Origin of the sequence: Cupriavidus malaysiensis, from assembly GCF_001854325.1 — a bacterium.
In the GTDB taxonomy this organism is placed as follows: Bacteria; Pseudomonadota; Gammaproteobacteria; order Burkholderiales; family Burkholderiaceae; genus Cupriavidus; species Cupriavidus malaysiensis.
On sequence record NZ_CP017755.1, the window covers coordinates 2,208,889 to 2,264,209 of the forward strand.

Consider the following 55,321-nt stretch of genomic DNA (forward strand, 5'->3'; position numbering starts at 1 on the left):
CCGGCCAGCGTGCCGGCGGCCAGGCGGTCCCAGTCGTCCCAGCGCCAGCCGAATTCGTGCACCAGCGCACCCACCACCACGGCGCTGTCGACGCAGCGGCCGGCGATGACGATCTGCGCGCCCATCTCGAGCGCACGCGCGATGCCCTGCGCGCCGGTGTAGACATTAGCCGACCAGGGCGCCTCGGGCAGGGTGCCGCCGTCGAAGGAATGCAGGCCCTGCGCGCGCCAAGGCGCGTAGTGCGGCAGCACATCGTCGCCGCTCACCACCGCGATGCGCGGCGACAGCCCCTGTTCGCGCGCCACCGCCATCAGCGCATCGCGGCAGGCATGCGGATTGAGACCGCCGGCGTTGGCCACCACGCGCACGCCGCGTGCCAGGATCTCGCGCAGGTGCGGCGCCATCGCCGCCTGCACGAAGTCGGTGGCATAGCCGAGCGCCGGGTTCCTGGCGCGCGCGCGCGCCAGGATCGACATGGTGGTCTCGGCCAGGTAGTCGTAGACGAGGTAGTCGAGGCCGGGCACGGCCAGCAACTGCGGCGTCGCCGTGGCGGAATCGCCCCAGAAGCCGGAGGCGCCGCCGATGCGGACCGCGCCGCTGCGATTCACACCGGTGCTCATGCCTGGCCCTCCACCGTGGCGCTGCCCGGCTGCCCGGCCGACGCTGCCGGCGCTGCCTGCACGCGCGCCAGCAGCGCCCCGGCGCGCGCCTGCCCGCCGGCCCGCGCCGGCAGTTCCGCCACCACGCCGGCGAACGGCGCCACCAGGGTATGTTCCATCTTCATCGCCTCCAGCACCACCAGCGCCTGCCCCGCGGCCACGCTGGCGCCCTCTTCCACATGGACGGCGACGATGCGCGCCGTCAACGGCGCCAGCAGCGCCCCGTCCCCCGCGGCCGCGCCGGCGCCGCGCCGGCGCCGCGCATCCTCGCGCTCGAAGCGCCAGGCGCGCCCGCCCGCGCCCAGGTGCAGCACCTGGCCGTCGCGCGCGCTCACCAGCGGCCAGGCCGCGCCGGCGCATTCGACCAGCGCATCGCCGCGCGCCGGGTCGGCACGCAGCACGCGCAGCGGCAGCCGCTGCGCGCCGGCACCATCGCGTGTCTCGTGGTCGCCGGCAGGCTGCACCTGCGCCTGCCAGCCCGCGCCCTCCGGATACAGCGTCACGCGCCAGGCGCGCTCGCCCAGGCGCAGCGTCATGGCCACCGGCGCCGCCGCCAGCACTGCCGTGGCCCGCCCGTCGAGCAGGCCGGCGCTGGCCAGCGCGGCACAGGCCACCACCGCCGGTGCCGGCTCGGCGGGCTGCAGCGCGGCCTGCAGGTGCGTGGCGACGAAGCCGGTATGGACATCGTTCGCGGCGAAGGCCGGATGCGCCAGGCAGTCAGCCAGGAAGCCCTGGTTGGTGGGCACGCCGAGCAGCACGCAGTCCTCGACCGCGCGCAGCAGCTTGCGCCGCGCCTCCTCGCGCGTGCTGCCATGGGCCACCAGCTTGGCAACCATCGAGTCATAGTGGGTCGGGATGGTGCCGCCCTCCTCGAGCGCGTGGTCGACACGCACCTCGCGCCCCTCGGCAGGCGGGCGCCAGCGCAGCACCGGCCCGCCCTGCGGCAGGAAGCCGGCCGGCACGTCCTCGGCGGTCAGGCGGACCTCGATGGCATGGCCGCGCAGCGCCACCTCGTCCTGCGACACCGGCAGCGGCTCGCCGGCCGCCACGCGCAACTGCCACTCGACCAGGTCGAAGCCGGTGATGGCTTCGGTCACCGCGTGCTCCACCTGCAGGCGCGTGTTCATCTCCATGAAGTAGAACTCGCCCTGCGCATCGAGCAGGAACTCCATGGTGCCGGCGCCGACGTAACCGATGGCGCGCGCCGCGCGCACCGCCGCTTCGCCCATGCGCGCGCGCAGGGCCGGCCCGACCGCGGGCGACGGCGCTTCTTCCACCACCTTCTGGTGGCGGCGCTGCACCGAGCAGTCGCGCTCGCCCAGGTGGATGACGTGGCCCTGGCTGTCGGCGAAGACCTGGATCTCCACGTGGCGCGGCGCGATCACCGCGCGCTCCAGGATCAGTTCCTCCGAGCCGAAGGCGGCGCCCGCCTCCGAGCGCGCGCTGGCCAGCGCGGCGGCCAGGCCGGCGCGCTCCTGTACCAGCCGCATGCCGCGGCCGCCACCGCCGGCGGCCGCCTTGACCATCAGCGGGAAACCGATGCGGGCGCCCTCCGCCAGCAGGGTGGCGTCGTCCTGCGCTTCGCCCTGGTAGCCGGGCACGCAGGGCATGTCGGCGGCCTGCATCAGGCGCTTGGCCTGGGCCTTGTTGCCCATGGCGCGGATCGCCGCCGCCGGGGGACCGACGAAGACCAGGCCGGCGGCGGCGACCGCCTCGGCAAAGTCGGCGTTCTCGGCCAGGAAGCCGTAGCCGGGGTGGATGGCGTCGGCACCGCTGGTGCGCGCCGCGGCGATGATGGCGTCGATGTTCAGGTAGGAATCGCGCGGCGCGGCGCCGCCGATGCGCACCGCGCGGTCGGCGCAGGCCACGTGCGCGCCGTGGCGGTCGGCCTCGGAATAGACGGCCACCACCCCCAGGCCGAGACGGCGTGCCGTGCGCATGATGCGCAGCGCGATCTCGCCGCGGTTGGCGACCAGCAAGGTATGGAAAGGACGGGTGCTAGCAGGCATGGCTTGGATCCGGTAAGAAAGCGGTCGGGCCAGCCGGGGCCCGTTCTCGCATCAGAACGTCAGTACATCGGTGCATCGGTGCATCGGTGCATCGGTGCATCGGTGCATCGGTGCGTCAGTGCATCGGTGCGTCAGTGCGGCAGCACGGCCGGCGCTTGCGCGGCGCGCACGGCATCGGCATCGAAGTGCGCGACCCAGGCGGCATCGCGCTTGTCGCGGAAGGCCTGCACGCCTTCGGCGCCCTCGTCGCGCATGCACTCGGCGAACACGCGCGCCGCGTCGTCCAGCAGGCCGGGCAGCGGCTCCGCGCCGCAGCGCGGCACCAGTTGCTTGAAGGCGCGGTTGGCATGGGGCGCGCAGCGGCACAGCTGCGTCAGCCAGCGTGCCAGCAGCGCGTCGAGCGCGGCGCTGTCCACGGCCAGTTCGTCGACCACGCCGAGCGCGCGCGCCGCCTCGCCGCTGACGCGCTCGCCCGTCAGGCCCAGGCGGCGCGTGACGCGCGCACCCAGCCGCGCCACCACGAAGGGGGCGATCTGGGCGGCGATGATGCCGAGCGAGGTCTCGCTCAGCGCGAAGCGCGCGTCCTGCGTGGCCAGTACCACGTCAGCCGCACAGGCCAGGCCCATGCCACCGCCCATGGCCGCGCCCTCCACCACCGCGATCACCGGCAGCGGCAGTTCGGCCAAGGCCTGCATGAAATGGCCGAACAGGCGGTTGCGCGCGGCCACGGGGTCATCGAGCCCCGGCGCGGCCGCCAGGCGCGCCTGGAAGTTGCCCACGTTGCCGCCGGCGCAGAAGAAGCCCTGGGCGCCGCGCAGCACCAGCGCCCGCAGCGAGGTATCGCGGCGCGCCGCGTCGACCGCCGCGGCCAGCTCGTCCACCACCTCCGGCGCCAGCGCGTTGCGCGTGGCGGGGCGGTTCAGCGTGACGAAGAGCACGTCCTGGTAGCGGCGGACGATGACCGGTGCTTGTGCGGCGTCGTATGGCATGGCGATTGACGAAAGGTGATTGGCGTTTGGTGATTGGCGATCGGCAGCGGTGCTGCCTTGCCAAGGTAAGGCGATGGCCCGGCCCTGGCGGCCGTGCGGCACGCTCAGCCGCGCGCCATCAACCCCATCTGCTTGGCGATCACGGTCAACATGACCTCGTCGGCGCCGCCGCCGATCGAGCCCAGGCGGAAGTCGCGGTAGGCGCGCGAGACCGGGTTGTCCCAGGTGTAGCCCATGCCGCCCTGGAACTGCATGCACCAGTCGGCGATCTCGCGCGATACGCGGCCGGCCTTGAGCTTGGCCATCGAGGCCAGCTCGACCACATCGCCGCCGTCGATATAGGTCTGCGTGGCCATGTAGACCAGCGCGCGCAGGGCCTCCAGCTCGGTCTTCAGCTCGGCCAGCTTGAACTGGATGAACTGGTTGTCCAGCAGCGGCTTGCCGAAGGCGTTGCGCTGGCGCAGGTAGGCGGCGGTCTCCTCGATCAGCCAGCCGGCGGCGAGCCGCCGCGCGGCGCCGTTCAGGCGCTCCTCCTGGAACTGCTTCATCTGGTAGATGAAACCCATGCCCTCCTCGCCGATGCGGTTGCGCGCAGGCACCCGCACCTCGTCGAAGAAGATCTGCGCGGTGTCCGAGCTCCACATGCCGAACTTCTTGATCTTCTGCACCTCGACGCCGCGCGCGCGCTTGCCGCCCTCCCGCAGCGGCACGATGATCAGCGACTTGTTCTTGTGCACCGGACCGTCGGAGGTGTTGCACAGCAGGCAGATCCAGTCGGCCTGGGTGCCGTTGGTGATCCACATCTTGGAGCCGCTGATCACGTAGTCGTCGCCATCGCGGCGCGCGCGCGTCTTCAGCGAGGCCACGTCGGAGCCGGCGCCCGCCTCCGACACCCCGATCGACACCACCATTTCGCCGGCGATGGCCGGCGCCAGGAACTCGCGCTTGAGCGCGTCCGAGCCGAAGGCTGCCAGCGCCGGCGTGGCCATGTCGGTCTGCACGCCGATGCCCATGCCGATGCCCTGCGCGCGGATATGGCCGAGCGCCTCGGCGGCGGCGACCGCGTAGGAGAAGTCCAGTCCCAGGCCGCCGTACTCGACCGGCTTGGTGATGCCGAGGAAGCCGAGCTCGCCCATCTGCTTGAACAGGGCGTGGGCGGGGAAGATCTCGGCGGCCTCCCATTCGTCGACGTGCGGATCGATCTCCGCCGAGACGAAGCGGCGGATGCTGTCCATGATGTTGCGGTGGTCTTCGGTGTAGAGCATCACTTGTCTCCTGAACTGCTGTGGTCTGGTCGGATCTGGTGGGATCGGTTGTGTCGTACGGGGCGGCTCCCGGGCGTCGTGGCGGCAAGGCCGGGGGAGAGGGCTGGCATGCGCTGGAATGACCCCGCTCGCTCCATGCAGGCGCCTGCCCTCTCCCCCGGCCCCTCTCCCGCATGCGGGAGAGGGGAGCGAACCCGCGCCGCGCTCGCTTCGATCACGCGCCCCGGAAACTCGCCTCAGAAGCGCGCCACGCCGAACTGCACCGGCCGCAGCGCGCGCGCCTGCGCCTCGCGCGCCGTGGCCAGCACGAAGGCCAGCACGGCACGCGTGTCGCGCGGATCGATCACGCCGTCGTCCAGCAGCAGCCCGCTGGTGACGAAGGCACTGGCCTGGCGCTCGAAGTTGGCGACGATCTCCGCGGTTTGCTGCGCCAGGCGCGCTTCGTCGACCGCCGCGCCCTTGCGCTCGGCCTGCTGGCGCGCGACGATCTCCAGCGTCATCGCCGCCTGTTCCCCGCCCATCACCGCGGTGCGTGCATTCGGCCACGAGAAGCAGAAGCGCGGGCGGAAGCCGCGTCCGCACATGCCGAAATTGCCGGCGCCATAGGACGCGCCGCAGTACAGCGTGATCTGCGGCACCTTGGAGTTGGACAGGGCCTGGATCATCTTCGAGCCGTGCTTGATCATGCCGGCCTCCTCCGAGGCCCGGCCGACGATGAAGCCGGTGGTGTTCTGCAGGAAGACGATGGGGGTGCCGGACTGGTTGCAGGCCTGGATGAACTGGGCGGCCTTGGTGGCGCCGGCCGGGTCGATCGGCCCGTTGTTGGTGATGAAGCCCACCGCATGGCCCTCGATACGCGCGTGGCCGCATACAGTGGCCGGACCGTAGTCCGGCTTGAAGGGCAGCCAGGCGGAATCGTCGACCAGGCGCCCGATCACTTCCACCATGTCGACCGGCCGCTTGATGTCCAGCGTCATCACGCCGAGCAGTTCGTCGGCATCGAGGCGCGGCGGCCGTGCCGGCTGCGCGGCCGGCACGCCCGCATCGGCCCAGTCCAGGCTGGCCATCACGTCGCGCGCCATGGCGATCGCATGTTCGTCGTCCTCGGCCAGGTACTCGGCGAGGCCGCTGATGCCGCCATGCATGTCGGCCCCGCCCAGCTCCTCGTCGGTGGCGATCTCGCCGGTGGCGGCCTTCAGCAGCGGCGGCCCGGCCAGGAAGGCGCGCGCGCGCTGGCGCACCATCACCACGTAGTCGGACAGGCCCGGCATGTACGCCCCGCCCGCGGTGGACGAGCCGTGCACCACGGTGATCACCGGCAGGCCGGCGGCCGACAGCCGCGCCAGGTTGTAGAAGATGGCGCCGCCGCGGATGAACTTGTCGACACGGTACTTGCGCAGGTTGGCGCCGGCCGACTCCACCAGGTGGACGAAGGGCAGCCGGTTTTCCAGCGCGATCTCCTGGCAGCGCATCATCTTCAGGTTGCCGCCCTCGGTCATGGCGCCCGCGTCGATACCGGAGTCGGTCACCACCACCATGCAGCGCACGCCGCTGACAAAGCCGATGCCGGCCAGCAGCGAGCCGCCGGGGATGGAGGTCGCGTGGTCGGGATCATCCATGCCGTAGCCGGCCAGCTTGGCCAGCGCGAGGTAAGGCGAGCCGGGATCGAGCAGGCGCGCCAGGCGTTCGCGCGGCAGCAGCGCCCCGCGCTTGGCGAAGGCCGGGCGGGCGCGCTCCGAGGCATCGCTGGCGCGGCGCTCGAGCACCTGCATCTGCTCGATCAGCGCGGCCATGCCGCTGCGCTGCGTGGCGAAGGCGGCGGATGCCGGGTCGAGGCGGGATTCGATGGGAGTCATGGCACAGGGGGTGGTTCCGTGATGGAGCGATTGCAAACCATGGCCGTCCCGCTCACAACTGGAAAACCGGTCTTTGTGCATAATGTGCACAAACGCACGAACGTGCCGGATCCGCCGGAGCACCGGATGCTCCGGCCGCCCGCCTCGCCACGGCATCACGTCGCCATTGCGTCACCATTACGCACCCCGATGAGCGCCAGCCCCCTCCCCGCCCTCCCTGCCCGCCCGGGCGTGCAAAGCCTGGCGCGCGTCTTCACCTTGCTGGAGTTGCTTGCCGCGCACAACGGCACGGGCCTGGCGCTGCCCGACCTGGCGGCACTGGCCGGCATCGACCGCACCACGGCGCACCGCATGGTGCGTTTCCTCGAAAGCGCCGGCCAGGTGGAGCGCGAAGCCGCCGGCAAGCGCTACCACCTCGGCCCGGCGGCGATGGCACTGGGCCTGCGCGCACTGAACCGCACCGCAGCCGACAGCGCCCTGGTGGTGAAGATGAAGGCTCTGGCCCGCCTGACCGGCGACACCGTATTCCTGATCGCCCGCCTGGGCGACCACGGCCACTGCCTGCACACCGAGGAAGGCAGCCACCGCATCAAGTCCTTCCACATGCTGACCGGCAGTTCGCGCCTGCTGGGCCAGGGCACCGGCAGCATGGCCTTGCTGGCCGGGCTGGACAACAGCGAGATCGCCGCGCACTTCGCCCGCCACCGCGGCGAATACGAGGCCGGCGGACTGAGCCTGCTCAAGCTGCAGCGCGGCGTCGAGCGCTGCCGCCGGCTGGGCTACGCGCTGGCCGGTGCCGAAGGCGTGGCGGGCATCGGCTACGTGCTGCCACCGCCGATGGGGCCGGATGCGGCCATCAGCATCGTCTCCGCCACCACGCGCATGCCGGCGAGCCGGCGCCATGAGATGGGCGGCGTGATCGCGGCGATGTTCGCCTGAGGCGGGCGTACGGGCCCGAGGGCCAAGCTAGGCTAGGCTAGGCTGGGCTCGGCTCAGCTCGAGCTCCGCCCGCATCGCGGATGTCAGTTGCCGCCGCCATCCTGCGCGCCGGCCGGCGGCTGCTGGCACCAGTGGCGCAGCGTCCGCGCGGCGGCGCCATCCACCTGTACCGGCCCGCCGCTGCTCAGGGCGAACACCGCGCCATGGGCGACCCAGGTGCAGGCATCGGCCTGCGCGGCGGACACGGCGCGCAGCGTGGCCTCGCGGCCGAGCATGGCGGCGAACAGGTTGCCACCGTTGCGCTTGAGCCAGGCTTCCTTGAGGGTCCAGGCGTGCAGGAAGGCCAGCAGCCGTGCCGGCTCGTCCGCCTCCGCGCGCACCAGGTCGGGCAGCGCAGCGCGTTCGGCGGCGCTGCTGGTGGCCTCGGCCAGCGCGGCCAGGCCGCGGCGCGGCCGGATCGCTTCCAGGTCCAGGCCGACCGGCGTGGCGGCCACCGCACAGGCCACGCGGTCGGCCGAATGCGAGAGCGAAATCCAGGCCGGATACGGCCCGCTCGCCAGCGGCGGGCCCTCGCCTCCCGCCGACAGGGTCCAGTCGCCCCAGCCGCCGCCCATGGCCCGGGCCAGCGCCTGGCGCGCCAGCCAGCGGCCGGCGACGAACTGCGCGCGGCGCCGGCCGGCCGACAGGGCGGCAAAGCGGACCAGCTCGGCGGGCGACAGCCAGCCGGCCGGCGGCGGCAGCGCGCGCATGAGCCCGTCCACGGTGTCCGTCAGCACGGTCACGCGCAGGGCTGCGGGTGTGGAGGCCGGCGCCTGCCCGCTCACCTGCCCGCTCACCTGCCCGCGCACGCGCCCGCGCCCTGGCCGCCCGGTGCCGTTCAGTTGGCGACCTTGGCGTAGGTGCCCTTCAGGGCAACGCCCACCACCACCGCGCCGGCGTGGCACTCATAGTCGGTCGCGCTCGCCATCTCGTTCTTCTTGTAGTAGCTGACGATATTGACCACGGCATTGGAGCCGTTTTCCCTGGCCTTGTCCTGGAACGCCAGCAGGGCCGACAGCGCGGCCCAGCGGCAGGCGTCCTCGTCGCTCTTGCCCACGCCGTTGGTCTTGCGGTTGGAGACGTCGCTGTCCTTGGTCTCGAGCACCTTGGGGGTCTTCTGCCCGCTCAGGAAGAAGCGCACGGAGCCATCCAGCTTCTCCTTGGCTTCCGGCATGTCCAGCACCTCCTGCAGCGGCAGCAGATACCTGGTGTCGCGCGCGAGCGCCGGGGTCGCATGCAGCGCGGTGACGCACAGGGCGGCGGCGGCGATGGACAGCGTGAACTTCATGGGAATTCCTCCTGCTCGGTAAGGATGGTGGAAAAAGGCGGCCGCCAGCGCGGCCGCCGGTGGAATCAGGCCGGCCAGCGGCGGAACACCAGCGAAGTGTTGATGCCGCCGAAGGCGAAGTTGTTGCTCATGACGAATTCCGCGTCGAGGCGGCGCGGCGCGCCGATGATGTGGTCGAGCGGCGCGCAGCGCGCATCGGGCGTGGCCAGGTTCAGCGTCGGCGCGAACCAGCCGTCGCGCTGCATCTCGATGGTCATCCATGCCTCGAGCGCGCCGCAGGCGCCCAGCGTATGCCCGATGTAGCTCTTCAGCGAGCTGACCGGCACCGCGTCGCCGAGCACCGCGTGGGTGGCCTGCGCCTCGGCGATGTCACCGTGCTCGGTCGCGGTGCCGTGCGCATTCACGTAGCCGATGCGCGCGGGCTCCAGCCCGGCGTCCTCCAGCGCCAGCCGCATGGCCTGGGCCATGGTGTCGGCCTTGGGCTGGGTCACGTGGGCGCCGTCGCTGTTGGTGCCGAAGCCGACGATCTCGGCCAGGATGCGCGCGCCGCGCGCCTGCGCGTGTTCGAGCTCTTCCAGCAGCAGCGTGCCGGCGCCCTCGCCCAGCACCAGCCCGTCGCGCGCGCCGTCGAAGGGGCGCGGCGTGGTGTGCGGCGCATCGTTGCGCGTGCTGGTGGCGAACAGGGTGTCGAACACCGCGGCCTCGGTCGGGTCGAGTTCTTCCGCCCCGCCGGCCAGCATGGCCACCTGGCGCCCGGCGCGGATCGCCTCGTAGGCATAGCCGATGCCCTGGCTGCCCGAGGTGCAGGCGCTCGAGGTGGTGATGATGCGGCCGGTGATGCCGAAGAACACCCCCATGTTGACCGCCGTGGTGTGCGGCATCATGCGGATATAGGTGGTGGCCGTGATGTCCTCGGTCGAGCGCTCGGTCAGCATGCGGCCGAAGTCCGCCACGGCCGCCGGCGTGCCGGTCGAGGAACCATAGGCGATACCCAGCCGGCCGCTGCCGAGCAGCGGGTCGCCTTCGAGCCCGGCCTGGCGCAGGGCGGCCTCCGCCGCCAGTACCGACATCAGCGCCACCCGCCCCATCGCGCGCGTGCGCTTGCGCGTGTAGTGCTCCGGCAGCTCGAAGTCCGGCACCGGTGCCGCGAGCTGGGTGTTCAGGCCGCGGAAACTGGCCCAGTCCGGCATGCGCACCACGGCGCTGCGCCCTTCCTGCAGGCGCGCGCGCACCGCCGCCCAATCGTTGCCCAGCGCGCAGACCGCGCCGGCGCCGGTGACCACGACACGCTTCATCCGATCATCCCTCCGTTGACCGAGATCACCTGGCGGGTGATGTAGGCCGCGTCCGGCGACATCAGGAAGGCCACCGCCGCCGCGACTTCGTCGGGCGTGCCGAGGCGGCGCGCCGGGATCATCTTCAGGGCCTCCTCGCGTACGTGCGCTTCGACCATGTCGGTGTCGATCAGCCCCGGCGCCACGCAGTTGACGGTGATGGCGCGCTTGGCCAGTTCGATCGCGAGCGCCTTGGTGGCGCCGATGATGCCTGCCTTGGCCGCGCTGTAGTTGGCCTGGCCGCGATTACCCACCAGCCCCGAGACCGAGGACAGCGTGACGATGCGGCCCGGCGCGCGGCGCTGCACCATCGGCATCACGACCGGGTTCAGCACGTTGTAGAAGGCGTCCAGGTTGGTGTGCACCACCTCGTCCCATTCCTCGCCGCTCATGGCCGGGAACGCGGCATCGCGCGCCAGCCCGGCGTTGCAGACCACGCCGTAGTAGCAGCCGTGCGCCTCGATGTCGGCCAGCAGGGCGGCGCTGCTGGCGGCACGGTCGGCCACGTCGAAGCTCAGCACGCGCGCGCTGCGGCCAAGCGCGCGCACGGCGTCGGCGACCGACTCCGCTTCATCGCGCCGCGCGCGGCAGTGCACGACGATGTCGTAGCCGTCGCGCGCCAGGCGCAGCGCCACCGCGCGGCCGATGCCGCGCGAGGATCCGGTGACGAGTACGTTGAGGTTGCTCATGCTTGTTACCCTTGGAATTTCCCTGCTTGTGTCGCTTCAGGTTGTGTCGTTGGCCGCGTGCCCGCCTGCGCCTGCAGGAAAGCCTGCGCGTCGTCGGGCTGGTAGACGGAGAGGTTGGCCTGCGCCAGCATGCGGCCGTCCTGCTCGATGGTGCAGGCGAACATGCCCAGTCCGTTGTCGCCCGCCAGCTCCGAGCGCACGCGGATGGTCAGTTCGCTGCCGACCGCGAAGGAAGGCTGCGCGCATTCGTAGCGGCGCGTGCCGAGCAGGAAGCCGATGCCCGGCGCCCGCCCGGCGCGGCGGTCGCGCATGCCGGCCCAGGCCGCGATGGTCTGCGCCATGTACTCCACGCCGACCCAGGCCGGCATGCCGGCCTCGTCGACGAAGAGCTGGGTGGCGCGCACCGTGGCGCGCGCCACCGCGTCGTCCTCGCCGGCATGCAGCAAGGCGTCGATCAGCAGCATGGCACCGGCGTGCGGCACCACCTCGGCCACCGGCGGCAGCACCTCGGGCGCCGCCGCGACAGGGCTCGCCGCCACCCCGGCGATGCCGGCATCCTGGCTGTCAGTCATCTGCGCTGCCTCCATCATGTTCAGCCCTGGTCCAGCAGCAGCACGCCGTTGCTGCCGCCGAAGGCGAAGGAATTGCTCATCAGGTAGCGCGGCGCCCGCCCCAGCGCGTCGCCGGGCGCCACCAGCGGCTGCGGCGGCAAGGCCGGATCGGCCACGCCGTCCCACCAGTGCGGCGGCAGCCTGCCCTGAGGATTGTCCACCAGCGTCAGCCACAGCAGTGCGGCTTCGATCGCCCCGGCGGCACCGAGCGCATGGCCGGTCAGCGGCTTGGTCGAGCTGACCGGGACGTCGCTGCCCAGCAGCGCTGCCACCGCAGGCAGTTCCATGGCATCGTTCTGTGGCGTGGCGGTGCCGTGCAGGTTGACGTAGTCGACCGCGCGCGCGTCGATGCCGGCGCGGGCCAGCGCCTGCGCCATCGCCGTGCGCGCGCCCTGCCCGCCCGGCTCGGGTGCCGAGATATGGTAGGCATCGGCGCTTTCGCCCCAGCCCGCGAGCCGCACCGGGCCCGCTTCGCGCGTCATCAGGAACAGCGCCGCGCCTTCCCCGAGGTGGATGCCGGCGCGGTTGGCCGACAGCGGCAGGCAGCGCTGCGGGCTGACCGACTCCAGCGCGCGGAAGCCGGCGATGGTGAAGCCGCACAAGGTATCCACGCCGCCGCACAGCACCGCATCGGCGGCGCCGCAGGCGAGCAGGCGCGCGGCGGCGGCCATCGCCTTGGCGCTGGAGGAGCAGGCGGTCGACAGCACATAGGCCGGCCCGCGCGCGCCGGTGAGGCGGGCGAGAAAGTGCGCGGGCGAGCCCAGTTCCTGCTGCCCGTACACATAGCCTGCCGGCCACGTGCCGGACGCCGCGCGCGCCGCCACCGCGCGCTCGCCTTCGGCGATGCCGGAGGTACTGGTGCCCAGCACCACCGCCACGCGTGCCGGACCGTGCCGCGCCACCGCCGCGTCGACAGCGGCGCGGAGCGGTTCCAGCGCGGCCAGCAGCATGGCGTTGTTGCGCGTGCGCTGCGCCACCGGCGTGTCCGCCGGCAACGCGGCGGCGGCATCGGCGGCCAAGGGCGCCGTGCCCAGGTGCAGGCACTCGCCCGGGGTGTAGCGCTCGGTCAGCTCGCCGCCGGCGGGACCATCGCTGCGCCACAGCGCCGCGCGCACGGCCTCGGCGCCGATGCCGAGCGCGCACGCCACGCCCATCTGGTTGAGGAATACGGTCATGGGCGGACTCCATCGCCGGCCGGCGCCGCAGCCAGGTTGCGGATCTCCAGCGTGAAGCCATCGCGCCGGTGGGCCAGCGCAATGAGCCGGTCGCCGCGATTGTCCGGGTCGCCCGGATAGCCGATCGCGACCACGGCTTCGGCGCCCTGGCGCAGCTCGCGCCAGCCCGGCCCCTCGGCCAGGGTCCAGCCCGGCGGCAGCGCCGCCGCCACCGCGGCCGACGGCCACAGCGCCAGCTGCAGGTCGCTCAGGATGCGCTCCGGCATCAGCTCGGCCGGAGCCCACGGCGAACGCGACACCTGCAGGCGGGTGCCGTCCCAGGCCAGGCGCGCCAGCACCTGCCCGCCCGCCAGCGCGGCGAGCCGGGTCGTGCCGGCATCGGCCTCGAGCAGGGCCTGCAGTTCGCGCACGTGGTCGGCGCCGGCGCCATCGCGGAAGCGCACGCGGATCTGCTGCTGCCAGGCCAGGGTGCGCCCCAGCGCGGCCGGCGCAAGCCGCAGCAGCGGCGCGGCGGCGGCCGCAGCGGCCGGAGCGGGCGACGCAGCCGCCACGGCCGGGCTGGCGGCGGGCGGCGCGGACGTGCCGCACCCGGCAGAGACCCATGCCGTCACCAGGGCGGACACCAGCGCCGGCATGGCATCACGCCACGCCAGGCGGTCGGGGCTCAGTCGGCGCAAAACTGCTCCAGCACGTTGAGGCGGCGGCGCGACTCGGTGACGAAGGGGTTGTCGCGGTCCCAGGCGTAGCCGGCCAGGATGGCGCTGATCATGCGGCGGATCTCGTCGGTGGCGTCGGGATGGAAGATCAGCTTCTGGAAGCGCCCTTCGTACCAGGCTTCGACGAAGGTGCGGAAGCAATCCACGCCGGCCTTCAGCGGCCGGGCGAACTCGGCCTCCCAGTCGACCGCCTCGCCAGCGAAACGGCGTGCCAGGCAGTCCGCCGCCAGGCTGGCCGACTTGAAGGCGATGGTGACGCCGGAGGAGAACACCGGGTCGAGAAACTCGCCCGCGTTGCCCAGCAGCGCATAGCCGTTGCCCCACAGCGAGCTGACGTTGGCCGAGTAGCCGGCGATCTGCCGTGCCGGCGTATCCCAGCGCGCATCGGCCAGCAAGCGCGCCAGGCCCGGCTCTTCGCCGACCAGGGTGCGCAGGCGCGCCATTTCGTCGCCGGCGTAGCCGTCGAGGAATTCCTTGCGCGCGACCACCCCTTGCGAGCAGCGGCCGTTGGAGAAGGGAATGGTCCAGTACCAGACGTCGACGTGCTCGGGGTGCACGCTGATCAGGATCTTGTTGCGGTCGAACTCGCCGCTGGGGATGCGATCCTCGACGTGGGTGAACAGCGCGCTGCGCACCGGGAAGCCGGAGGGCGACTCGAGCTGCAGCAGGCGCGGCAGCACGCGGCCGAAGCCGGAGGCATCGAGCAGGAAGCCGGCGCTCACCTGGTAGCGCGCGCCGTCCGGCGCCTGCACCGTCACCAGCGGGCGGGCACCGCTCACGTCGACGGCCAGCACCTGGTGCCGGAAGCGGACCTCGGCGCCCTGGCGCGCGGCTTCCCGGATCAGCACGTCGTCGAAGTGCGCGCGCTGGACCTGGTAGGTGGTGCCCCAGCCCGGCGAGAACTTGTCGCGGAAATCGAAGGCCGTATGGCGGCCGGCGCGCGAGAAGGCGGCGCCGTTCTTGTACTGGAAGCCCGCTTCCACCACGGCCTGCAGCATCCCTGCCGCCTCGATATAGGCCATGCTCTGCGGCAGCAGGCTCTCGCCGATCGAGAAACGCGGGAACGTCTCCTTCTCCAGCACCAGCACCTGGATGCCGCGCTGGCGCAGCAGCCCCGCGGCGACCGAGCCCGCCGGGCCCGCGCCGATGATCAGCACATCGACCTGTTCTACCTGTTCGCTTGTCATGCAGCGTACTCCATCCTTCTCGAATTCCTGCCCCGTCATGGCGCCCCCCGCGGGTGCGCCGGCACGAAGCCTCGATCTCCTGGTGCCCCGCCCGGCGCCTGCGCCGGACGGAACCATGGCGCCAGTCCCCACACGGTGCCGACCCCGGCCAGCATGGTCAGCCCGAACACGCGCAGCGCCGGCGTCGCCGACAGCGCGAGCAGGCCGAAGGCCAGCAGCGTGCTCGCCGCGCCCAGCACCACGGCGGTCCAGGAGGCGCCGTCGCCGGGGTGCTCCAGCAGGAAAATGCCGTAGTCGACACCAACGCCGAGCAGCAAGGCCAGCGCCAGCACCGAGAACAATTGCAGCGGCATCTGCAGCCAGCCCAGCAGCGCCAGCGCGGCAAGCGCCGCCAGCAGCGTCGGCGCCAGCGCCCGCCAGCTGGCGCGGCCATAGCGCCACGCCAGCAGCAGGGCGACGCCGGCGGCACCGGCCAGCAGCAGCCAGCTCATCAATTGGCGGTAGTGGCGCAGCAGGCGGCTCATGCCGTCCACGCGGTCCACCCACTGTACGCCAGACAGCCCGCTCACCGCATCCGCCACCGCGCGCATCGTGCCGGGACGCTCCAGCCCCTGCAGCAGGATCACGCTCGCATACCCCTGATCGATCCGGCCCAGCCACAGCGGGCGCAGCATGGCGGACACCGGGTGCCGCAGCCAGTCTTCCAGGCGCAGCGGGCTGCCCGCCGGTGCGCGCGCCGGCACAACCGCCGCGCCGCCGAGGGCCTGCGCCACGCGCGCCCGCGCGGCCGCCTCCAGCGGCGCCGCCAGCGCAGCGTCCGCCTGCTGGCGCCGGGCCGACGGCACCCAGTCCGACAAGGCCAGCAGCCCGGCCAGTTCCTGCCGCGCCAGCAGCGGCGCCAGCGCCGCGCGCGCGGCTTCCTCGCGCTCCAGCACCTGGTCGGGCGAGCCACCCCGCACCAGCACGAACTGCGCGGGGCTGGGCGCCGCCAGCAGGCGGCCGGCGGCGCGCTGCGCCGCCACCAGCGCCGCCGGCGAACTCTGCAGCTGGCGCACATCGTCGGCCACCTGCAGCCGCATCAGGCCGGGCACGATCCACACCGCCAGCGCAAGCGCCAGCAGCACCGTGGCACGATTGGCGCCCACGCGCGGCCAGCGCGCCAGGTTGGCGGCCAGCCGCTGCGACAGCGGGGTCGGGCGCAGGCCGCCGCGGTCCAGCCAGGGGAACCACAGCACGACCGTGAGGCAGGCCGCCACCAGGCCGGTGGCCGAGAACAGCGCCATCTGGCGCAGGCCCGGGAACGGCGCGATGCCCAGCGCCAGGTAGGCCACCACGCTGGTCGCCAGGGCCAGCGCCATGCCGGGCAGCAGCGCGCGCATCACGCGCCGTGGCGGCGCACCGCCCTCGGCCTGGCGCGCGACGAAGTAGTGGATGCCGTAGTCCTCGGCCACCCCGACCAGGCTGGCGCCGAACACCAGGGTGATCAAGTGCACCCGCTCGAACACCAGCGCCGTCACCGACAACGCTGCCGCCGTGCCGATCGCCAGGGACAGCGCCACCAGCACGATCGGACGCAGCGAGCGGAAGGCCAGCCACACCAGCAGCAGCACCGCCGCCAGCGAGCCGAGTCCGATCACGTTCATCTCGCGGTTGGCCTGCGCCGCGGCGGCCTCGGCGTGCAGCGGGATGCCGGCGGCGATGACCTCGACCGCGCCGGCGGGGTCCGCCTGCGCAGCGGCGCGGGCGCGCGCCAGCAGGTCGGCATAGTCGGTCGCGCCGCTGGCGCTGAAGGCCGGCCGTGTGATGCGGTAGCTCAGCACCACCCAGTGGCGCCCGTCGGCCTCGACGGTGGCGAGGCCGTCGCGTTCCTGCACGCGCGTGGCGCCGGCGCGCGCCAGCCACCATTGCGGCCACAGGCCGAGCGGGTCCTCGCTCCATTGCGTCAGGCGGGGGCCGGCCGACAACTGGTAGAGGCGCGCCAGCGCCTGCCGCGCCAGGTCCTCGCCATCGGCGGCGCGCAGCATCTGGCGCTGCCCGTCGGTCAGCAGGCGGTCGCGCCACGGGCGGTAGAAATCCAGCGCGGCATCGAAATCGAAGGCGGCGAAGCGGTCCTGCGGCTGCAGCAGGCCGCCCCCGTCGCCGAGCGCGGCGCCGAAGCGGCGCGCGGCGGCGCGCGCCTGCTCCCAGGCCGGCGCCCCCACCAGCACGGCGACCTCGCGCGAGGCGCCGTCGGCCAACTGGCGCAGGGCCTGGTCCGCCAGCGCGCTGCGCGCGTCGGCCGGCAGCAATGCCATCACGTCGGTGTCGAGCCGGGCATCGCGCCAGAACTGCACCTGGCGCACGACCAGTGCCAGCACCAGCAGCAGCCAGGCGAAAGCCAGCGCGCGTGCGCTCGCGGGCCCGCGGCTAGTCAAAGCGCCGCTCCTGCTCGGGCGTCAGGCGGGCCGCCGTGCCGGGCTCGATCATCCGCACCAGCGTGCTGTCGCCGCCCGCCTCCTCCCAGCGCACCGAGCGGACGAAGCGGTCGCCGCTCAGCTCGATGCGGCTGAACGCCCTGCGCAGACCGGCGTCGGCCGGCACCAGCGACAGCGACCAGCCGTGCGCGCCGGCCAGCTTCCCCTCCGCCTGGAAACGTGCCGCCAAGGCGCGCAGGTCGCCCTGCAGCATGGCCATCACGGTCTGCGCCACCTGCCGCATGGCGGGCTGCGCATCGGCCTGCAGCTGCTGCTGCACGGTGCCGTCGGCGCCGCGCATCACCAGCCGCTCGGGCGTCACCAGCAGGCTGGAGACGAAGGGCTCGCGCGTCTGCCAGGACACGCCGCGCCCGCGCGCCAGCACGAAGTCGCCGCGCGCCACGAGCGGGTTGGCGAAGCCAGCCAGGCGGCGCGTCTGCTCGAAGCGGCCGTGGACGACCGGCGCGGGATCCAGCCGCGCGGCCACGCCAGCCAGCACGTCGGCCGCCGGGGCGGACGCGCGCTGCGCCGGCGGCGGCGCAGCCAGCGCGCCGCTGCCCAGCAGCAACGCCAGCAGGCCGGCGGCGCCCGCCTGGCCCAGCCTCATGGCTTGATCCCCAGGCGCTCCCACAGCACCGGCGGACAGACGAAGCAGAGTTCCCCGCTGGTCGCTTCCACCGCCACCTGGATGGTGTAGCCCTTGGTCAGGCGCCGCCCGCTGGCCGCGTCGCGCACCAGGTACTCGATCTTCAGGCGGTTCTCCCACTCGGTGATGGTGGCGCGCACCAGCACGGACTGGCCATAGTGCAACGGCTGGACGTACTTGATGCGCAGGTCGACCACCGGCCACAGGTAGCCGGAATCGCGCATGGCGGGATAGTCGTAGCGGTAGCGCGCCAGCAGCGCGCAGCGCGCCTGCTCGAAGTAGCGCAGGTAATTGCCGTGCCAGACCACGTTCATCGGGTCGAGGTCGTGGAAGGCAGGTGTCAGGGTGATCTCGTGGCTGAGTTCGGATGTCATGGGCCGTTCCGTTGCGGGCGCGTCGCGCCATCCTGTCCGGACGCGGCGGATGCCTCGCCGCCGGCCCAGAAGTCGTAGAAATTGAACCACTCGTAGGGCGAGGCCAGCAGCAGCGCCTGCAGCCACGCGGCAAAGCCGGCGGCATGCGCGGCCAGCGCGGCCTCGCGCCCGCCGCGCGGCAGGCGCACGTCGCGCGCCAGCTCGGTGAAACGCAGCAGGTGGCCGCCACGCGTGCGCACGCAGCCCAGCGCGAACAGCGGACACTCCATCAAGGCCGCCAGCACGTACGGGCCCACGGGAAAGCGCGCGGGCGCGCCAAGGAAGGGCACGCGCACCGCGCGCCCGCCGTGCACCGGCACGCGATCGCCGGCGATGGCGACGAACTCCCCGGCACGCACCCGCGCCGCCAGTTCCGCGGCGCTGGCCGGCGTGAGGTCGTCGACCTGGTAGAGCTGCAGGCCGGAACGCGGATCCAGGCGCGCCAGGATGCGGTTGAAGCGCTCGGCATGGGCGGTGTGCACGAGCACCGTCAGGCGCAGCCCGGCACGCTGGCCGGCCAGCGCCCGGCACAGCTCCAGGCAGCCCATGTGCGCGGTGACGATGATGCCGCCCTGCCCCGACTCGATCTGGCGCAGCAGCACCGCCTCGCCTTCGCGCCGCACCGCGCCGAAGGGATAGCGCCCGCCGATGGCCAGCAGCTTGTCCAGCAGCGTCTCGCCGAAGGACAGCAGGTGGCGCAGGCTGTGGCGCCGCCCGGGCTGCGTGCCGGCGGGCAGCCCGGTGGCACCGCCCTGTTCCTGCACGCGCCGCAGATAGTCGAGCGAGGCGTGGCGCGCCAGCGGATTGGCCAGCCAGTAGTAGGCGACCACCGGATACAGCACCAGGCGGAACAGGCCGCGGCCACACACGCGGTACAGCGCGTACAGGCACCAGATGCCCCACACCGAGGTGGTCTCGCCGATGGTGCTCCAATGGCGCGGTGCCTGCGGCGTGCTCATGGCCGGGCTCCGCCGGCCGCGCGCGGCAATCTGCGCCACAGCAGCCACGGCAGGCGCCGCAGCATGCCGGCAAACAGGCGCGCATGCATGCAGGAAATCAGCACGTTGTCGCGCCAGACGCGGAAGTGCGACACCCCGTCGGCGGGATAGGTCACGCGCGTCGGCACATTGACGATGGCCACGCCGCGCCAGACCAGGTGCACCAGGATCTCGGTGTCGAACTCCATGCGCTTGCCCAGCGCCTGCCGCGCCAGCAGCGCCCGCACCGGCGCCAGCGGATAGACGCGCAGCCCGCACATGGAATCGCGGATGGCCAGCGACAAGGTGTTGATCCAGACCCACACATGGGTCAGGTAGCGCGCCAGCTTGCGCACGCGCGGCACCGAGTCGTCATAGAGGGGATGGCCGCAGATCATCGCCGTCGGGTGGGCACGCGCCAGCGCCAGGAACTGCGGGATGCAGCCGGCATCGTGCTGGCCGTCGGCATCGATCTGCAGCGCGTGCGTATAGCCGCGCTGCCAGGCCGCCTCGAAGCCGGCCATGATGGCGCCGCCCTTGCCCTGGTTCTGCGCCAGGCGGATCAGGGTGACCTGCTGCGGATGGCGCGCGGCCAGCGCGCGCAGCACCTGCGCGCAGGCGGGGCCGCTGCCGTCGTCCACCAGCAGGCAATGGCACTGTTCGGCCAGGATGGCGTCGACCATGGCGCCGATGGCGCGCTCGTGGTCGTAGACCGGCACCAGCACGACCGGCCGGAAGGCCTGCGCGGCACGCTCAGTCATGTGTGGCTCCGAACACGATGCGGCCGCTGGCGTGCGTGCCGGCCGCCGAGCTCAGGCGGAACGCCAGCGTGGCGCGCTCGGCCTGCCAGGTGAGCGCCAGCGCCACCGTGCTGCCGGGCACGATCACCGCCTGGAACTTGAGTACGTCCAGGCGCTGGAAGGCGGTGCGCGGCGGCACCGGCAGGCGCTGCGGCGCCAGCTGCATGACCCACTCGACCTGGGCCACCCCGGGCACGATGGGCGCGCGCGGAAAGTGCCCGTCGAAGACGGCCAGCTCGCCATCGATGTACAGCTCGGCCGTCGCCGTGGCGCCGTCGCCGTCTCCGTCTCCGTCCAGCCAGCGCACCTCGGGCAGCACGCGCCGGAACAGCGCGCGCAGCATGGCATCGCTGGTCTTGCCCTGCGCATTGCACGGCAGCGCGGCGGGAAAACGCCAGCGGCGCGGCAGCGCCAGCGTATCGACGGTATCGGCCAGGGCCTCGCGCAGCGCGGCGGCGAGGCCGGCGCGGCCCTGCGCGGCGAGCACGGCCTGCCCCGCCGCCGCGGGCACCACGACCGCTGCCAGGCGCGTTCCCACCGCCAGCTCCAGCAGCGTGACACGCGCCTCCTGCACCAGCGGCGTCGCCGCCAGCGCACGCTCCACCGCGCTCAGCGAGACCCGCTTCTCTTCGATCTTGGCGATGCGGTCGGCGCGGCCCGCCAGCACGAAGCCGCCGTCTGCGGCCGGCTGCGCCAGATCGGCGCAGACATGCCAGCCGGCGTCCGGCAGGTGGTCCGAGCGCACCGCCAGCAGTCCGTCGCGCAGGCACCAGTCGACGCCCGGCAAGGGGCTCCAGCGTTCCTGCTGGCGCGCTTGCTGGCGCCAGGCGATGCCGCCGGTCTCGGAACTGCCGAAGACCTCGATCGGCGCCTGGCCGAGGTGGCGCAGGGCATCCGAGGCGGCCTGCGCCGGCAGCGGGCCGCCGGAGGAAAACACGGCACGCAGCGCGCGCCGCGCCGGCGCCCAGTCCAGCTCTTCGGGCAGGCGGCGCAGGTGTGCCGGGCTGCTGACCAGCAGCGCCGGGCCGTCGAGCGCGGCGGCCTGCGCCACCAGCTCTTCGTGGAAGGCCAGGCGCGCCAGGGGCATCGGGCGGCCGGCCGCGAGCGGCCACAGCACGCAGAACAGCAGCCCGTAGATATGCTGTGGCGCGACCGTGCAGAGCACCTGCGCGCCATCCGGCAGCGCGGCGCCGAAGGCCGCCTCCAGCGCAGCCACCTCCGCCTCCAGCTGGCGCAGCTGCTTGGGCACGGCCTGCGGCACGCCGCTCGAGCCCGAGGTGAACAGGGTCAGCCCGCAGTGCCGCGCGTCCAGCGGCGGCCAGGCCGCCGCCTCGCCACTGCCGGCCGCCTCCGGCAGGCCGGCGGGAGCGGGCAGCAGCCCGCCCGGCAGCTCGCCCGCCAGGCCATCCACCGCGCCGGCGCCGCCACGCAGCGCCGCCACCGTCGCCGGCAGCGCGTCGCCGGGCAGCACCACATGCTTGCCGGCATGCCAGGCGCCGAACAATGCCGCGGCGAACTCCGCATGGCCGTCCAGGTAAAGCGCCCAGCGCGTGCCGGGCCGGGCGGCAAAGGCCTGGCGCCAGGCCCGGGCACGCGCGAGGAAGGTGTCGGCATCCCACCCTGCCGCGCCCGCCCCCGCCACCGGACGCGCGCGTGCCGGCGCCGGCAGTCCTGCCAGCGCCGCCATCGTGCCGCTCACGCCGCGCCACTCACGCATGGTCGCTCCTTGCCATCACGCGCCGCCGCAGCAGCCACTCGCCGCCGAACATGGCGCCGATCAGCACATAGGCGATGCCGCCGTTGTACAGGGCCCAGACACGGTCGCTGGCGAAGCAGGCGGTGAGCGCGGCCAGTGTGCCGTTGACGACGAAGAACAGGCACCAGGCCTGGGTGACACGGCGCGTGTAGCGCACGCCGGCCGGCGGCAGGTCGGGCTCGCGCAGGCGTGCCATGCGCTCGACCAGGCTCTGCCGGCCGAGCAGGCTCCAGCCGAACACGGCGAGCATGACGAGATTGACCATCACGGGATAGAGCTTGAGCGGCAACGCGCGGTCGGACACCAGGCCGGCCAGCGCCGGCAGCGCTGCCGCGGCGGCCATCGGCCACCAGCCCTGGCGGCGTCCGGCGCAGGCGCGCAGCAGCGCCAGCGCCAGCAGCACCAGCGCCATCGTGCGCGGCGACCAGTGCTGCAGGCCGAAATAGGCCAGCACCGGATAGCACAGCAGCAGGACGGCCAGCAGGGTGTTGCGCAACATGGTGGTCGGGTCGGCGGGATAGCGGGATAGCGGGATGACGGACCGGCCTCAGGCCGGGGTCGGCGAGTCGATCAGGCGGGCCAGTGCCTCGACGATGTCCTGCACGGTGCGCACGGACTTGAAATGCTCGGGCTTCGGCGGCGTGCTCAGGATCGGCTTGAGCTTCACCAGCAGGTCGACGGCATCGATGCTGTCGATGTCGAGATCGTCGTAGAGCAGCGCCTCGGGGCGGATGCGCGCGGCGTCGATCTCGAAGCTCTCCTGCAGCACCGCGGCGACGCGCGCGTAGATTTCCTCGTGGGTCATGTTCGATTCCTCCTCAATGAGATCGGGGCGCCGGCCGGCTCAGGCCGCCGCCTCGCTGCGTTGCGCGGCGATGAAGGCAGCCAGCGCGGAGACGCTGGCAAAGCGTGCCCGCACCGCTTCCTTGTCGCCGTCGAGCTTGACGCCGAAGCGCTTCTGCAGGGCCAGGCCCAGCTCGAGCGCGTCGATCGAATCGAGGCCGAGCCCCTCGACGAACAGCGGCGCCTGCGCGTCGATGTCGGCCGGGCTCAGGTCTTCGAGCGACAGCGATGCAATGATCAGTTCCTTGATGTCTTCTTCAAGCGCCTTCACGGCCCACCTCCCTGGAAAAATATTCTGATAGCGCCTGTGTCAGCTGGCGCACGGCCAGGGCATCGTCGACGCCGGCCGCCAGGCAGGCGGCGGGGTCGATATCATCCTTGACCTCGATGACAAAACGCGGCCGCCGCAGCGGCACCGCGTACCACTTCTCGCCCTTGGCCAGCGTGGGCGGCTCGCAGCGGATCACCACCGGTGTCAGCGCGAAGCCGCCGCGCACGGCGATATTGGCCGCCCCGCGCTGCAGCCGCATGGGCGCGCCGGGCACCGTGCGCGTGCCCTCGGGAAAGATCACGAGGTTGTTGCCCGCGCGCAGCGAGGCGATGCAATCGTCGACCATGGCCGCGCCAGCGTCGTTGCACACGTAGCCGGTGGCCAGCACCGGTCCGCGCGTGAACGGATTGCGCGCCAGCCCGGCCTTGACCACGCAGTCGGCACGGCGCGTCAGCGCGATCAGGAAGACCACGTCGATCAGCGAGGGGTGGTTGGCGACGATCAGCAGCCCGCTGCGGCGCAGCCGCTCGGCATGCCGGATCTCGTAGCGCAGCACGCCGAGCCCGCGCATCAGCAGCAGGAACAGCCGGAAGGCATGGTGCACCAGCTGCTTGCAGGCACGCTGGCGCCGCAGGTCCGGGCCGGGCAGCAGCGCCACCAGCGGGAACACCACGATACGCAGCAGCAGCCCGCCCAGCCCGAAGGTGGAGAAGCAGACGCCGGTGGCGCAGACGCGCCAGGCGCGGTCGATGCGGTCAACCATGGCGCCGCCACTGCCAGGCGCACTGCTCGCCGTGGTGGATCAGCCCGGCCTCGCCCGACAGCATGAAGCGCAGCACCTCCAGGCCATGCGGCAGCGCGGGCGCTGGGCCGGATGCAGGTGCGGCGGGCACGGCGGAAGAGATCGGCGCCAGCGAGAACACCGGCTCGCCGGCGCGCGGCCGGCCCAGGCGCCAGGCCCAGCCGTACAGCGCGGCAGGCTCGTCGGCGAAGCCCGCATAGGCCTCGGGCAAGGGCGCCTCATAGTGGACCAGCAGGACTTCCGGCGCGCCGTCGGCCAGCAGGGCGCACGCTTCCACCACGCCCGCCTCGACCGTATCGCGTCCGGCGGCGACAGCCTGCTGGCAGGCGACATCCTTGCGGTCGATGGCATACAGGGCGCCGATGGCGTTGTGCACCGACAGGCCGAAGGCGGTCGGCGAGACCCCGCCTTCGGCGGCAAGGTCGGAGAGCATGTCGTAGGCGCGCTGCACGTCGCCATGGCGCGAGGCGAACACGGTGGGAATGCCGCCACCCTGGGCCTGGCATTCGTAGGCCGGCGCGAGCGCGACGCGGCCGAGCGGCACGACGCGACGGCGCAGCATCGGCGCCATGGCCTCCAGCGCCAGGTCGGCCGCGGCGGCCGAGGCGGACGGCAGCCACGGCGCCGCGCACCATTCCCGCCATGCCTGCTCCGCCTGCAGTCCGCCGGCCCGGGCGGACCAGGCACGAATACCGAATTCCATTGCCATGCCGTGCGCGTTGGGTGATCGTGATTCCGTATTGCACCCGCGCCGGCGCGCGCCGGCCGTTGCGGGGCGCTGTCGTGGCAGATAAGTGCGATCGATTGTCGTGGACCGGCGCCAGAGCGGCACCTTCCGAGGCCGGCGCCACACCGTGCGTGTGGCCGCCACGCCTTCCCTGTTTCTTCCTCTCCGGATGCCGTGCGACAGCCAGGACCGGCCAGGGCGCCGGCACCTACCATGCCAACGTCCCGCCTCGCCCTTAACGGCAATCCGCCGTTGTCCTTGAACCTGCGCGCGGCGCGCGCGGCCACTTCCCGGCCACTTCCCGGCCATGCCATGGCTGGCCGGAAAAGGCGGCCATAGCCGCTTTCTTCTCTTATCGGGGCGCGATTTTCTCACAATCCGGCCCGCGGGCGCCAGTTTCGGAGTGTCAGCATCGGTGTCGGCCTGCGGCCGGCCTGCCGCGCCCGACTTCCAGGCCGGCAGGGGCGCGGGGCGATGCTACAGCGCACGCTCGCGCTGCGGCCGGGCGCGCCGCCCGCATGCCCGGCCACGCTGCCAGGCGGGACGTGCCGCCAGCGGCGGTCGGCCGCATCGGCGACGATACCAGGCCGGTTCTGTCATCCGCTTCTCCCTGGGCCGGCGGGCGGGGCCGCAGGGCGCGGCGCCACCGATCTGCGCTCAGGCTAGGGGAACAGGCTTAAGGCTGGCTGAAGCCGGCCAAGGCAGGACGGCGCCGGAAATGGTAGCGCGGGCGACGCGCGACGCACCCGACATGAGCAGGATCGAGACAAAAGCGGAGAAATAATCGGGAATTGCCAGCGTAGCGCGAAGATGCTGACTGAACAGGAGGAAAGCCCCGGCACAAAGCCGGGCGGCATCGTCTCACTGCGCCACGGCAAACCGGGACCGGGCGCGCGCACGATGCGCTGCCCGGCGGCGTGGGCGAGGCGTCCTGCCTCCGCCCACGCCCCGTCATCAGGCCTTCTTGACCCAGGCGCTGCACCAGCCGTTCATCGCCACCTGCTTGCCGGCGAACAGCGGGCACGGACCCTTGGCATCGCCGGCCTTGCCCTGGTACAGCTGGCAGTTGCCGCAGTGCTGGCTGGCTTCGTGCTTGGGGTACTTGGCCTTGTCGACCTTGTTGGTGTCCGCCTTGTAGCCGAGCGAGACGGCCTGCGGATCCTTCTCGTCCACCATGGCGCCACCCGCTTGCGCACGTGCCAAGGTGGAAACGGCCATGGCGCCGGCGGCAACGATCGGGATGGTCTTCAGGAACTGACGACGATTGGACATGATGCTTCCTTCTTTATGTGGGGGGGTAGGACTGCACATCGTTGTTGTAGGACGGCGACCGCCGCGTGCCGCATGGGCGATGCCGCGCGCGGGGACGGCCCGGCGGCCGCCGCCCATCCATACTAGTCCAAGGGAGAATGGTCATGGCGCCCCGGGGCGCCATGGCCGGCATCATGGATGCGGAATGGGCGGCCGCCGCACCGCCGCCCGTCGACTCTACCGGAAGCGTGCGCCGCCACGATGACCTGGCGCAAATTCCCGTGGCGCCACGGGTGCACCAGATTGCCGCACCCCGTCCCGCCGCGCCTAGCGCGCGTCCTTGGGCTTGCCGCCCAGCGGCCAGTCCTTGGCCCGTGCCGCATAGTCGGGGCGAGGCTGCTGCGTGAAGTAGGCCGCCACGTCCACCGCGTCCTGCGCGGACAGCGTGCCGCCCTGGCCCAGCGGCATGTTGTGCTTGACGAAGGCCGCCGCGGTGTACAGGCGCGCCATGCCCGCGCCGACATTGAACGCATCCTTGCCCCATACCGGCGGGAACACATAGCCGCCGGCCGGATTGGGCATGCCCTGCCCCTCGGCGCCATGGCAGGACGCGCACTGGGCGGCGTAGAGCGCGGCACCGTGCTTGCTGTCGGGCACCAGCGCCGTATCGATCTTCTCGAAGCCGCGGCCGGCCACGTCGTGGCCGACCGGCACGCCGGTGGACAGCCACTTCATATAGGCCAGGATGTCGTTCATCTCGCCGGAATCGGGCGCCAGCGGCTTGCCGTTCATGGAGCGCTGGAAGCAGTCGTTGACGCGCTCCTGCAGGGAAATCACCTTGCCACTGCGTGCGCGGTACTCGGGAAAGGCAGCGGTCAGCCCGACCCACGGCGAGGCGTAGGGCACGGTGCCGCCGTTCAGGTGGCAGTTGGTGCAGTTCAAGCCGTTGCCGACGTTGCCCGGCAACAGCTTGCGGGTATCGCTGAGCAAGGCCTTGCCGCGCAGGATGGCTTCGCCCACCGCGCCCTTCGGCACGCTGGCCGGGTCCGGCACGACGAAGGGGACCTGGTCCTGCGCCGCGCGCGCCGGCAACGCGGCGGCGAGCGCCAGGGCCAGCGCCAGGGGAACGGCCATCTTCAGGGGAATCCGCATGTGTCTTCTCTCTTCCATGTCGTGTGGTGTTGTTTTGTATTCTCTTCTGTTCTGTTGTGGGTGCTGATGCGCCCCGCCGCTCAGGACTTGCCGGCCGCCGCCGGCTGCGCCGCACGCCGGGCCGCGCCGACGCGTTCGACGCCTTCGAACACCAGCATGCCGGCCAGCATCGCGGCGACGAAGCCCCAGGCCTTGGCATAGCCGGCCCCGAGCGCGACCAGCGCGGGGCCGGGGCAGAATCCGGCCAGGCCCCAGCCCACGCCGAAGGCGGCGCTGCCCAGCACCAGCCGGAGCGTGATCACACTGCTGGCGGGCAGCTGCATCGGCAGCCCGAGCAACGAGCGCTGGCGGCGCTTGGCCAGGAAGAAGGCGAAGAAGCTCACGCAGATGGCCCCCACCATGACGAACACCAGCGACGGGTCCCACTCGCCGGCCAGGTCGAGGAAGCCGAGCACCTTGGCAGGATTGGCCATGCCGGACACCATCAGCCCGATGCCGAACAGCAGGCCGGAAATCAGCGCGGTCAGGATCGGCATCTCAGGCTCCCAGCAGGTGGCGGGTCACGAAGACGGTGGCAAAGCCCGCCACCATGAAGGTCAGCGTCGCCACCAGCGAGCGGATCGAGCCGCGCGCGATGCCGCACACGCCGTGGCCGCTGGTGCAGCCGCTGGCGAAGCGCGTCCCCAGGCCGACCAGGAGGCCGGCCAGCAGCACCTCGCCCCAGCCGCTCTCGATGTCGGGGTGCATCGCATGGCCGGACAGCGCCGCCAGCAGCGGCGCGCCGACCAGCCCGGCGAGGAAGGCCGCGCGCCAGGCCACGTCCTTGCGCGGCCGCGCGAACAGGCCGCCGACGATGCCGCTGATGCCGGCGATGCGCCCGTTGCACAGGACCAGCAGCGCGGCGGCGGCGCCGATCATCACGCCGCCCGAAAAGGACAGCGTGGGGGTGAAGTTTCCAAGGTCGATCAGCATGGTGTCTCCTGCAAGTCTCGATATTCGTGGGCGCGGGCCGGCCCCGCTAGCGCGGCGCGGCCAGGTCGCCGGGGTCGCCGGGGTCGCCGGGCTCTGCGCAATAGTGCTGGTACAAGGTCTGCATGACGGCCATTGCCTGCGGGCTGGCAATGGCGTAGAAGATGTGCTTGCCTTCGCGGCGCGTGGACACGACCCCGCTGTCGCGCAGTACGCCGAGCTGCTGCGACAGGGTCGGCTGGCGGATGCCCAGGCGCGCCTCCAGGTCGCCCACGCGCAGTTCGCCCTGCGCCAGTTGGCACATCAGCAGCAGCCGGTCCGGATTGGCCAGCACCTTGAGCAAGCCGCAGGCGCGGGCGGCCGCGCCGCGCATGGCATCGACCTCGATGTCCGCGGCGCTCTCGGCGCTCTCGGCGCCATCTCCACCATCAGGCAGGTGCTCCGGCAAGCCGTCCATCGGGCACTCCTCCTCAGTCTTTACCGGTCGATATTATATATATTTGTATATTGATAGCAAGACCCCAGGCCTGGGATGCGGCTCGTCTCCCGCCTCTCTCCAGCCAGCGCGCCCGGCCTCCCCAGCCGATATGAATAGGCGAAAAGCTTCGTTGTGAGGTGCAAGGCCTTCCCCAATACTAGTTGCCAGCCCTGCCGGGCGGACGCGCCACAGGGCGCCCGCGCCCTCCTTCCTCCCAGCCGGCAGGCCAGCCAGGACCGAACACCCGATGCCAGCCAACGCCACGCCTTCCCACGCGCGCCGCCGCGCACTCCAGCAACTCGCCGCGCTCGCCGCCGGCGGCGTCGGGCTCGGCCTGGCCGCCTGCTCGCGCGAAGACGCGCAGGCGCCCGGCAAGGCCGCCGCGGGCGGCGCTCCCGCCGTCATCCGGCAGGCCGGCGACAAGGTCCGCTTCAAGTATCCCGACAACCCGAGCTTCGACCTGGTCTACCTGGCCGACCAGCTCGGCTACTTCGACGGCAGCAATACGCGCCCCGACTATATCGGCAAGGTGGCCGCGCCGCAGATCATCCCGCTGGTGGGCACCGGCGAGATCGACTTCGGCTCGCGCATGGTGCCGCTGGTGATCTCGGCCTTCGCCAGCGGCGCCGACATCCAGGTGGTGGCGGCCGGCGGTGAAACGCTGGAAGCGGCGCCGCACATGAAGTATTTCGTGCGCAAGGACTCGGGCATCCGCCAGCCCAAGGACCTGGAAGGCAAGACCATCGGCTTCAACAGCTTCGGCGCCTGCGCGGAATTCGTCACCAAGACCTTCCTGCGCCAGAAGGGCGTGGACGTCAGCAAGATCAACTTCGTGGTGATCCCCGACGACCAGGCCGAGCAGACCCTGGCCACCGGCAACACCGACCTCGCCATCATCCACGCGCCCTACTCCGGCCGCGCCGACCATGCGCCCAACCTGGTGCGGCTGTGGAGCGACTACGACCTCGACCGCGGCCTGGGCGGCATGGCGCCGTACAGCGCGCACGGCAAGTTCATCCGCGAGCATCCGGAGGCCGTGCGCGACGTGGTGACGGCGCTGGCCAAGGCCGCCAACTGGGTCAACGCCAATCCGGAAGACGCCCGCAAGCTGGTGTCCCAGCGCATCAAGCTCGACCTCCAGTACGTCGACCGCTATGCCTACGTCAAGGACCTCGTCATCACCGAACCGCCGATCCAGTACTACATCGACGTGCTGGAGCGCGAAGGCAAGCTGGCGCGCGGCAAGGTGGCCGCGCACCAGATCTACACCAACGCCTTCAACCCCTACGCCAGCGGCGGCGCCGCGCCGGCCAAGGCCTGAAGGAAACCCCATGTCCGGCAAGATCAGCGCGCGTGGCGTGCGCATGGACTACGCGGTGCGCAACGACGCCGGCCAGCCCGAAGAGGTGGCCGTGCTGCGCGACTTCGACCTCGACGTGCGCGAGGGCGAGTTCCTCTCCATCCTCGGTCCCTCGGGCTGCGGCAAGTCCACCTTCCTCTCCATCCTGGCCGGCCTGACCGAGCGCACCGGCGGCAGCATCCGCATCGACGGCCGTGCGCTGGCCGGCATCAACCCGTACCAGGGCGTGGTGTTCCAGGGCTACGCGCTGTTTCCCTGGCGCACCGTGCTGGAGAACATCGAGGTCGGCCTGGAGATCCGCGGCGTGGCCAAGGCCGAGCGCCGCCGCATCGCGCAGGAGTATCTCGAACTGGTCGGCCTGGCGGGCGCCGGCAGCCGCTATCCGCACGAGATCTCCGGCGGCATGAAGCAGCGCGTGGCGATCGCGCGCGCGCTCGCCTACAAGCCCGACGTGCTGCTGATGGACGAGCCCTTCGCCGCGCTCGATGCGCAGACGCGCGAGATCCTGCAGGGCGAGCTGCTGCGCATCTGGGAGCAGTACCGCAAGACCATCGTCTTCATCACCCACAGCCTCGACGAAGCCATCTTCCTGTCCGACCGCATCGCGGTGATGACGCGCCGGCCCGGCACCGTCAAGCAGATCCTCGACGTGCCCCTGCCGCGCCCGCGCCTGCCCGAGCTGCGCAATGCCGCAGCCTTCGTCCACCTGCGCCAGCAGGCCTGGGACATCCTCAAGGACGAGGTGCAGTTCGCCAGCCCGGCGGCGACGCCGCGGCCGCTCGGCGCCACCGCCGACCCGCGCGAGCGCGGCGAGGCGGCCGCGGTGCCCCCCACAGTGGCCGTGCCGCCACCGGTGGCACCCGGCCGGCCTGTATCCGCCACGGCGGCGGAGGCCGCACCATGAGCGCCCGCAAGCGATCCCTCCGCCTCGGCGAACATGTGCTCGGCCTGGCCGGCATCGCCGCCTTCCTGCTGCTGTGGGAGGCCGTGCCGCGCCTGGGCATCGTCAGCCAGGCCTACCTGAGCCCGCCTTCACAGGTCGCCGAGGCGATCTGGCAGCTGCTCGCCAGCGGCGCCCTCGCCAAGCACCTGGCCGCCAGCCTGCAGCGCTCGCTGTACGGCCTGGCGCTCGCCATCGGCCTGGGCGTGACACTCGGCCTGCTGATGGGCTGGTTCGCGCGCTTCGAGACCGTGGTCGACCCCATCCTGCAGCTGTTCCGGCAGACTTCGGCGTTCGCGCTGTTCCCGGTCTTCATCCTCTTCCTCGGCATCGGCGAGCTGTCCAAGGTGGCGCTGATCTTCTGGGCCTCGTTCTGGCCGGTGCTGCTGAGCACGATCAGCGGCGTGCGCCAGGTCGACCCGTTGCTGATCCACTCGGCCCGCTCGATGGGCGCCTCGCGCGCCTTCGTGTTCCGCAAGGTGGTGCTGCCGGCGGCGGCGCCGTCGATCTTCACCGGCATCCGGCTGGCGGGCACCTACTGCGTCACGGCGCTGGTGGCGGCCGAGATGATCGGTGCGCATTCGGGCCTGGGCTTCCTCACGCTCAATGCGCAGGAAGTATTCCAGATCCCCACCATGTATGCGGGCATCCTGCTGCTGGCCCTGCTGGGCCTGGCCATGAACTACGCGCTGGCGCTGGTGGAGCGGCGCCTGACGCGCTGGCGGCGCGGGCTGACGCTCAATGCCTGAGCCGCTCGACCTGGACCTGCTGCCGGCCCCGGCGCCAAGGCAAGCGCTGCCGCGCCTGCCCCGCCGAGCGCCGCGCCTGCCGCTGCTGTCGCGCCGCATCCGGTTGTCGCTGGCCGCCGCGGCAGCCGCCGTGCTCGCGGGCATGCTGGCGACGGCGGCGCTGCCACCGCTGCTGGCGCGCCTGCCGCACCTGCCCGAGCGCCTGCCGGCGCCGCTGCAGCACTGGCTGGCGCAGCGCGTGGCACCGCCCGACTGGCATGCCCTGCGGCTCGGCCCGGTGCTGGCCGAGGCCAGCCGGCGCGGCGTGCTGGTGGTCGGCGTGCGCGCCTATGCGCGGCCCGCGCCGCCCGGCGCACCGGCTCCCGCCGAACCCGACGCCTTCGATGCCAGCCTGGCGCGCCAGCTCGCCGCCCACCTCGGCCTGCGCCTGCGCCTGGTCGGCCTGCTGGGCGACGCGGGCAACCCCGGCGACCCGCGCAACGCCCCTGCCCTGCTGCCCGGGCCGCGCCCCGACCTGCTGCTGGCCGGCGCCGGCGCGGTGCCTGCGGCACCGGCGGCGGCGCGCGTGCCCACCGCCTACACCGGCGGCATGGGACAGGTGCTGGTGCTGCGCAAGAGCGCCTATCGCCATCCTGCCGACCTGGCGCGGCGCAGCGTCTGCGTGGCGCAAGGCAGCCCCTATGCGCACACGCTGGCGGCCCGCTACGGCGCGCTGCCGCGCACCTATGCTTCGGCGATCCGCGCGGTGTCGGCCTTCCTCGCCGGCGAGTGCGACGGGCTGGCTGACGACACCCTGGCGCTGGCGCGCCTGGCGCGCCTGCCGGAGTGGCGCTTCTACCGCGCGCTGGACGGCGCCGTCGCGCCCGACAATGGCGCCGCCCAGATCGTGCTGCGCGCCGGCGACCCGCTTTCGGCCGCCTATGTCGAGCGCGCCGTGCGCTACTGGAAGAGCGGCGGCGCCCTGGCGCAGGCGCGCGAACGGCGCGCCGCCGACCTCGCCTTCGAGGCCGGGCAGCTGCAGGACGGGCTGGTCTGCCACAACTAGCAGGACACTGGTCCACTGGTTCCCCGCAATCGGTCGGTGCCTGCCCTGCCATGCGGACTCATCGCGTCGTTGCAAGGGCTCGCCATCGCCGTGCGATGGCTGCGCTATGCGCCTGGCGCGGATTCCCGCATGGCATCTCCTTCACCTCCCATTTCAACGATTCAGCGGACCAGGCCGCACCTGGCTCAGCCCGCCGCCTCCACCAGCGTCTCGGTGCCGTTCACGCGGATGCCGACGCGCACGATCTGCGCGCGCACGCGCTTGCTGGCGATATCCGCGTCCTGCGCGAAGCCGTACACCACCACATCGAAATTGCGATAGCTGCTGCGCGCCGCCTCGATCGCGCGCGCGGCCTCGGCCGGCACCTTGAGCTTGGCGAAGGCTTCGCCGTTGGTGAAGGCGAGCTGGTATTCGCCGTTGTCGAACAGGTAGTAGTAGGTGCCGGCCTCGCCCAGCTTGCTGGGAAAAGCGCCCTTGTCCAGGTCGTAGGCCTGCAGCATGCCGCTGCCGTTGAGGCGGTACTTGAAGTAGCGCTCGCTGGCTGCGGCCTTCACCTTGGCGTCGATCTGCGGCTTCAGCGCATTGAGCAGTTCCTGCTTGCGGAAGGCGTCGCCGGTGCCGGCGTACTCGCGCGACAGGCGCTGCGCGATGGCGGGATAGTCGGGCGGCATGCCGGCCAGCGCCAGGTAGGCGAACATCAGCTGGTTGCCGCTGTCGATCTCGCGGTACTGCGCGGCCGGAGTCGCCGCGTCGGCACGCGGCAACGCCGCGGCTTCGGCCTTGGCGTGCGCGCTCGCCGCCAGGGTGGCCGGATCGGGCGCGGCCGGTGCGGCGGCATCGGCCTTGATGCCGGCATCGGCCGGCGGCGCCTCCTTGCCGCAGCCGCCCAATGCCGTGGCCGCTACCACCAGCAAGGCGGCAGCGCCGCGCAGCGCACGGCGCGACGGCAGCGAGGCGAGCAAGCCGGTGGCGGGATCGGCGGCCGCGATACGGGATGCGGTGGCGGGCAGGCGGATGTCGGAACGGTTCATGGTCGGTTCTCCAGGTCGGCGTGGCGCACGCTGTGGCGCGGCGCCATCGCTCATGTCAGGTTCGGATCGGGAAATCGGGGATCGGGAAATCGGGGATCGGAAATCGGGATCGGGCCGGTTGGCTGCCCCTAGATCGCGGCGGCGCGCAGGCGGAACTCGCGCCAGCCCAGCCAGGCCAGTGCCGCGCTGGCGCCCAGCACCAGGAACAGGCCCAGGCCGGGATGCAGCGCGCCCAGCAGTTGCGCCGTCATCTCGCGCGCCATCTGGCTGGCCATGGCCTGCGCCTGCGGGCCGCCGAAGGCACCGGCGAGCTTGCCGGCGTCGGTCACGGCAGCGGACAGCCGTGACCAGGCCACCAGCGCATGCAGCACCACCACCGCGAGCGGCGCGCACTTGCCGAGCGCGGCCTGCGGGGCGCGCAGCGGCCAGCTCGCCATGCACGCCGCCAGTGACAGCAGGAACAGCGCCTGGGCCAGCGTGAAGCCGCCACGCGCGCCGGCCGAGAACTGCTGCAAGGTGGAAGCATCGACGCCCAGCAACTGCCAGTAGCTCAGCGACACGGCGCCGAACAAGCGCACGCCGACGGCCTCGAAAGCGAAGGCGCCGAGCACCAGCACGCCCAGCGCCGCCAGCACGGGCACACCCAGCGCGGCACGCGCCTGCTGCCACAAACGCCGCCCCTGGGCGCCGGCCAGCGCGGCGGCGCGCGCGGCCTCCTCCTGCGCGAGCTGCGCGGGCGGCACGGTACTGAGCGCGCGCAGCGCGCCGCCGGCATCGAGTTCGACCTCGACGTGGGCATTGAGCACCGGCACGCCGGGCGAGCGCCAGTGCTGCATGACATCGAACTGGAGCATCTTGCCGTCGAGGTTGACGGCACCCTTGCCGTCGGCTTGGTAGACGATGATGCGACCGCGCTGGGCCATGGCTTTCCTCCTGTGAAGCCTGCGTGAATCGGTGCCGCGCCATGCATCGGTGGCAAGGCGCGGCGGCGGCCGGCGGGCTGCGCCGGCTCTCATGCCGTTCAACGGGGGTAGCGGAGGAATTTCAAAAAAAATCGCCGATGCGAGCGCATCGGCTGCATCGGCTGCATCGGCATCGAGGGCCACATCGGTACGGCGGCGCGCCGCCGGGAAGGCGGCGCCAGGCTCAGCGCGGGGCGGCCGGCGCCGAGGCGGCCCGGACCTGAATATCGCGTTGATAGGCCGAGGTGGCCTCGGTCGCATCGCGCATGGTGGCGCCCATGGCCTGCAACAGGTGGCGGGCCGCCGCCGCGGAATCGCCATCGCGGCGCAGCGCCAGGTCGGCCTGGTAGGCATGGGCGGGCGCGTAGCCGGCGGCCACGGCGGCATCCAGCAGCGGCGCGGCGCGCGCCAGCGAGGCCGCGTCGCCGGCCAGGATCAGGCGCTCCGCCAGGTCGGTCTGCGCCGGCGGGAAGCCCTTGGCCGCGGCCCTCTCGGCCCAGCGCCGCGCCTGCGCCCCGGGCGCGCCGTCCTGCGGCAGGCCGCGGCCCAGCGCCGTCTGCGCCACCACGTCGCCGCCGCGTGCGCGCCGTTCCAGCGCCTGGCGCGGAAACGGCCGTTGCGCCACCAGCTGGCGGATCTCGTAGTTGAGGTCCTGCAGCACGTAACCGGGCCAGCGCCCCGCGGCGCCTGCGCCGGAAGCGCCCGCCTTGTCCGCGCCGGCCTTGTCCGCGCCGGCCGCCGTGAGCGCAGCGGAGCGCCCGGACGGCGGCCCTGGAGGCCCCGCTGGCCGGCCCCCGCCCTGGGCCGCCGCCCAGGTCGCGGCCGGCACCGTGGCGGCGCGGCCGGCCGGCGCCGGCGCATCGCCGCTGGCGCTGCCCTGCGCCAGCCGCGCCGCCGAACCCGGCGCCCCGGCCGGCCAGGCCCGGCCATCGTTGAGCACCAGCCGCACCGACGTTTCGCCGAAGCTGACGTGCGGGCGCTGGGTGTCGTGCGTCAGCAAGGCGACGCGCTCGGAGACCCGCGCGAAGACATCGCCGAGATTGAGCCCGCGCTCGCCCAGCACCTCGACCAGGGCGGCGGTGTAGGGGCTGTTGCGCACCTCGGGCGACCAGTAGTCGCGCGCCCGCGCGCCAGGCGCCGTCGAATAGGCGATCACCAGCCCGCGCGGCGCGGGGGCCGCCGCGAAACCCTGGTTGGCCACCTGCCCCGCCGGCGCCCCGCCGCGCAGGTAGATCTCGCGGCAGGCGTCCAGGATCATCACGCTGCTGCGGGCATCGGCGCGCTGCAGCTCGCCGAGCGCCTCGTCCAGCGGCACGCCCTGGTCCTCGATGCTGCGCGCGCTGGGGTGGCCGACCTCGGCGCCGATCGGCAGCAGGTAGCTGCTGTCATTGGCCTGCGCGCCGTGCCCGGCGTAGTAGACCAGCGCCACCTCGGCGCCGCGCCCGCGCCGGGCGAAAGCGCGCAGCGCCTGGCGCAGGCGGGCGGCGTCGAGGTCCTGCTCCAGGTCGACTTCGAAGCCGAGCTGGCGCAGGCGGTCGCCCAGCGCGCGGGCATCGTTGACGGGATTGACCAGCGGCTGTGGATAGGCGGCATTGCCGATGACCAGCGCGTAGCGGCCGGCGGCCCAGGCGTGGCCGGCGGCCGCGGCCAGGGCCAGCGCCGCCAGCCGGCGCGCCAGCCTTGGCAGGCGCGGCCGCGCGCGGCGGTGCTGGACGGGCGGGACGGGCGGGACGGGCGGACGGGAGGCGCCGCCCGGCAGGGTATGGTGCGATGACATCCGATCGAGGAATCCGTTGCGGCGTGCGCCCGCGCGCTGCGGCAGCGCCACCATGGCGCGCGCGCCGGCGATACAATGCACGCCGCGGGCGGCGACCGACATCTTGCGCCGCCGCCCCGCCAACTTGCAAGCCCCAACCCCCTCACAAGGAAGCAGCCGTCTTGTCTTCGGATCATCCGGACCATTTCCCCAGGATCCAGGTGCTGTGGAACCGGCGCGAGGCCCTCTCCCGGTCGGAGTGGGAAGAACTCTACCGGCGCGTGATGGACGCGCTCGCCGGCTACCGGCCGCGCGAGGCCGGCGCGCTGGGTGACCCGCTGCCGGACCTCTGCCACCAGTTCTTCGTCGAGCGCGTCATGCCGGGCCGCGGCAGCAACGGCCCCGAGCATGCCGGCGCGCTGCGGCTCTATTTCCGCCATTTCCTGCTCGACCTGCTGCGCGCCGCCGGTACCGTCGGCGAGCCGGTCGACGACAACCTGCAATGCGAGCCCGGCTCGGCCGAGGCCCAGCGCACCGCCTTGCAGCGCTTCGGCCTGAGCCTGGATGCCGCGCGCGATGCCGCGGCCGCCTTCGTCGCCACGCTGTCGGAGGACATGCTGATGCTGCTGCGCTTCTGCGGCTGCGGCGACGCCGCCGTCAGCAGCTTCGCCGACCGCATCGCCTCGGCCCACTACCGCTCCGGCCAGCTTGGCCTGGTGCACCGCCGCCGCAGCGACAAGGAAGGCGCCGGCCGCCAACTGGCCTCGGCCGCGCACCGCGGCACGCTGATCGAGCGCTGGGTCATGCGCACGCTGGGCCGCGGCGCCGCGCCGGCCGAGCTCGACCCCGGCGACGCCGGCGACGTGGGCGCCGCCCAGGCCCTTTTGGATATTCTCTGTGCGGTCGCGTTAGCGGGGCAGAACCCCGCGGCCATCGACCCGACTCCCGCATGAGCGCCCTGACCCCTCCCTTGCACATCGTGGCCGCGCGCCTGCAGCGCGGCGCCGCCGCCCCGGCCACCGGCGATCCCGCCGCGGCGGACCCGGCCGGCGCCGGACCCTGGTCGGAGCGCGCCATTCCCGCCGCGCTGGCGGCCGCCTTCGAACGTGCGGCGGCGGCCGGCGCGCTGCGCGAGCAGGCGCTGGCGGCCGGGCAGATCCACGCCCTGCGCGACGCACCCGCCTTCGGCGCCGTGCTGCTGGACCGATGGCTGCCGCAGGCACAGCAATGGCAAGGCTGGCTGGTCACGCCAGACCCTGCTTACGCCGGCTCCACCGACCTCGTGCTGGAAGCGCGCGACGGCCCCTTCGATCCGCGCGCCGGCATGGTCTGCTGCGCGCTGCCGCTGCTGGCCGCTCCCGCCCAGCTCGGCGACTGCCTGGGCCGGCTGCCGCCGGCGCGGCTGGATGCGGTGCGCTGGCTGGGCGAGTGCGACCGCGGCGCGGCCGCCGGCAACCTGCCGCGGCCCGGCGTGATCGCCCGCATGGGCGTGCCCGACGGCTACGCCTTGACCGGCACGCCGCTGGGCGGGGAGAACGACGCGCGCAACGCGTACCGGGACCTGCTGGCCCAGGGCATGGACCGCTTCGGCCTGGTGCCGGCCAAACTAGCCACCACGCATACCACCATGCCACCGGCAGTGCCGGAGACCGCTGCCCCGCCACCGCGCGCCGCCGCCAACCGGCCGCGCTGGCTGCGCAGCTTCGCCGCCGTGGCCGCCACGCTGGCGGTGGTGCAGGCCGGATTGCTGCTATGGCGCTTCCAGGACAGCGGCGACGCCCTGCGCACCGGCGACGGCGCGCAGCAGTACCGGGGCGGCAGCAGCGCCGAGGGGATGCGATTCCGCGTACTGTTCCGCCCCGAGGCCAGCGAGGCCGAGATCCGCGACTGGCTGCGCCAGCAGAAGCTGCAGATCGTGGCGGGGCCGGACCCCATGGGTGCCTACACCCTGTCGTCCGCCGAGACCGGCCGCGCGCTGCCGCAACCGGGCCCGGGCAATCCGCTGGCGCGGGTGGAGCCCTGAGCGGGCCGGCCGGCAACCTCCGGCACGTCACGAAGCGCCGAACGCGGCGCAGAAAGCAGCGCAAAACGAAACCAGGGTGCACGCCTGCGCGTGCACCCTGGCCTCGCCTGTCAGCGGCGCGCCGCGCGCCGGCTCAGCGCACCCACACCCCCACGTAGCCGCGCGAGGCATCGGTCGCCTGCACGCCATGCTCGACCAGCACGTAGCGCACGCCGTCCGGCGTCGCCGCGCCGTAGGCCTGGAACCAGCTGCCCGAGCCGGGCAGCCCCAGCTGGTCGGTCGGGGTGCCGGCCAGCAGCGCGCTGAACTGGTCCGCGCTCAGTGTCACCGGCGCTGCGCCCGCGAGCGTCAGCGTGGCCTTGCCGGCGCTGTCCACGCTCAGGCTGGAATAGGCCTGCGGCACCGGCGCGCTGCTGCTGAGGCCGTCGCGGCGGCAGTCCTCCCAATACTGGCTGAAGCTCTGCCCGGCGAGCTGCTGGGCGGAGGTGATGCGGATGGCGTTCTGCGCCACCAGCACGTCCGTCGACTTCAGCCCGTCGGTGCCATCGTTGACGTTGGCGGCCAGGCAGACCATCGAGGCCACCGGCAGGTCGGGCGCGAGCAGCAGCTGGTGGAAGTTCATGCCGTACTGCACCGGGCTGCCCCACTGGTAGCCCCCGTCCGCCTGCGGCACCACCGTGATGCGGCTGCCGCCGAGCGTCAGCACGCCGGACTGGCCGATGCCTTTGTCGAGCACCGAGGCCTGCAGCGGTGCCATGCCGGCCGCGTTGTAGTGGAAGTCGGCATAACCGACCGCGCCGGCCGGCACGGTGGACGCAGCGCTGCCACCGCAGGCCTGCGCGCCGCCCAGGCGCGAGCCGTTCCAGCCGCCCTTGAAGGTAGCGTTGACCTGCGTGCCGTAGACCCCGCCGACATGGTTCAGGTCGGTGAACTCGCCGCTGAACAGCTCGACGGTGGCGAAGCTGTTCTGCGCCAGCTTCTCCGTCACGCTGCCGCTGATCTGCCACCCGCTGGCGGTCTGCCGCACCTGCCCGCCGACCACGTACTTGCTGCCGTCGGACAGGATGCGCGTGCCCGACACCGAGCCGTCGATCTCGCTGACCGTCACGTCGAAGGCGTAGCCCACGTGGCTGGGGCCGTTCAGGTGCCACGTGCCGGCGTACAGGCACAGCGACTGCCCGCGCAGATGCGCCTGCGCGCTCACCGCCGGCACCAGCTTGCCCTGCGGCGAGGCCGCCTGCACCGCGGCCAGCACCGCCGCATCGGCGGCGAAGGCCGAGGGCGCCTGCTGGAAGTTCAGGCTGCGCCCCGCCAGCGCCTGCGCCGACGACGGCGCGATGCGGATGGCCTGCGCGAGATTGCCGCCGCTGTCCAGCGATTGCAGGAAGCTGCCGATATTGGTCACGGTGTCGTTGGTCTCGTCCGCCGCGCCAGGCACCAGCGACACGGGCGTCATCACAGGCTGCGCCGCCGCCGTGCCGATCACCACGCCGCCCACCGAGAAGGTGACCGGCTGCCCCGGTACGTAGGAGAAATGGCCGCTGTCGTCGGTGACGCCGCTGAGATCGCCCGAGCGGTACGCCATGCCCACCACCGGGGCATCGACAAAGATGCCTTGCGCCACCTGGGGCGCCTGCGGCGCCGCGCTGCCCGCCCCGGTGGCGGCACTGCCGCCGTCGCTGCCGCCGCCGCAGGCGGCCAGCAGCAGAGACACGCTCAGCGCGCAGGCCAGCGTGACTCCCTTCCTGTTGTTCTTGTACATGCGATTCCTCGATGATGATGATGGCCCACGGACCCGTTGCTGTCTGCCCGCGCGGCCAGGCCTTGGCACGCGGGCACGGGGATTGGAACAAGGCACGGCACGGTCCGCCTAGCTGTCAGGACTGACAGGTGGGCCCGCGCTGTGCGCGTATGCGGTGCGTATGCGGTGCGTATCAGGTGCGTAGCACGCGCCTGTCATGGCACCGCCAGCCCGGCCAGGATCGCGCGGGCGACCGCCTCGCGGCGGTTGCGCGCGCCCAGCTTGCGGGCGGCATTGGCCAGGTGGAAGACGGCGGTGCGCTCGCTGATGCCGAGCTGGCGGCCGATCTCGCGCGCGGAGCCGCCCGCGGCAGCGCGCGCCAGGCATTGCTGCTCGCGCGCGGTCAGGGCCGGCGCGCCGGCCCGGGGCGGTGTTGACAGGCGGCGCACCGCTTCGTGCAGGTAGAGGCCGAGCAAGGTCACGCGCGCGACGACCTGGTCGAGGCGGCGCCGCGCGGCCTCGCCGTCGTGCGCGGTGGCGGCATTGAGCAGGGCGGTGGCGCCGTGCGCGCCACGCAGCGGCACCACGATACCGCCGGCCAGGCCATGCTGGCGCGCTTCGGCGAACAGCCGCGCCGCCGCCGGACTGTCCGCGCCGCGCCGGTGCCACGGCAGCGGCAGGCCCGCCGTGGCCGCGTGCCGCACGAGCGGATCCAGCGCCAGGTAGCCGGCCGCGCGATAATGGCGCGCCCAGGCCGGTGGCAGGGTCGACAGGCGGTGCCAGGCGGCGCCCGCCGCGGCACTGCCGTCGATGCCATCGAAGACGAAGCGCGCCCGCTTGCCGTCGGCGCGCACGGGCCGATGCTCGGCATAGAGGAAGCAATGGAAACCCAGGCCGTCGAGCCAGCGGCTGGTGTGGTCGATCAGCGCACGGCGCGAGTCCGCGTGCAGCAAGGTGTCGAGAAACGCGAGATCCTGGGGCATCGTTGGTTCCGGTCAGCGGAACGGCGGCGCTCGCGCACCCTGCGCGGCGGCGGCCGGTCCGGCTTCTGAGCGGTCAACGTTGCACGGCGGGAGATTTGTAAAAATTAATTCCGGGCAGCCTGCCCCGCCAAGGTGCGCGCCTGGCATCGCCGGACCGCGGGCACGCCGCATCCGCAGGGTTTCCAGGCCGATCCCGGTCGAAGTTGCGGGAAATTCGCGACGGATTGCGCGCCGCCCCGCCGCTTGCGCCTGTGCGCTGCCGCACTATGCTGGAAGGGCATCGCGGCACGATCTTCCCCCGGAGCGGCGCCGCCATGTGCCGTCCAATGCGTCTGCCTGGCCGCTGTTCCACCAGGCGGAGCCTTGGCCCCGTGACTGTCAACCGGACACCATGATCATGTCGAAAAAGCTTGCATTTCTTCTGACATGCCTGGCATTGGGAAGCGCCGGAGCCGTGCATGCTCAGATGCAGCCGAAACAACCCGACCCGTACACCAGCGGCGCGGACGCCAACAGTGGTGCCCGCGATCCTTACTCGCAGGGTGCGCGCGTCGGCGATAAGTTCGATCCCTATTCGCAAGGGGCGAATCAGTCCACCCAGCAGAACCTGGCCCCGAGCGACGTGAGCCCGCCACGCGACCCGTACTCGCAGGGAGCCAACACCGGCACGCGCGATCCCTATGGCGAGGGCGCGCGCACCATCAACCGCGACTACCCCTTCGACCCCTCCTCCGGCGCGCAGGACCGCCGCAACCCCTACTTCCAAGGCGCATGATCGCTTCTTCGTCTTCCCGCCGCGACCACCGCGCCGCGGCGGGCCGCCGCCGCGCGGCATCGCGGTGCGCCAGCCTGGCGCTGGCACTGCTGGCTTTCCCGGCCTGGGCCGATCCCGCTCCCGTCCCGTCATCCGCCGCCACGGCGGCAGCACCGCCGCCGGCCGCGGCCCGCCTCGCCCGCCGCGATGACGATCCCTGCGCCACCGTATGGTTCCGTGACGGCGCCAAGGTACAGATGGAAGCCGATGGCGCCATGCCGATGTCGCGCCATACGGTGCAGCAGCGGCCACAGGTCAGCGGCGACACCTGCACCACGCAATTGCAGATCCATTCGAAAACGGCCCTGGCGGCCCTGATGGAACCCCCCGTGACCACCGACCAGCAGTACGCCGTGGTCATCGTGCCACCGCGCGGCGGCGCGCCCGGCCACGTCGAAGGCGGCGCCGTGGTCGATGCCAGCGGCCACTACGTGCGCCTGCACGGCGAGACCCGCAGCATGGGCCGCGGCGTGTTCGACTACGCGCACCAGGACCTGAGCGAGGGCAAGGAACTCGGCGGTGAGTCGGTCACGTCCCGCGCCAGCTTCGTCATCTACGCGCGCGACTCCGGCGACGAAGTAGGCCGGCTGGAGATGCCGCACGCCACGCTGCAGGTGGCATCGCGCCGGGTCGGCAAGCGGCAGCACATCGATACGGCGCTGGGCAGCATCGAATGCGTGCCGATCCGCTACGAGCGCGTGACCGATCTCGGCCCGCTGCAGGTGGCCGGCGACGCGATACCGACCCAGCCTACCGTGATGCAGATCACCGATTGGTACTGCCCGAGCCGGGGCTTCGTGATGCGCTCCGACGTCGAGGAGAACGGCAAGGTCCAGCGCATCGACACCACGTCGATCGAGGCGCTCGACGCCACCGACGAACCGTGAGAGCCGTGATGGCAGCGTAGTGGCCACGCCACGGCAGCCAGCGCCACCCAGCAGGCGGCACCGAGCGGAATCAGCGCGTCGTGGAAGTGCGTCAGCAAGGAGATGGCGCGGTCCGGCACCGGTTCCCGCACCTCGGGGAAGGCCATGGTCTGCGTGATGAAGAGGCTGCGGAAGGGGCGGCGGCGCGATTCGCCGGACAGCGGCACCAGCGTTTCGCTGCGCCAGCACAGTTCGAAGGCCCGGCTCATCGAGGCGCATTCGATCACGCGTGCCGGCGCCGCCAGGCCGCTGGCGGCAAACAGGGCATGGAAGGGAGACTGTGCATCGGCCAGCGGGTCGAGCGTCAGCCAGTCGGCGTCGAGCAACTCCCGCACCGAGCGCGCGCCGGCCAGCGGATGCCCGCGCCGCGAGGCTTCCTGCATGCTGCCGGTGTCGGCCACCGCGGCAAGCGCGCGCAACTGGTCGAGCTTCATGGAAGAGGATGCCTGCAGGGCCAGGCCGGCTTTGCGGGGGGAGTCCCGGACCCTGCCCTGCCTGCGGTCCTTGACGGCGGGCAGGCGCTCGCACAATCATTGTCGGTGTGCAGCAGGTAGGCAGCAGATAGCCAACGCAGGGCCCCGTTCATCCCACCTGGAAGGGCACTATGAAGCAAGGCGCGGTCATGCTGAAGGCGCATCCCGACCTGACGTCGCTGCAGGTCCACCTGTTCGGGCTGGCGCTCGGCTGCGCGACCGGCGTGGACTTCGTCGCCTCGTCGATGATGGGAGTGGCGGGCACGCACATCCGCGCCGGCGTCTTCGCCTCGCCGGAGGACTTCCTCTGGAGCCTGACCTCCTATGCGGCCGCAGCGGTGGTGGCCAACCTGGTGCTGCGGCGCATCGCAGAAGACATCAGCTACCGCGGCTACACCCTGCTGAGCCTGGCAGTCGCCGCCGCTGGCGCGCTGCTGTGCGCGCTCTGCGAGACGCCGTTCCAGCTCAGCCTCGCGCGCGCCGTGCAGGGCCTGGGCGCGGGCGGGCTGTTCTCCGCCTCGCGCATCATCATCCAGCTCGCCGCCGAGCGCGAGGAACGCCGCCCGCTCTTCCTCGGCTTCAATATCGGTGCGCTGGGCATGCCGGCGCTGGCGCCCTGGGTCACGGCCCAACTGGTGCAGAACACCGACTGGCGCACCATCTTCCTGTTGCAGGCGGCCCTGGCGCTGGCGACCTTCGCCTTCGTGCTGGCGGCCTACCCGCGCCGCATGCGCGCCACGCTGCCGCCGTGGAAGATCGAGGTCGGCAAGCTCGACTGGCTGACGGTGATCCTGCTCGGCGCCGGGGCGCTGATCCTGCTGCACGGGCTGGGCGACCTGCGCTTCTACGAATTCGCCAACTCGCCGAGCGTGGCGCTGACGCCGCTGCTCGGCCTCGCCTGCGTCGCCGCCGTGTTCGTCCACCAGCACCGGCACCCCGACCCCTGGCTCAATCCGCGCCTGCTGCTGGGCCGGCGCTATATCGCGGGCCTGTCGTTCTACGCGCTGTACTACTTCCTGGGCGGGTTGTGGGGCTACGTGGTGCCGACCACGCTGCAGTCGGGGCTCGACTTCACCTTCCAGACCGCCGGCGCGGTGCTGACCACCACCGGACTGGCCGGCTTCGGCGCGGCGCTGCTGTTCACCTTCGGCGGACCGAAGCTGGTCGGCCAGCGGCGCTATATCGCACTGGGCTACCTGATGTTCGCCGGGGCGGCCTGGCTGCTGTCCCAGCGCATGATGCCGGGCGCCTCGATCGCCGTGCTGCTGCCGGCGCTGACGCTGCAGAGCCTGACCGTGCCCTTCGTGCTGATGCTGGTGGCCGGCCTGACCTATGCCGACCTCAGCGTCGACAGCTTCGCCCATGCCTACCAGTTCAAGAACATCGTGCGGCAGGTGGCCACCGCCGGCGGCACCGGCATGGCCAGCCTGTGGCTGCAGTACGGCGAGGTGATGGCGCGCACCCAGCTGGTCGGCAACATCACGCCGTTCGCCTTTGCGCAGGAACCCGACCAGGGCACCCTGCTGCGGCTGTCGCGCCAGATCGACCAGCAAGCACTGCTGATCGCCAGCGGCAACCTGTTCGCGCTGCTGGCGGTGGCCTGCGTGGTGATCGCGCTGGTGGCGGTGGTGCAGCGGTCGTTGCGGTGAGGATGGGAGGCGGCCGAACGCCAACACCGAGCGCTGAGCACCAACACCGAGCGCCAAGCACGAGGTCTTGGCTCCCTCTCCCCGCATGGAGAGGGTTGGGGAGAGGGGTGGGGAGAGGGGTGGTTTAGCAAGGCGCCACATCCAGCGAAGCCGACGGTGTGATCCAGCACACGAGCCAAGAAACGAAGCCAACGGTATGGTCCGGCACGCAAGCACAGAAACGAAGCCGATGGTGTAATCCCGGCCGCCGCGGTCAGCCGGCGCCTGCCCTCTCCCCCGGGCCCCCGGGCCCCTCTCCCGCAAGCGGGAGAGGGGAGCAAACCCGCGGGGTGCAAACCCCTTTGCGTTGAATGAAGCCGAAACGAGAGTCACCAACACCGCACGCCAAACATAGTGTCCTGGCTCTCCCCCCCTGCCCCGTCAATACGTCTCCAGGTGCAGCCGCCCCTCCGCCTTCAGCGAGGCCGCGATCGCGTCCCAGTCCAGCCCGGCCTGCCGCGCCACGTCGCGCAGCGCCAGTACTACGCCCTCCTCCATGCTCTTCAGCCCGCACACATAGAAGTAGCTGTCCGGGTCCGCCAGCAGCACGGCCAGGTCGGCAGCGCGTTCGCGCATGGCGTCCTGCACGTAGCGGCGCGGCTGTCCTGGCGTGCGCGAGAACGCCAGGTTGATGTCGATGAAATCCTTGGGCAGGTTCTGCAGCGGCCCGAAGTACGGCAGTTCTTCCTTGGTGCGCGCGCCGAAGAACAGCATCAGCTTGCCGCCTTCGAAGCGGCCGCCCTTGCGCAGGCGCCGGCGCCATTCGGTCATGGCGCGCATCGGCGCACTGCCGGTGCCGGTGCAGATCATCACGATGTGCGAACGCGGATGGTTGGGCATCAGGAAGCTGGCGCCGAAGGGGCCGATCACCTCCACCTTGTCGCCCACCTGCAGGTCGCACATATAGTTGGAAGCGACGCCGCGCACCGGATTGCCCTGGTAGTCGGCCAGCACGCGCTTGATGGTCAGCGACAGGTTGTTGTAGCCGGGCCGCTCGCCGTTGCGGGCGCTGGCGATCGAATACTGGCGCGGGTGATGCGCGCGCCCCTGCGCGTCCACGCCCGGCGGCACGATGGCGATGGACTGGCCCTCCAGCACCGGGAACGGCATGGCGCCGAAGTCCAGCACGATATGGTGGGTGTCGTACTCGCGCCCGACCTCGGTGACGCGCACATTGCCGGCCACGGTGGCGGTGACCGACTTGCGTTCGGCCTTGGGTCCGTACAGGTTGGTGAAGGCACGCGCGGCCGACCACGGCGGCACGGTGGCGCCATAGCGCGCACTGTTGAAGGTTTCCTGGCCGGCGGTGGCCACCGGCGGCTCGGTCAGGGCCGGCTCGAGCAGGGCCGGCGCGCCGGGCGCCACGCCCTGCTCCGCCAGTTGCTGCTCGCTCAGCTCGACCGGCAGTTCGTCCCAGCCGAGCTGGTCGTCGAGGCTATAGGGCTTGGCGCGCGGCATCACGCGCCAGTTGTCGATCGAGCCGGTCGGGCATGGCGAGATGCAGGCCATGCAGAAATTGCACTTGTCGGCATCGACCACGTAGTTGCGCGAGTCGTGCGTGATAGCGTTCACCGGGCAGGTGGCTTCGCAGGTGTTGCAGCGAATGCAGATCTCGGGGTCGATCAGATGCTGCTTGATGACGTGAGTGTCGGCCATGTCCATGGCTGTCTCCTGGCGGTGAGCGTCCCTCGGATGCGGGGCGTTTCGTTCTGGGCGGGCGCGGTGGCGGCGCCCGCCGTGTCTCCGTGGTGTCTCGGACGGCCCGGGCTCAGTTGAAGCGCACGTACTCGAAGTCGACCGGCTGGCGGTTGATGCCCATCACCGGCGGCGCGATCCAGTTGGCGAACTTGCCCGGCTCCACCACGCGGCCCATCAGGCTGGCGACGAAGGCACGGTCTTCCGGCGTCGGCAGCCACTGCGGCGCGTTGGCGGCCCACTCGGCGTCGGAGATCACGCGGCCGTCCGGCGAGACCTTAACGCCGGCGAGGGCGCCGATATTGCGGTGGAAGGCCTTGTGCGGCACCTTGAGGCGGAACGGGATGCCGGCCTTGTCGATGACCTTGTTCCAGCGCTCCACGCCGGCCATGCTGTCCTTGATGTAGTCGTCGCGCAGCACTTCGTTGAGGGCGTTGAGCATCGGCACTTCCTTCTCGACCAGCTGGCCGCCGGCGGCCTGCAGCACCTTGTAGCTGTCGCCCTTGAGCAGGTGGTCGTCGGCGCGCTTGCCTTCCTCGTAGCGGCCCTTGAGGCCGGTGCTGTAGAAGGTGGCGGCATTGGACGACTCGTCGGCGCCGAACAGGTCGATGGTGACGCTGTAGTGGAAGTTCAGGTAGCGCTGGATGGTCGGCAGGTCGATCACGCCGGCCGCGCGCAGCTTGCCCGGATCATCGGTCTTGAGCTCGTTCATCACCTGGCAGGTGCGCTGGATCACGCGCGACACGCCGGATTCGCCGACGAACATATGGTGCGCTTCCTCGGTCAGCATGAAGCGCGTGGTGCGCGCCAGCGGGTCGAAGGCGCTCTCGGCCAGGGCGCAGAGCTGGAACTTGCCGTCGCGGTCGGTGAAGTAGGTGAACATGAAGAAGGACAGCCAGTCGGGCGTCTGCTCGTTGAACGCCTGCAGGATGCGCGGATTGTCCTGCTCGCCGCTGCGGCGCTCGAGCAGGGCCTCGCCTTCCTCGCGGCCGTCGCGGCCGAAGTACTTGTGCAGCAGGTAGACCATGGCCCACAGGTGGCGCCCTTCTTCCACGTTGACCTGGAACAGGTTGCGCAGGTCGTACATGCTGGGCGCGGTCAGGCCGAGGTGGCGCTGCTGCTCGACCGAGGCGGGCTCGGTGTCGCCCTGGGTGACGATGATGCGGCGCAGGTTGGCGCGATACTCGCCCGGCACGTCCTGCCAGGCGTCCTCGCCCTTGTGGTCGCCGAAGTGGATCTTGCGGCCGGCCTCGGCCGGGTTGAGGAAGATGCCCCAGCGGTAGTCCGGCATCTTGACGTGGCCGAAGTGGGCCCAGCCCTGCGGGTCGACGCTGATGGCGGTGCGCAGGTAGACATCGAAGCCGTGCGAGCCGTCCGGGCCCATGTCGTTCCACCAGCTCAGGTAGTTGGGCTGCCATTGCTCCAGCGCGCGCTGCAGCGTGCGGTCCTCGCTGAGGTTCACGTTGTTGGGGATCTTGTCGCTGTAGTTGATGCCGGACATCGTTGTCTCCGTCGCTGTCTTGCTTCCGGGTGGATGGAATGGCCCTGCCGCGCGCCACGCGGACCCGCGCGGCAGGACGATGCTGGGGGGAAGTCGGCGCGCGCCCCTCAGACGCGGTTCCAGTCGAAGGCGGCCTTGTCGCCCTTGCCGTAGACCTTCAGCGCCCCCTTCTCGCCGACCGCGTTGGGACGCTGGAAGATCCAGTTCTGCCATGCGGTCAGGCGGCCGAAGATGCGGGTCAGCATGGTCTCCTGGCCATTGAAGCGCAGGTTGGCTTCCATGCCGGTGAGCGCGTCGGGCGACATCGACACGCGCTCTTCCACGGCGATGCGCACTTCGTCCGCCCAGTCGATATCGTCCGGGTTGGCCGTGGCCAGGCCCAGCGCGAAGGCGGCATCGGCGTCGAGCGCCTGGCCGGCCTTGGCGCGCACGGCCTCCAGCGCCGGTGCCTCGTCGTAGAAGCGGCGCCCGAGACGGCTCTGCCCGGTGGCCATCGGGTAGCGGCCGAAATTGGCCTCGCCCACCGTGATCTTCGGCGCGCGCGCCTCGTCGTCGGGCAGCGCCAGGTGGTAGATGCGGTCGCAGGCCAGCGCCAGCTCCAGGAAGGTGCCGGCGAAGCAGGAACCCGGCTCGACCAGCGCGAACAGGCTGCGCGAGGACACGTCCAGGCGCGACAGCACGCGGCGCAGCAGGCCGATGGTCTCGCGCACCAGCCAGTGGTCCTGATGCGCCTGCAGCGTGGCATCGACGCCGAGCACGGCGGCGGCATCGCCTTCGGTCTTGATCAGCCAGGTGCCGATGTCGAGCTCGTTGGTGCGCATCGACAGGATGGCGTCGTCCAGTTCGCGCGCCAGCTGCAGCGGATACCAGGCGGCGCCGGCCTCGACGATGGCCTGCGGCGTGGCCGGCTGCGGGCCGGAGGGACCGCGCACGGTGAAGCTGGCGGTGCGCCCGGCGCGGTCGATCACCACGCTGACATGCTGGTAGTGCAGCGCATCGGCCTCGACCGTGCGCGCCAGCGGCGGCAGCGCCACGCCGGGCACGCCGGCCGGGCGGTCGCTGCCGGCCGCCAGCGCCAGCGCGCGTTCCCGCACCCGCTGCGCGAACACGGCGGGCTTGGCGACGTCGTCGACCAGGCGCCAGTCCTTGGCGCGCTGGCCGCGCACGCCCTCGGTGGTGGTGCAGAAGATGTCGGCCAGGTCATGCCGCACGTGGCGCTTGTCGGTCACGCGGGTCAGGCCACCGGTGCCGGGCAGCACGCCCAGCAGCGGCACTTCGGGCAGGCTGACGGCCGAGGAGCGGTCGTCCACCAGCAGGATCTCGTCGCAGGCCAAAGCCAGCTCGTAGCCGCCGCCGGCGCAGGCGCCATTGACCGCGGCCAGGAACTTGAGGCCGCTGTGCCGCGAGGAGTCTTCCATGCCGTTGCGCGTCTCGTTGGTGAACTTGCAGAAATTCACCTTCCAGGCATGGCTGCTGACGCCCAGCATGAAGATATTGGCGCCCGAGCAGAACACCTTGTCCTTGGCGCTGGTGACGACCACGGTGCGCACTTCGGGATGCTCGAAGCGGATGCGGTTCAGCGCGTCGTTCAGCTCGATGTCCACGCCGAGGTCGTAGCTGTTCAGCTTGAGCTTGTAGCCGGGACGCAGGCCGGCGTTCTCGTCGATATCGATCGACAGCGTGGCTACCGGGCCGTCAAAGGCCAGCTTCAGGTGGTGGTACTGGGACGGGTCGGTCTGGTATTCGACGCGGGGGGCGATGCTCATGATCGTTGTCTCCTCAGCTTTAACGCAGGATAGTGCATTCGTTTCGATTCGGTGAAAGCACTATAGTGCATCCATGAATCCAGGGTCAAGAATTATCTTGCGTGTCGCCACTGCTTGCCGTGAGCGCTCCCGGCGCGGCGCCCCGGGAGCGCTCACAAAGGTAGCTGCAGGGCCGTCCGCACCATCTCCCGCAACGCCTGGAACGTCGGCTCGAGCGGCTGGGCACTGGTGTCCAGGTTGAATTCCGCCTTGGAATAGAAGGCCGCGCGCCCGGCCAGGATCTGCCGCAGGTCATCCATGGCCTCGCGGCTGGCGGCCATCGGCCGCAGGTCGCCCTGGGCGCGCACGCGGCCCATGTGGTCTTCCGGCGTGGCCTGCAGCCAGACCGTGGTGCAGTGGGCCAGCAGCAGGTTGAAGGCGGCCGGGTCCGAGACCAGCCCGCCGGGCGTGGCGATCACTGCCTCCGGGTGGATCTGGATGGCCTCCTCCAGCGCGCGCCGCTCATAGCGCCGGTAGGCGTTCATGCCGTACAGCCCCTGGATCTCCGACACGCTGCAACCGGCGAACTGCTCGATCTCGCGGCTCAGTTCGACGAAGGGCACGCCGAGATCGTCCGCCAGCATCGCGCCCAGCGTCGACTTGCCGGCACCGCGCAGGCCGATCAGCGCCACCCGCGGGCTGCGCGCCGCCCCGCCCGCACCCGGACCGTTCTGCCCGCCGGTGCCCAGCAGTTCGCCCACCGCGATGCGCACGCGCCGCAGCGTGGCCTCGTCGCGGTGCTCCAGCAGTTCGCGCAGCAGCAGCCATTCCGGGCTGGAGGTGGTCACGTCGCCGAGCAGTTCCGCCAGCGCGCAGTGCAAGGCCCCCGCCACCTGCTGCAGCACCAGGATGGAGGCATTGCCGTCACCGTATTCCAGATTGGCCAGGTGGCGCTCGGAAACCCCGGCCGCCGCCGCCACCGCCTTGCGCGTCAGGCCGCGCCGGGCGCGCAGCTCGCGCACCCGCTCGCCGAGCGCCTGCAGCAGCGGGCTGCGCCCCTCGCCAGCCACCGGCGCGCCGCTGGCCGCGCCCGCGCGCTGGCGCGCGCCGGGCGGGCGGGACGCCGTCGGCGCCGCAGCGGCGCTGGCGGCGCCCGGCAAGGCCACGGGAGCGGGAGCGGCGCCAGCCGCCTCTGCGTCCGGCCCCGGCGACTGCCCCAGCGGCTGGGGCAGCGGCTGGGCCAGCGGCTGGCCCAGCGTTAACCCCGATCCATGCAATATAGTGCTTGACATGATTTTCAGCCGGCTCTATGTTTCGTTCATGCACAATAATGCATGAATCGCCGGCATGCAAGCCGGCCATGCCCGATGGAGCCCCACCGTGTCCCCCAGCATGTCTCCCACCGAATTCCGCGCCCTGCTGGCGCGCCTGACCGCGCAGCTCGCCGGCCGCCCCCTGGACGATAGCCTCGACGCCTGGCTGAATGCCGAGCACGGTGCCGGCAGCGCCACTTACCGTGAGCTGAAGGCCGCCTGCGAGGCCGGCGTCGCCGCCGGCTGGCTGTGCGACCGTGAAGGCGGCGGCATCCGCTACGGCCGCATCTTCAAGCCCGCCGACGACCTGCACGGCTTCTCGGTCGACGTGGTCGACATGTGCGACATCGCCGGCCCCCACCACGTCCACCCCGAGGGCGAGATCGACCTGATCCTGCCGCTCGACGGCGCGGCCCGCTTCGACGGCCGCCCGGCCGGCTGGCTGGTGTGCCCGCCGGGCAGCGCGCACCGCCCCACCGTCAGCGGCGGACGCGCGCTGGTGCTCTACCTGCTGCCCGCCGGGCGCATCGAATTCACGCGCCAGTAAGCCAACGGGGAGACACGCCATGAGCGAACGGCTTTCCAACTATCTCGGCGGGCGCTGGCAGGCCGGCAGCGGCGCCGGCAACCCGCTCTTCGACCCCGTGCTCGGCACCGAACTGGCGCGTGTGGACGCCGGCGGACTCGACCTTGCGGGTGGCTTCGCCTTCGCCCGCGAACAGGGCGGCGCCGCGCTGCGCGCGCTCGGCTACCGCGAGCGCGCCGGCCTGCTGGCCGCCGCCGCCAAGGTGCTGCAGGCCAATCGCGGCACCTATTACGAGATCGCCACCGCCAACAGCGGCACGGTCGCCGGCGATTCGGCGGTCGATATCGATGGCGGCATCTTCACGCTGTCCACCTATGCGCGGATGGGCGAGTCGCTGGCGGAGTCGATGGGCGGCCGGCGCACCCTGCTCGATGGCGAGGCAGCGCGGCTGGGCAAGGATCCCGCCTTCCAGTCACAGCACGTGCTGGTCCCCGCGCGCGGCGTGGCGCTGTGCATCAATGCCTTCAATTTCCCGGGCTGGGGCCTGTGGGAGAAGGCCGCGCCGGCGCTGCTGTCCGGTGTGCCGGTGATCGTCAAGCCGGCCACCGCCACCGCCTGGCTGACCCAGCGCATGGTGCGCGACGTGGTCGAGGCCGGCGTGCTGCCGCCGGGCGCGCTGTCGGTGGTGTGCGGCAGCCCCGCCGGCCTGCTCGACCAGCTCCAGCCCTTCGACCTGCTGTCCTTCACGGGCTCGGCCGACACCGCCGCGCAACTGCGCGCGCATGCGGCGGTGAGCCGGCATTCGGTGCGCGTCAACATCGAGGCCGACAGCGTGAACTCGGCCCTGCTGCTGCCGGGCGAGGCGCCTGACAGCGAGGCCTTCGCCCTGCTGGTCGAGGAGGTCGTGCGCGAGATGACGGTGAAGTCCGGCCAGAAGTGCACGGCCATCCGCCGCGTGTTCGTGCCGGAAGCCCTTTACGATGCCGCCGCCGAGGCCATCGGCGCGCGCCTGGCCAAGGTCACGGTGGGCAATCCGCGCCAGGCCGAGGTGCGCATGGGCGCCCTGGTCAGCCGTGCCCAGCTGGAGGCGGTACGCAGCGGCCTGGCACGGTTGCGCACGGCCGCCAGCGTGCTGCACGACGGCGCCGGCCACGCCCTGGTCGACGCCGATCCGGCGGTGGCCTGCTGCGTGGGCCCCACCCTGCTCGGCACGCGCGACGCCGACGGCGCGGCGCTGGTGCACGACACCGAGGTCTTCGGCCCGGTCGCCACTGTGCTGCCCTACCGCGACAGCGCCCACGCGCTGGCACTGGCGCGGCGCGGCCAGGGTTCGCTGGTGGCCTCGCTCTATGGCAGCGACGCCGCCGCGCTCGGCGACGCCGCGCTGGCCCTGGCCGACAGCCACGGCCGTGTCCACGTGGTCTCGCCGGAGGTGGCGCAGAGCCACACCGGCCACGGCAACGTGATGCCGCAATCGATACACGGCGGCCCCGGCCGGGCCGGCGGCGGCGAGGAACTGGGCGGCCTGCGCGCGCTCGGCTTCTACCACCGCCGCAGCGCCATCCAGGCCGGCGCCGCCGTGCGCGAGCGCCTCTGAGCACGGCCCGGGCGGCGCGCGCGCACGGCGGCAAGACCGGCGCGCGCCGCTCCCTCCCGCCAGCGGGAGCATGAACCGAAGACCCTGAAGCCAGTACCTGTCCGATCGAGATTGGGGAGACAAGCATGAGCGCCCAAGCGCAAGCGCCGGTGGAACCGCCCGGCACGCCCTTCAACTTTGCCCATCACCTGTTGGCGCGCAACGCGGCGCGCGCCGCCAAGACCGCCTACGTCGACGACGACGGCACGCTCAGCTACGGCGCGCTGGACGAGCGCGTGCGCCGGCTGGCGGCGGCGCTGGCGGCGGCCGGCGTGCATCGCGAGGAGCGCGTGCTGCTGCTGATGCACGACTGCAACGACTGGCCGGTGTGCTTCCTCGGCGCGATGTACGCCGGCATCGTGCCGGTCGCCGTCAATACCCTGCTGACCGCCGACGATTACGCCTACATGCTGCGCCACAGCCGCGCCCAGGCCGCGCTGGTCTCGGCGTCGCTGCTGCCGGTACTGCGGCAGGCCATCGACCTGGCAGCGGCCCAGGGGGGCTGCGAGGTCCGCAGCGTGATCGTGGCGCGCGGCGAGGCGCCGGCCGCGCCCGGCTGCGCCGCCCTCGACGACCTGCTGGCCGCGCACGCGCCGCTGCCCGCGCCCGCCGCCACCGGCCCCGACGACCCCGGCTTCTGGCTCTATTCTTCCGGCTCCACCGGCCGCCCCAAGGCCGCGGTGCACAGCCACGGCAACCCCTACTGGACGGCCGAGCTGTACGGCGGCCCGGTGCTCGGCCTGCGCGAGCAGGACGTGTGTTTCTCGGCCGCCAAGCTGTACTTCGCCTACGGCCTGGGCAACGGCCTCAGCTTTCCGCTGAGCGTCGGCGCCACCGTGGTACTGATGGCCGAGCGGCCGACGCCAGAAGCCACCATCCGGCGCTGGCTGGACCACCAGCCCACGGTCTTCTTCGGCGCCCCGACCGGCTACGCGGGCCTGCTCGCCTCGCCGCAGCTGCCCGCGCGCGGCGAGGTCTCGCTGCGCCTCTGCTCGTCGGCCGGCGAAGCGCTGCCGGGCGAGATCGGTGAACGCTTCACCGCGCACTTCGGCTGCGAGATCATCGATGGCATCGGCTCCACCGAGATGCTGCACATCTTCCTGTCGAACCGGCCGGGACGCGTGCGCTACGGCACCACCGGCTGGCCGGTGCCCGGCTATGCCATCGAGCTGCGCGGCGAGGACGGCGGCCCGGTGCCCGACGGCGAGGTGGGCGACCTCTACATCCGCGGCCCGAGCGCGGCGCTGATGTACTGGAGCGACCGCGCCCGCTCGCGCGACACCTTCCGCGGCGAGTGGACCAAGAGCGGCGACAAGTACCTGCACAACGCCGATGGCAGCTACAGCTACGCCGGACGCAGCGACGACATGCTCAAGGTCAGCGGCATCTATGTCTCGCCGTTCGAGGTGGAGGCCACGCTGATCCAGCATCCCGCCGTGCTGGAGGCGGCCGTGGTCGGCGTGCAGGACGCCGACGGCCTGACCCGCGCCAAGGCCTACGTGGTGCTCAAGCCGGGCGCCAGCGCCAGCGACGGCGAACTCAAGGCCTTCGTCAAGGACCGGCTGGCGCCCTACAAGTACCCGCGCCTGATCGAGTTCGTCGACGGCCTGCCCAAGACCGCCACCGGCAAGATCCAGCGCTTCAAGCTGCGCGAGCTCGACGCCGCCCGGCACTGAGGCCGGCGCGGCCTCTCTTCGACAGGGCGGACGCCGGCGGCCGGATCGGCTGCCGGCATCCGCTGCGCTACTCGGCCGCCATCCGCGCCGCGCGCGCGAGGCGGCCCAGGCGGACCTTCTCGTCGTCGAGGAAGCGCGCGAAGCCCTCGCGCGAGCCGCTCACCGGCTGGTAGCCGTAGGCCGCCATCTGCGCCAGCAGGTCGGGATCGCTGCGGTAGGCGAGCGCGGTCGCCTGCGCCACCCGGTCGAGCACCGCGTCCGGCGTGCCACGCGGCGCGTAGATGCCGCCCCAGTGCTGCATGCGCACAGCGGTGAAGCCCTGCTCGACCGTGGTCGGCACGTCCGGCAGCACCGCCGTGCGGTGCCCGTCGGCCACCGCCAGCGCGCGCAGCTTGCCGCCACGCACGAATCCCAGCACGCCGACCGGCGCTTCGGAGGCCAGGT

Annotated in this window: 52 protein-coding genes (2 of these 52 running past the window's edge); 13 read left to right on the forward strand and 39 right to left on the reverse strand. The window is 72.1% G+C overall.

What is annotated here, in order from left to right:
- From BKK80_RS29305 to BKK80_RS29325, 5 genes are all read right to left on the reverse strand, one after another.
- On the reverse strand, nt 1-620 hold the 5' end (the start) of the coding sequence (locus BKK80_RS29305; RefSeq protein WP_071072339.1) for an acyclic terpene utilization AtuA family protein. It extends 1,183 nt beyond the left edge of the window; only the first 620 of its 1,803 coding nucleotides appear in the window; the start codon lies at nt 618-620; its stop codon lies off the left edge, out of view.
- Entirely contained in the window at nt 617-2,668 is a 2,052-nt protein-coding gene (locus BKK80_RS29310; protein WP_071072342.1) for an acetyl/propionyl/methylcrotonyl-CoA carboxylase subunit alpha, read from the reverse strand. Before BKK80_RS29310 ends, BKK80_RS29305 begins: the two co-directional genes overlap by 4 nt.
- Before the next feature lie 131 nt (nt 2,669-2,799).
- Nucleotides 2,800-3,657 (reverse strand): enoyl-CoA hydratase/isomerase family protein, encoded by an 858-nt coding sequence (locus BKK80_RS29315; protein WP_071072344.1) that lies wholly within the window; start codon nt 3,655-3,657, stop codon nt 2,800-2,802.
- 104 nt (nt 3,658-3,761) lie between these two features.
- Complete coding sequence (locus BKK80_RS29320; RefSeq protein ID WP_071019223.1) at nt 3,762-4,922, reverse strand: acyl-CoA dehydrogenase family protein; 1,161 nt, start codon at nt 4,920-4,922, stop codon at nt 3,762-3,764.
- Nucleotides 4,923-5,158: 236 nt separating this feature from the next.
- Nucleotides 5,159-6,778, reverse strand: coding sequence for an acyl-CoA carboxylase subunit beta (locus BKK80_RS29325; protein WP_071019221.1), 1,620 nt, complete (start codon nt 6,776-6,778; stop codon nt 5,159-5,161).
- 189 nt (nt 6,779-6,967) lie between these two features.
- Here BKK80_RS29325 and BKK80_RS29330 point away from each other — a divergent pair, with 189 nt between their 5' ends.
- Entirely contained in the window at nt 6,968-7,717 is a 750-nt protein-coding gene (locus tag BKK80_RS29330) for an IclR family transcriptional regulator (protein WP_071019218.1), read from the forward strand.
- A gap of 83 nt (nt 7,718-7,800) precedes the next feature.
- On the opposite strand, the gene BKK80_RS29335 is transcribed toward BKK80_RS29330, so the two are convergent.
- The 24 genes from BKK80_RS29335 to BKK80_RS29450 all read right to left on the reverse strand — a co-directional run bounded on the left by BKK80_RS29335 (nt 7,801) and on the right by BKK80_RS29450 (nt 28,189).
- Complete coding sequence (locus BKK80_RS29335; protein WP_236903823.1) at nt 7,801-8,541, reverse strand: 4'-phosphopantetheinyl transferase family protein; 741 nt, start codon at nt 8,539-8,541, stop codon at nt 7,801-7,803.
- 53 nt (nt 8,542-8,594) lie between these two features.
- Nucleotides 8,595-9,044, reverse strand: a complete 450-nt coding sequence (locus tag BKK80_RS29340) for an excinuclease ATPase subunit (protein ID WP_071019212.1) — start codon at nt 9,042-9,044, stop codon at nt 8,595-8,597.
- Nucleotides 9,045-9,109: 65 nt separating this feature from the next.
- Nucleotides 9,110-10,339 carry a beta-ketoacyl-ACP synthase gene (locus tag BKK80_RS29345; protein WP_071019209.1) on the reverse strand — a complete coding sequence of 410 codons (1,230 nt, stop codon included), beginning with the start codon at nt 10,337-10,339 and terminating at the stop codon, nt 9,110-9,112.
- The gene (fabG, locus tag BKK80_RS29350) at nt 10,336-11,067 is read right to left on the reverse strand and encodes a 3-oxoacyl-ACP reductase FabG (RefSeq protein ID WP_071019208.1); all 732 of its coding nucleotides are present in this window, start codon (nt 11,065-11,067) and stop codon (nt 10,336-10,338) included. The genes BKK80_RS29345 and fabG overlap by 4 nt, the downstream gene beginning before the upstream one ends.
- Nucleotides 11,068-11,072: 5 nt before the next feature.
- Complete coding sequence (locus tag BKK80_RS29355; RefSeq protein ID WP_236903824.1) at nt 11,073-11,639, reverse strand: hotdog family protein; 567 nt, start codon at nt 11,637-11,639, stop codon at nt 11,073-11,075.
- Nucleotides 11,640-11,659: 20 nt separating this feature from the next.
- The gene (locus tag BKK80_RS29360; RefSeq protein WP_071019205.1) at nt 11,660-12,853 is read right to left on the reverse strand and encodes a beta-ketoacyl-ACP synthase; all 1,194 of its coding nucleotides are present in this window, start codon (nt 12,851-12,853) and stop codon (nt 11,660-11,662) included.
- Nucleotides 12,850-13,530 (reverse strand): DUF3261 domain-containing protein, encoded by a 681-nt coding sequence (locus BKK80_RS29365; protein ID WP_071072349.1) that lies wholly within the window; start codon nt 13,528-13,530, stop codon nt 12,850-12,852. The genes BKK80_RS29360 and BKK80_RS29365 overlap by 4 nt, the downstream gene beginning before the upstream one ends.
- Nucleotides 13,518-14,756: an NAD(P)/FAD-dependent oxidoreductase gene (locus BKK80_RS29370; protein WP_071040165.1), complete on the reverse strand. Its 1,239-nt coding sequence runs from the start codon at nt 14,754-14,756 to the stop codon at nt 13,518-13,520. The genes BKK80_RS29365 and BKK80_RS29370 overlap by 13 nt, the downstream gene beginning before the upstream one ends.
- A gap of 35 nt (nt 14,757-14,791) precedes the next feature.
- Nucleotides 14,792-17,170, reverse strand: a complete 2,379-nt coding sequence (locus tag BKK80_RS29375) for an MMPL family transporter (RefSeq protein WP_071072351.1) — start codon at nt 17,168-17,170, stop codon at nt 14,792-14,794.
- A complete protein-coding gene (locus BKK80_RS29380) occupies nt 17,163-17,816 on the reverse strand; it encodes an outer membrane lipoprotein carrier protein LolA (protein ID WP_071072353.1) in 654 nt (217 codons plus the stop codon). Before BKK80_RS29380 ends, BKK80_RS29375 begins: the two co-directional genes overlap by 8 nt.
- A complete protein-coding gene (locus BKK80_RS29385) occupies nt 17,813-18,229 on the reverse strand; it encodes an acyl-CoA thioesterase (protein ID WP_071019196.1) in 417 nt (138 codons plus the stop codon). Before BKK80_RS29385 ends, BKK80_RS29380 begins: the two co-directional genes overlap by 4 nt.
- Complete coding sequence (locus BKK80_RS29390; protein ID WP_083384775.1) at nt 18,226-19,227, reverse strand: LpxL/LpxP family acyltransferase; 1,002 nt, start codon at nt 19,225-19,227, stop codon at nt 18,226-18,228. Before BKK80_RS29390 ends, BKK80_RS29385 begins: the two co-directional genes overlap by 4 nt.
- A complete protein-coding gene (locus tag BKK80_RS29395) occupies nt 19,224-20,006 on the reverse strand; it encodes a glycosyltransferase family 2 protein (protein WP_071040168.1) in 783 nt (260 codons plus the stop codon). The genes BKK80_RS29390 and BKK80_RS29395 overlap by 4 nt, the downstream gene beginning before the upstream one ends.
- A complete protein-coding gene (locus BKK80_RS29400; protein WP_071072355.1) occupies nt 19,999-21,762 on the reverse strand; it encodes an ApeI family dehydratase in 1,764 nt (587 codons plus the stop codon). The genes BKK80_RS29395 and BKK80_RS29400 overlap by 8 nt, the downstream gene beginning before the upstream one ends.
- Nucleotides 21,755-22,300 carry a COG4648 family protein gene (locus tag BKK80_RS29405; protein ID WP_071019191.1) on the reverse strand — a complete coding sequence of 182 codons (546 nt, stop codon included), beginning with the start codon at nt 22,298-22,300 and terminating at the stop codon, nt 21,755-21,757. The genes BKK80_RS29400 and BKK80_RS29405 overlap by 8 nt, the downstream gene beginning before the upstream one ends.
- A 48-nt stretch (nt 22,301-22,348) precedes the next feature.
- The gene (locus BKK80_RS29410; RefSeq protein WP_071019189.1) at nt 22,349-22,606 is read right to left on the reverse strand and encodes an acyl carrier protein; all 258 of its coding nucleotides are present in this window, start codon (nt 22,604-22,606) and stop codon (nt 22,349-22,351) included.
- A 39-nt stretch (nt 22,607-22,645) separates the two neighbouring features.
- The gene (locus BKK80_RS29415) at nt 22,646-22,915 is read right to left on the reverse strand and encodes a phosphopantetheine-binding protein (RefSeq protein WP_071019187.1); all 270 of its coding nucleotides are present in this window, start codon (nt 22,913-22,915) and stop codon (nt 22,646-22,648) included.
- Entirely contained in the window at nt 22,902-23,678 is a 777-nt protein-coding gene (locus tag BKK80_RS29420) for a lysophospholipid acyltransferase family protein (protein ID WP_071019185.1), read from the reverse strand. Before BKK80_RS29420 ends, BKK80_RS29415 begins: the two co-directional genes overlap by 14 nt.
- The gene (locus tag BKK80_RS29425) at nt 23,671-24,426 is read right to left on the reverse strand and encodes a beta-ketoacyl synthase chain length factor (RefSeq protein WP_071019184.1); all 756 of its coding nucleotides are present in this window, start codon (nt 24,424-24,426) and stop codon (nt 23,671-23,673) included. Before BKK80_RS29425 ends, BKK80_RS29420 begins: the two co-directional genes overlap by 8 nt.
- Nucleotides 24,427-25,398: 972 nt before the next feature.
- Nucleotides 25,399-25,716: a high-potential iron-sulfur protein gene (locus BKK80_RS29430; RefSeq protein ID WP_071019182.1), complete on the reverse strand. Its 318-nt coding sequence runs from the start codon at nt 25,714-25,716 to the stop codon at nt 25,399-25,401.
- Between the two features lie 306 nt (nt 25,717-26,022).
- The gene (locus BKK80_RS29435; RefSeq protein ID WP_071019180.1) at nt 26,023-26,847 is read right to left on the reverse strand and encodes a c-type cytochrome; all 825 of its coding nucleotides are present in this window, start codon (nt 26,845-26,847) and stop codon (nt 26,023-26,025) included.
- A gap of 80 nt (nt 26,848-26,927) precedes the next feature.
- Entirely contained in the window at nt 26,928-27,383 is a 456-nt protein-coding gene (locus BKK80_RS29440; protein ID WP_071019178.1) for a DUF6691 family protein, read from the reverse strand.
- 1 nt (nt 27,384) lies between these two features.
- On the reverse strand, nt 27,385-27,819 hold the full coding sequence (locus tag BKK80_RS29445; RefSeq protein ID WP_071072357.1) for a YeeE/YedE family protein: 435 nt from the start codon (nt 27,817-27,819) through the stop codon (nt 27,385-27,387).
- Nucleotides 27,820-27,865: 46 nt separating this feature from the next.
- Nucleotides 27,866-28,189 (reverse strand): ArsR/SmtB family transcription factor, encoded by a 324-nt coding sequence (locus tag BKK80_RS29450; RefSeq protein ID WP_071073411.1) that lies wholly within the window; start codon nt 28,187-28,189, stop codon nt 27,866-27,868.
- 352 nt (nt 28,190-28,541) lie between these two features.
- On the opposite strand from BKK80_RS29450, the gene BKK80_RS29455 reads away from it, so the two are divergent.
- Genes BKK80_RS29455 through BKK80_RS29470 form a run of 4 tightly spaced genes read left to right on the forward strand, consistent with a single transcriptional unit; the run spans nt 28,542 to nt 32,388 of the window.
- A complete protein-coding gene (locus BKK80_RS29455) occupies nt 28,542-29,615 on the forward strand; it encodes an ABC transporter substrate-binding protein (protein ID WP_071019172.1) in 1,074 nt (357 codons plus the stop codon).
- Nucleotides 29,616-29,625: 10 nt separating this feature from the next.
- Nucleotides 29,626-30,558 (forward strand): ABC transporter ATP-binding protein, encoded by a 933-nt coding sequence (locus BKK80_RS29460; protein WP_236903826.1) that lies wholly within the window; start codon nt 29,626-29,628, stop codon nt 30,556-30,558.
- Nucleotides 30,555-31,343, forward strand: a complete 789-nt coding sequence (locus BKK80_RS29465) for an ABC transporter permease (RefSeq protein ID WP_071072360.1) — start codon at nt 30,555-30,557, stop codon at nt 31,341-31,343. Before BKK80_RS29460 ends, BKK80_RS29465 begins: the two co-directional genes overlap by 4 nt.
- Nucleotides 31,336-32,388, forward strand: a complete 1,053-nt coding sequence (locus tag BKK80_RS29470) for a substrate-binding periplasmic protein (protein WP_071072362.1) — start codon at nt 31,336-31,338, stop codon at nt 32,386-32,388. The genes BKK80_RS29465 and BKK80_RS29470 overlap by 8 nt, the downstream gene beginning before the upstream one ends.
- 185 nt (nt 32,389-32,573) lie before the next feature.
- On the opposite strand, the gene BKK80_RS29475 is transcribed toward BKK80_RS29470, so the two are convergent.
- The 3 genes from BKK80_RS29475 to BKK80_RS29485 form a co-directional block, all read right to left on the reverse strand.
- Nucleotides 32,574-33,419, reverse strand: coding sequence for a DUF4852 domain-containing protein (locus BKK80_RS29475; RefSeq protein ID WP_071072364.1), 846 nt, complete (start codon nt 33,417-33,419; stop codon nt 32,574-32,576).
- Nucleotides 33,420-33,547: 128 nt separating this feature from the next.
- Entirely contained in the window at nt 33,548-34,342 is a 795-nt protein-coding gene (locus BKK80_RS29480) for a hypothetical protein (RefSeq protein WP_071019165.1), read from the reverse strand.
- A 223-nt stretch (nt 34,343-34,565) separates the two neighbouring features.
- Nucleotides 34,566-36,260 carry a caspase family protein gene (locus BKK80_RS29485; RefSeq protein WP_071072366.1) on the reverse strand — a complete coding sequence of 565 codons (1,695 nt, stop codon included), beginning with the start codon at nt 36,258-36,260 and terminating at the stop codon, nt 34,566-34,568.
- Nucleotides 36,261-36,319: 59 nt separating this feature from the next.
- Here BKK80_RS29485 and BKK80_RS29490 point away from each other — a divergent pair, with 59 nt between their 5' ends.
- Together BKK80_RS29490 and BKK80_RS29495 are read left to right on the forward strand one after the other, a co-directional pair.
- Nucleotides 36,320-37,090, forward strand: a complete 771-nt coding sequence (locus tag BKK80_RS29490; protein WP_071072368.1) for a hypothetical protein — start codon at nt 36,320-36,322, stop codon at nt 37,088-37,090.
- Nucleotides 37,087-38,160, forward strand: a complete 1,074-nt coding sequence (locus BKK80_RS29495; protein WP_157903365.1) for a hypothetical protein — start codon at nt 37,087-37,089, stop codon at nt 38,158-38,160. Before BKK80_RS29490 ends, BKK80_RS29495 begins: the two co-directional genes overlap by 4 nt.
- 133 nt (nt 38,161-38,293) lie before the next feature.
- Here BKK80_RS29495 and BKK80_RS29500 read toward each other — a convergent pair whose 3' ends face one another.
- Nucleotides 38,294-39,922, reverse strand: a complete 1,629-nt coding sequence (locus tag BKK80_RS29500) for a hypothetical protein (RefSeq protein ID WP_071072373.1) — start codon at nt 39,920-39,922, stop codon at nt 38,294-38,296.
- 194 nt (nt 39,923-40,116) lie between these two features.
- Nucleotides 40,117-40,884: a LuxR family transcriptional regulator gene (locus tag BKK80_RS29505; RefSeq protein ID WP_071072375.1), complete on the reverse strand. Its 768-nt coding sequence runs from the start codon at nt 40,882-40,884 to the stop codon at nt 40,117-40,119.
- 466 nt (nt 40,885-41,350) lie between these two features.
- Between BKK80_RS29505 and BKK80_RS29510 the strand changes: the two genes are divergently transcribed.
- The 3 genes from BKK80_RS29510 (at nt 41,351) to BKK80_RS29520 (ending at nt 44,746) form a co-directional block, all read left to right on the forward strand.
- Nucleotides 41,351-41,659 (forward strand): hypothetical protein, encoded by a 309-nt coding sequence (locus BKK80_RS29510; RefSeq protein WP_231908099.1) that lies wholly within the window; start codon nt 41,351-41,353, stop codon nt 41,657-41,659.
- Complete coding sequence (locus BKK80_RS29515) at nt 41,656-42,585, forward strand: hypothetical protein (protein ID WP_084545807.1); 930 nt, start codon at nt 41,656-41,658, stop codon at nt 42,583-42,585. The genes BKK80_RS29510 and BKK80_RS29515 overlap by 4 nt, the downstream gene beginning before the upstream one ends.
- A gap of 643 nt (nt 42,586-43,228) precedes the next feature.
- Nucleotides 43,229-44,746: an MFS transporter gene (locus tag BKK80_RS29520; protein WP_071019151.1), complete on the forward strand. Its 1,518-nt coding sequence runs from the start codon at nt 43,229-43,231 to the stop codon at nt 44,744-44,746.
- 420 nt (nt 44,747-45,166) lie between these two features.
- On the opposite strand, the gene boxA is transcribed toward BKK80_RS29520, so the two are convergent.
- The 4 genes from boxA to BKK80_RS29540 form a co-directional block, all read right to left on the reverse strand.
- Entirely contained in the window at nt 45,167-46,447 is a 1,281-nt protein-coding gene (boxA, locus tag BKK80_RS29525) for a benzoyl-CoA 2,3-epoxidase subunit BoxA (protein WP_071072376.1), read from the reverse strand.
- 106 nt (nt 46,448-46,553) lie between these two features.
- Nucleotides 46,554-47,981 carry a benzoyl-CoA 2,3-epoxidase subunit BoxB gene (boxB, locus tag BKK80_RS29530; RefSeq protein ID WP_071019147.1) on the reverse strand — a complete coding sequence of 476 codons (1,428 nt, stop codon included), beginning with the start codon at nt 47,979-47,981 and terminating at the stop codon, nt 46,554-46,556.
- A 107-nt stretch (nt 47,982-48,088) separates the two neighbouring features.
- Complete coding sequence (gene boxC / locus BKK80_RS29535; protein WP_071072377.1) at nt 48,089-49,747, reverse strand: 2,3-epoxybenzoyl-CoA dihydrolase; 1,659 nt, start codon at nt 49,745-49,747, stop codon at nt 48,089-48,091.
- Nucleotides 49,748-49,899: 152 nt separating this feature from the next.
- Nucleotides 49,900-51,018 carry a helix-turn-helix transcriptional regulator gene (locus BKK80_RS29540; RefSeq protein WP_236903828.1) on the reverse strand — a complete coding sequence of 373 codons (1,119 nt, stop codon included), beginning with the start codon at nt 51,016-51,018 and terminating at the stop codon, nt 49,900-49,902.
- Between the two features lie 100 nt (nt 51,019-51,118).
- On the opposite strand from BKK80_RS29540, the gene BKK80_RS29545 reads away from it, so the two are divergent.
- From BKK80_RS29545 to BKK80_RS29555, 3 genes are all read left to right on the forward strand, one after another.
- Nucleotides 51,119-51,586 (forward strand): DUF4863 family protein, encoded by a 468-nt coding sequence (locus BKK80_RS29545; protein ID WP_071040185.1) that lies wholly within the window; start codon nt 51,119-51,121, stop codon nt 51,584-51,586.
- 19 nt (nt 51,587-51,605) lie between these two features.
- On the forward strand, nt 51,606-53,162 hold the full coding sequence (locus BKK80_RS29550; RefSeq protein WP_071072378.1) for a 3,4-dehydroadipyl-CoA semialdehyde dehydrogenase: 1,557 nt from the start codon (nt 51,606-51,608) through the stop codon (nt 53,160-53,162).
- A gap of 125 nt (nt 53,163-53,287) precedes the next feature.
- Nucleotides 53,288-54,877, forward strand: coding sequence for a benzoate-CoA ligase family protein (locus tag BKK80_RS29555; RefSeq protein ID WP_071072380.1), 1,590 nt, complete (start codon nt 53,288-53,290; stop codon nt 54,875-54,877).
- 67 nt (nt 54,878-54,944) lie between these two features.
- Here BKK80_RS29555 and BKK80_RS29560 read toward each other — a convergent pair whose 3' ends face one another.
- Nucleotides 54,945-55,321, reverse strand: the final stretch of a protein-coding gene (locus BKK80_RS29560) for a tripartite tricarboxylate transporter substrate binding protein (RefSeq protein ID WP_236903830.1). 619 nt of this gene lie beyond the right edge of the window; 377 of the gene's 996 nt are visible here — the last part of the coding sequence; its start codon lies off the right edge, out of view — the gene reads right to left on this strand; its stop codon occupies nt 54,945-54,947.

Excerpts from the sequence above, each read along its gene's own strand:
- BKK80_RS29325 (WP_071019221.1), bottom strand. The coding sequence starts at position 6,778 with ATGACTCCCATCGAATCCCGCCTCGACCCGGCATCCGCCGCCTTCGCC.
- BKK80_RS29340 (WP_071019212.1), bottom strand. The coding sequence starts at position 9,044 with ATGAAGTTCACGCTGTCCATCGCCGCCGCCGCCCTGTGCGTCACCGCG.
- BKK80_RS29330 (WP_071019218.1), top strand. The coding sequence starts at position 6,968 with ATGAGCGCCAGCCCCCTCCCCGCCCTCCCTGCCCGCCCGGGCGTGCAA.
- BKK80_RS29450 (WP_071073411.1), bottom strand. The coding sequence starts at position 28,189 with ATGCGCGGCGCGGCCGCCCGCGCCTGCGGCTTGCTCAAGGTGCTGGCC.
- BKK80_RS29445 (WP_071072357.1), bottom strand. The coding sequence starts at position 27,819 with ATGCTGATCGACCTTGGAAACTTCACCCCCACGCTGTCCTTTTCGGGC.
- BKK80_RS29465 (WP_071072360.1), top strand. The coding sequence starts at position 30,555 with ATGAGCGCCCGCAAGCGATCCCTCCGCCTCGGCGAACATGTGCTCGGC.
- BKK80_RS29360 (WP_071019205.1), bottom strand. The coding sequence starts at position 12,853 with ATGACCGTATTCCTCAACCAGATGGGCGTGGCGTGCGCGCTCGGCATC.
- BKK80_RS29550 (WP_071072378.1), top strand. The coding sequence starts at position 51,606 with ATGAGCGAACGGCTTTCCAACTATCTCGGCGGGCGCTGGCAGGCCGGC.
- fabG (WP_071019208.1), bottom strand. The coding sequence starts at position 11,067 with ATGAGCAACCTCAACGTACTCGTCACCGGATCCTCGCGCGGCATCGGC.
- BKK80_RS29385 (WP_071019196.1), bottom strand. The coding sequence starts at position 18,229 with ATGACATCCGAACTCAGCCACGAGATCACCCTGACACCTGCCTTCCAC.
- BKK80_RS29410 (WP_071019189.1), bottom strand. The coding sequence starts at position 22,606 with ATGACCCACGAGGAAATCTACGCGCGCGTCGCCGCGGTGCTGCAGGAG.
- boxB (WP_071019147.1), bottom strand. The coding sequence starts at position 47,981 with ATGTCCGGCATCAACTACAGCGACAAGATCCCCAACAACGTGAACCTC.
- BKK80_RS29320 (WP_071019223.1), bottom strand. The coding sequence starts at position 4,922 with ATGCTCTACACCGAAGACCACCGCAACATCATGGACAGCATCCGCCGC.
- boxA (WP_071072376.1), bottom strand. The coding sequence starts at position 46,447 with ATGGACATGGCCGACACTCACGTCATCAAGCAGCATCTGATCGACCCC.
- BKK80_RS29310 (WP_071072342.1), bottom strand. The coding sequence starts at position 2,668 with ATGCCTGCTAGCACCCGTCCTTTCCATACCTTGCTGGTCGCCAACCGC.
- BKK80_RS29455 (WP_071019172.1), top strand. The coding sequence starts at position 28,542 with ATGCCAGCCAACGCCACGCCTTCCCACGCGCGCCGCCGCGCACTCCAG.
- BKK80_RS29500 (WP_071072373.1), bottom strand. The coding sequence starts at position 39,922 with ATGTACAAGAACAACAGGAAGGGAGTCACGCTGGCCTGCGCGCTGAGC.
- BKK80_RS29315 (WP_071072344.1), bottom strand. The coding sequence starts at position 3,657 with ATGCCATACGACGCCGCACAAGCACCGGTCATCGTCCGCCGCTACCAG.
- BKK80_RS29430 (WP_071019182.1), bottom strand. The coding sequence starts at position 25,716 with ATGTCCAATCGTCGTCAGTTCCTGAAGACCATCCCGATCGTTGCCGCC.
- BKK80_RS29485 (WP_071072366.1), bottom strand. The coding sequence starts at position 36,260 with ATGTCGGTCGCCGCCCGCGGCGTGCATTGTATCGCCGGCGCGCGCGCC.
- BKK80_RS29370 (WP_071040165.1), bottom strand. The coding sequence starts at position 14,756 with ATGACAAGCGAACAGGTAGAACAGGTCGATGTGCTGATCATCGGCGCG.
- BKK80_RS29440 (WP_071019178.1), bottom strand. The coding sequence starts at position 27,383 with ATGCCGATCCTGACCGCGCTGATTTCCGGCCTGCTGTTCGGCATCGGG.
- BKK80_RS29420 (WP_071019185.1), bottom strand. The coding sequence starts at position 23,678 with ATGGTTGACCGCATCGACCGCGCCTGGCGCGTCTGCGCCACCGGCGTC.
- BKK80_RS29425 (WP_071019184.1), bottom strand. The coding sequence starts at position 24,426 with ATGGCAATGGAATTCGGTATTCGTGCCTGGTCCGCCCGGGCCGGCGGA.
- BKK80_RS29405 (WP_071019191.1), bottom strand. The coding sequence starts at position 22,300 with ATGTTGCGCAACACCCTGCTGGCCGTCCTGCTGCTGTGCTATCCGGTG.
- BKK80_RS29515 (WP_084545807.1), top strand. The coding sequence starts at position 41,656 with ATGATCGCTTCTTCGTCTTCCCGCCGCGACCACCGCGCCGCGGCGGGC.
- BKK80_RS29540 (WP_236903828.1), bottom strand. The coding sequence starts at position 51,018 with ATGTCAAGCACTATATTGCATGGATCGGGGTTAACGCTGGGCCAGCCG.
- BKK80_RS29470 (WP_071072362.1), top strand. The coding sequence starts at position 31,336 with ATGCCTGAGCCGCTCGACCTGGACCTGCTGCCGGCCCCGGCGCCAAGG.
- BKK80_RS29400 (WP_071072355.1), bottom strand. The coding sequence starts at position 21,762 with ATGCGTGAGTGGCGCGGCGTGAGCGGCACGATGGCGGCGCTGGCAGGA.
- BKK80_RS29480 (WP_071019165.1), bottom strand. The coding sequence starts at position 34,342 with ATGGCCCAGCGCGGTCGCATCATCGTCTACCAAGCCGACGGCAAGGGT.
- BKK80_RS29460 (WP_236903826.1), top strand. The coding sequence starts at position 29,626 with ATGTCCGGCAAGATCAGCGCGCGTGGCGTGCGCATGGACTACGCGGTG.
- BKK80_RS29380 (WP_071072353.1), bottom strand. The coding sequence starts at position 17,816 with ATGAGGCTGGGCCAGGCGGGCGCCGCCGGCCTGCTGGCGTTGCTGCTG.
- BKK80_RS29390 (WP_083384775.1), bottom strand. The coding sequence starts at position 19,227 with ATGAGCACGCCGCAGGCACCGCGCCATTGGAGCACCATCGGCGAGACC.
- BKK80_RS29475 (WP_071072364.1), bottom strand. The coding sequence starts at position 33,419 with ATGAACCGTTCCGACATCCGCCTGCCCGCCACCGCATCCCGTATCGCG.
- BKK80_RS29505 (WP_071072375.1), bottom strand. The coding sequence starts at position 40,884 with ATGCCCCAGGATCTCGCGTTTCTCGACACCTTGCTGCACGCGGACTCG.
- BKK80_RS29510 (WP_231908099.1), top strand. The coding sequence starts at position 41,351 with ATGCAGCCGAAACAACCCGACCCGTACACCAGCGGCGCGGACGCCAAC.
- boxC (WP_071072377.1), bottom strand. The coding sequence starts at position 49,747 with ATGAGCATCGCCCCCCGCGTCGAATACCAGACCGACCCGTCCCAGTAC.
- BKK80_RS29495 (WP_157903365.1), top strand. The coding sequence starts at position 37,087 with ATGAGCGCCCTGACCCCTCCCTTGCACATCGTGGCCGCGCGCCTGCAG.
- BKK80_RS29355 (WP_236903824.1), bottom strand. The coding sequence starts at position 11,639 with ATGACTGACAGCCAGGATGCCGGCATCGCCGGGGTGGCGGCGAGCCCT.
- BKK80_RS29545 (WP_071040185.1), top strand. The coding sequence starts at position 51,119 with ATGTCTCCCACCGAATTCCGCGCCCTGCTGGCGCGCCTGACCGCGCAG.
- BKK80_RS29520 (WP_071019151.1), top strand. The coding sequence starts at position 43,229 with ATGAAGCAAGGCGCGGTCATGCTGAAGGCGCATCCCGACCTGACGTCG.
- BKK80_RS29435 (WP_071019180.1), bottom strand. The coding sequence starts at position 26,847 with ATGCGGATTCCCCTGAAGATGGCCGTTCCCCTGGCGCTGGCCCTGGCG.
- BKK80_RS29345 (WP_071019209.1), bottom strand. The coding sequence starts at position 10,339 with ATGAAGCGTGTCGTGGTCACCGGCGCCGGCGCGGTCTGCGCGCTGGGC.
- BKK80_RS29395 (WP_071040168.1), bottom strand. The coding sequence starts at position 20,006 with ATGACTGAGCGTGCCGCGCAGGCCTTCCGGCCGGTCGTGCTGGTGCCG.
- BKK80_RS29555 (WP_071072380.1), top strand. The coding sequence starts at position 53,288 with ATGAGCGCCCAAGCGCAAGCGCCGGTGGAACCGCCCGGCACGCCCTTC.